Here is a 41,924-nt window from a genome sequence, read left to right as displayed (position 1 = left end):
CTGGGCTTCGATGACCTGAAGCAGCTCGCTGTCGAAAACCGCGTAACTCTTTGTTTACCAAGGAGTTTTCCGTTTCGACTGCGCCGGAAGTGGGGCGAATTATAGACTTCCAGAATCTGCCGTCAACACCTAATTATGCTTTTCTTTCAGAAGGTGTCTTTTTAGCTATTAAACGCGGAATTCGACGAGCGACAGGCGGTAACCGCAACACCAATAGCAGTGCGCCTATAGAGGCATAGACCGCCCACTCCTTCAGATCGGCACGCACGATCCACAACATATGCAGCAAGCCAAGACAGAGAACGCCATAAGCCAGTCGATGCAGCTTCTTCCAGCGAGCCCCCAACCGCCGCTGACTGTAGCGGTTGGAGGTTATCGCCAACGCCAGCAAACAAAGGAACCCCAGCACACCGACAATAATGTACGGTCGCTTGCGCAACTCGACCCCCAGCTGCGACCAATCAAAGCCAAGAATGAACGCTATATAGCCACTCAGATGGAGTACTACGTAAGCAAAGCACCACAAACCCAGCTGCCGCCGGACAGCAACCCACCCCGCCCAACCGGTGAGCTTCAGCAACGGCGTGAAACTCAATGTAATAAGCAGCAGTACAAGCGTCCCCAACCCCAACCGATCAACCAGCACCTTGCCCGGATCCGGCCCCAGCACATCCGCCCAAGCCTGATAGAGCCAAAGCAGCGGCCACACCGCAGCAGCGATGAAGACACTCACTCGCCAGAACGGATATCGCATCAGTAGTTCTTCCGCAGATCGAGCCCTGTATATAGAGAAGCAACTTCGTCCGAGTAACCGTTGAACATCTGCGTGTCACGCACATTGGGCTTAAACAGACCGCTCGGCAAACGACGCTCCCGGGCCTGCGTCCAGCGCGGATGATCGACCGTCGGATTTACGTTGGCATAGAAGCCGTACTCGTCCGCAGCAATGCTTTGCCAGGTGGTTTTCGGTTGCTCGCTGACCAGACTGATCCGCACGATGGATTTGATACTCTTGAAGCCGTACTTCCACGGCACCACCAGACGCAGAGGCGCGCCGTTCTGGTTAGGCAGCTCACGCCCGTACATGCCCACTGCAAGAATCGCCAACGGATTCATCGCCTCGTCCAGACGCAGCCCTTCTACATAGGGCCAGTCGATCAGGGCAAAACCAGAGCGCTGCCCTGGCATGGTCTTAGGGTCCTGCAGCGTTTCGAAGCGAATGAATTTTGCCCTGGAGGTTGGCTCAACAACATTGAGCAACGCAGAGATGGGAAATCCGATCCATGGAATGACCATCGACCAGGCCTCTACACAGCGAAGACGATAGATGCGCTCCTCCAGCTGATAAGGCTTCATGAAGTCCTCCAGCGCATATCGCCCCGGCTTACCCACCTCCCCGTCCACCACCACGCTCCACGGTTCGGTTTTCAGAGAACCGGCGTTGGCGGCCGGATCACCCTTGTCGGTACCGAACTCATAGAAGTTGTTGTAGTGGGTCGCATCCTTGAACGGCGTGATCGCCTCATCCTTGACGGTGACCGCCCCCCACTTGGTAGATGGGAGTTTTTCGGCAAACCAGGATGGCGCGTTGCCCGCCTCGACATCCGCGTATCGCGCGGCATCGTCAGCACTGGCCCAACGCGGCAAGCTGCTCACAGCCAAGCCGGCAACGGCGGCGCCCAATACATTACGGCGAGATAGATAGAGGGATTCAGGCGTGACATCCGACTCATGGCAGTCGGATGACTTGGGGACTTTGATCAGCATGGCAACTCCGCAGCATTGGAGGACAGATGCACCAATAGACTGCGGAGTATGAGGGAAATTACACGCTTTTGTGCCGACGAAGACGTAACAGGTATTGAACCGGGCCAGACGCTGCATAGGCGAGGAAAACCAGCAGCAGGATGCGCGGCGGATCACTGAACACGACGGCAAACACCAGCACCACGGCCAGGATCGCCACGAAAGGTACACGTCCTTTCAGGTCCAGCTCCTTGAAGCTGTTGTACTTGATGTTGCTGACCATCAGCATGCCGGCGGCCGCAACCATCAGCGCTACCAGGAAAGACATCTTGGAACCCTGAATGCCGTAATCGCTGAACGCCCAGACAATACCCGCAACCACACCCGCCGCAGCCGGACTGGCCAGACCGATGAAGTAGCGCTTGTCGGCGGTGCCCACCTGGGTGTTGAAGCGTGCCAGGCGCAACGCAGCGCCAGCGACATAAATGAAGGCGACCATCCAGCCGACCTTGCCCATATCACCCAAGGCCCAGCCAAATGCCAGCAGTGCCGGCGCAACACCGAAGGCGACCATATCGGACAGCGAGTCGTACTCGGCACCGAAGGCACTCTGGGTGTTGGTCATACGGGCTACGCGACCGTCGAGACCGTCGAGCACCATGGCGACAAAAATGGCGATCGCGGCAAACGCAAAATACTTGCTCGCGCCAATCGCATCACCTGCACTCAAGGCACTCTGGGCACTCATTGAATTGATGATGGAATAGAACCCTGCGAACAGGTTCGCAGTGGTGAACAGATTCGGCAGAAGATAGATACCACGATGCCGGACTTTACGGCCTTCAGCGTCATGCCCTTCTTCGACGTGTTCATCGATGGGCAGCAGGCTTTCGGCGTCAGAAGCCTGGTTTGGCTCTTCGGGACGTTCGCTCATGGACATTACCTTGCAACGGGGTGGAAAGTTTCGACAGGTGTCTGGGACGACGGTTCGGCCACAAACGATGCAGCTTTATACCAGAACCGGCCTCCTAAACGAAAAAACGCGGCCTAGGCCGCGTTTTCCGTACAAGTGTGCGACTTAGTTTTTGGCTTTGTCGACGATCTTGTTGGCACCGATCCACGGCATCATGGAGCGCAGTTGCTCGCCAATGATTTCGATACCGTGAGCGGCGTTGTTACGACGCTTGGCGGTCATCGAAGGATAGCCGGTTGCGCCTTCGCTGATGAACATCTTGGCGTATTCGCCGTCCTGAATACGTTTCAGGGCGTTGCGCATGGCCTGACGGGATTCGGCGTTGATCACTTCCGGACCAGTCACGTACTCGCCGTATTCAGCGTTGTTGGAGATCGAGTAGTTCATGTTGGCGATACCGCCTTCGTACATGAGGTCAACGATCAGTTTCAGTTCGTGCAGGCATTCGAAGTAGGCCATTTCTGGCGCGTAGCCAGCTTCAACCAGGGTTTCGAAACCGGCTTTGACCAGTTCAACGGTACCACCGCACAGAACGGCTTGTTCGCCGAACAGGTCGGTTTCGGTCTCGTCCTTGAAAGTGGTTTCGATGATACCGGTACGACCGCCACCAACGCCCGCAGCGTAGGACAGTGCAACGTTTTTGGCGTTGCCCGAAGCATCCTGATAGATAGCGATCAGGTCAGGGATACCGCCGCCTTTGACGAACTCGGAACGCACGGTGTGGCCCGGTGCTTTCGGCGCGATCATGATCACGTCGAGGTCAGCGCGCGGAACAACCTGGTTGTAGTGGATCGCGAAGCCGTGGGAGAAGGCCAGGGTTGCGCCTTTCTTGATGTTTGGCTCGATTTCGTTTTTGTACAGGGAGGACTGGAACTCGTCCGGGGTCAGGATCATGACCAGGTCGGCAGCCGCAACAGCGGAAGCAACGTCGGTCACTTTCAGGCCGTGAGCTTCGGCTTTGGCAACGGTCGCCGAACCTTTACGCAGGCCAACAGTGACGTCAACGCCGGAGTCTTTCAGGTTGCACGCTTGAGCGTGGCCTTGGGAACCGTAACCGATGATGGCAACTTTCTTGCCCTGGATGATCGACAGGTCGCAGTCTTTATCGTAGAAAACTTTCATGAATTTCCCCTATATATCCAGGCCGTTCAGGCCATTCGCTAATTTGGTTTAGATGCTGAGTACTTTGTCGCCGCGAGCAATACCGGTTACGCCGCTGCGGACGGTTTCCAGGATCGACGCGGTGCCGATGGACTGAATGAAGCTGTCGAGCTTGTCGCTGGTACCGGTCAATTGAACGGTATACACGCTAGCGCTGACATCGACGATCTGCCCACGGTAAATATCGGTGGTGCGCTTGATCTCGGCGCGCTGGGCGCCGGTGGCCTTGACCTTGACCAGCATCAGTTCGCGCTCGATGTGAGCACTTTCCGACAGGTCGACCAGTTTGACCACTTCGATCAGCTTGTTCAGGTTCTTGGTGATCTGCTCGATGATCTCATCGTGACCAACGGTGGTCAGCGTCAGACGCGACAAAGTCGGGTCTTCGGTTGGCGCCACGGTCAGGCTTTCGATGTTGTAGTTGCGCTGTGAGAACAGGCCGACTACACGCGACAGAGCACCGGGTTCGTTTTCCAGAAGCAAGGAAATAATGTGCCGCATGATTAAGTACGCTCCGTCTTGCTCAGCCACATATCGCGCATGGAGCCGTCTTTGATCTGCATCGGATAGACGTGCTCGCTGGTGTCGACTGCAATATCGATGACCACCAGGCGATCCTTCATGGCGAATGCTTCTTCCATCTTCGACTTCAAGTCTTTCGAGTCGGTGATGCGCACGCCGACATGGCCATACGCCTCTGCCAGCTTGACGAAGTCAGGCAACGATTCCATGTAGGAGTGCGAGTGACGGCTACCGTAGCTCATGTCCTGCCACTGACGAACCATACCCAGAACGCCGTTGTTCAGGATGACGATTTTGACCGGCAAACCATATTGCAGACAGGTGGACAGTTCCTGAATGTTCATCTGGATACTGCCCTCGCCCGTTACGCAGGCGACGTCGGCATCCGGAAAGCTCAACTTGATACCCATGGCCGCCGGAAAACCGAAGCCCATGGTGCCCAGGCCACCGGAGTTGATCCAGCGGTTCGGCTTGTTGAACTTGTAGTACTGCGCGGCGAACATTTGGTGCTGACCCACGTCGGAGGCAACAAAGGCATCGCCCTTGGTCACTTCGCACAGGGTTTCGATCACGGTCTGCGGCTTGATGACACTGCCGTCGCCCTTGTCGTAAGGGAACAGGCCGCGATCACCGCGCCATTCATCAACTTGCTTCCACCAACTGGCAACGGACTCCTTGTTCGGGGTCTCGCCGATTTCCTTGAGGATCGCGACCATTTCGGTCAGGACGCTTTCCACCGGACCAACGATCGGCACGTCGGCCTTGATGGTCTTGGAGATCGAAGCCGGGTCGATGTCGATGTGAATGATCTTGGCATTCGGGCAGAACTTCGACGCGCCGTTGATGACACGATCGTCGAAGCGTGCGCCGACTGCGAGGATCACGTCAGCATGGTGCATCGCCAGGTTGGCGGTGTAGCTGCCGTGCATGCCGAGCATGCCGATGAACTGACGGTCGGTGCCAGGGTAGGCACCCAGACCCATCAGGGTATTGGTCACTGGCAGGTTGAGCATCTTCGCCAACTCGGTCAGCGGCGCGGAGCCACCACCGAGAATCACACCGCCGCCTGCGTACATCACAGGGCGCTTGGCCGCCAGGAGCATTTCGGCTGCCTTGCGGATTTGTCCGGAGTGACCGCGAACGGCCGGGCTGTAGGAACGCAGCTTGGCTTTTTTCGGGAAGATGTATTCGAACTTCTCGGCCGGGTTGGTCATGTCTTTCGGGATATCGACAACGACCGGACCAGGACGACCGGATTGCGCCAGGTAGAACGCTTTCTTCATGACTTCCGGGATTTCCGACGCGTGCTTGATCATGAAGCTGTGCTTCACGATCGGCCGGGAGATACCGATCATGTCGGTTTCCTGGAACGCATCGGTGCCAACCATGTTGCTAGGCACCTGGCCGGAAATGACCACCATCGGAATGGAGTCCATGTAGGCCGTGGCAATACCGGTAATGGCGTTGGTTGCGCCCGGGCCGGAGGTCACCAGTACCACACCGGCTTTACCGGTGGCACGGGCGTAGCCGTCAGCCATATGGGTAGCAGCCTGCTCGTGACGAACCAGGATGTGGGTCACTTCCGGTTCTTTGAACAGGGCATCGTAAACATGAAGAAGAGCACCACCCGGGTACCCGTAGATGTACTTGACGCCTTCGTCACGCAAAAAGCGGACGAGCATCTCACCGCCAGATAAAAGCTCCACGTTGTTCACCTCTAAAACGCCAGAATACCGCCCACATACAAGAGGACGGGTCTTAATAGGTTTACTTCTCGGCAGAGCATGAGCGACGGTGGTCGCCGACTACGTCAGCACTGACTGAGCAAGTATTGGGATCGTCCCAAGTGTTGCGGGGCTTTCCCACCCAGCGCGAGGTAACGCGTTGCGGGTGTAACAGGTCGGCGCGGATGTGCGCCTCATGATCTGCCGAGCGGGTCTGCTTCTGGCAGTCCCTCTACAGCGGACTTTGGATTCTTCTGTTTCGTCCCCTGCAAGTCAAGTCGTCAATGTGCTTTATTGAAGTAAGCACATGAGAAAGCAAGAAAAAACCGCTAAACAGCAACTGTGTTAGCTTCAATTGCGCAACCCAATACAAGGAAATGGCATGCGAACGTTTTTCCTGACCGCCAGCCTGCTGATCGGCATCAGCCCTTTGTGCATGGCCGCTCAGATTTACACATGGGTCGATGAACAAGGCGTTACCCACTTCGATGCGCAACCGCCCCAGGGCCGGCAAGCCACGACCGTGGTCACGCCCTCCTCTGCGAACAAGCCGGCTACGCTGCCCCGCAGTAACGCCATTGGCGATCAACAAGCCATCGATAAGACCGTTAAAAAACAGGTCGCCGAGCAACAAGCGCAGCTAAAGGTATTCTGCGAGCAGGCGCGAACGAACCTGGCTCAACTGCAGAACAATCCGCGGATACGGGAGGATGTCGAGGGTGAGATGCGCCGCCTGACCGACGAGCAACGTCAGGAACGGACTGCTGAAGCGCAAAGACAGATCGCAGAAAACTGCCAGTAGGAGCAGAGCTTGCTCCTACAGGTGATCGGGGTCAGCGGGAGGCGGTGATCAGTTGGTCGAACTCTTTGAGCAGAACCTGCAACTGCCGATCCTTGCCCTGGACATTGCGGCTGGCGAAGACCATTTCCGCCATCTCCTGAATGCCCGAGGCATTGGGCAGCGGCAAGTCCTGCTCGAGGATCGTTTTCATACGCGGCAGGAAGATCCATTGCAGCCACTGCTCGAAATCCAGCGTATCGACCGAGAAGGGCTCGACACTGGACAGCGCTTCAACCGATGGCGAGACTTCGTCCCACCACCCCTGAACCCGCAACTCGCGCTCGATCAACAGCAGCTGCTCGGCAATTTTCGGAAAGCGTGCATCCATCACAGCGAAACCTTGGCCTTCTGACGGGCCAGTGCAGCGCCAGCGGAATCACCCTGTTTCTCACGTGCCTGACCGATCAACTCCCACAGACTGGCCTGAAGTGCAGGACGCCCATTGGCGAGGGTCAGACCACGACGAGCGAACTGCTCGGCTTGTGCTGCATCACCTTGAGCCATGCGAACCTGCGCCAGACGATAAAGCACTTGCGGCTCACGCGGCGCAACACGCTGGGCGCGCTCCAGACTGGAAGAAGCACCGTTGAGGTCACCGCCAGCCTGTTGCTGCTGAGCAGTGGTCAGCAGCGCCAATACCGGACCGTCCAGCTGTTCATCAGCTGACAGACCACCGGCGCTCGACGAAGGAATACCGCTTGGCGTCGATGGCATGCTGTAGCTGCCCTGATTGATCGGGGCAGACTGGACTGGCGAAGTGTCGATCGGACCCGAAGTGATCGGGCCTGGCGTAATCGGCGAAGTGCTGATCGGTGCCGACGCAACTGCACCGCCACCCGGCACCATCACCACGACGCCGGTGTCACCTTGCGGGATCGCCTGGGTCTGGGATTGCACAGGACGTTTAACCGTCGTTTGACGAAAACCGCCATTTGCCGAAACACGTTCACTGTTGGAAACGGCACTGCCGGAATCCACAACCGGAATCGAACCACGCTGTACGCTGGAGCAACCGCTGAGCAAAGCCACGGCGGCAACCGCTGGAATCAACCACTTGTTCACTTGAAACCCTCTTTGCTTAATTCATCCAGCCCTTGACCCAATCCATCACCGTTTCACCGTTAACAGGGCTTTCGCCACCGCAAGCAGCGCCGGGAGGCGGTTCGCTGCCGCGAATATACGGCATCTGCACGGCGCCTGGGCAGTTGGCATCAGAGCCTTGTCCGGTATGTGAATCGACCCAGGCCTGAACCACATTATCAGGCTGCGGCATGTCCAGCGGCAATGGATCGGCCTTGCGCATGAAACTGGTCCAGACCTGCAACGCGCCAGTGGCACCGGTAAACGGTGTCTTGCCGTTGTCATCGCGTCCCAGCCACACCACCGCCAGCAAGTCCTGACTGAAGCCCGCGAACCAGCTGTCTCGCGAATCGTTACTGGTACCGGTCTTGCCTGCCAGCGTCAGGGTTTTCGGTAACACGTTGTAAACAGAACTGCCGGTGCCTTCGCGCATGACCCGTTGCATGGCACTCTGGATCAGGTAAATAGACGCCGGATCGAAACGCTGCTGAATCTGGAACGGATAGCGCTTGAGCGGCTCGCCTTCCGCCGTCAGCACGCTACGAATCCCGCGCATCGGCGTATTGAAGCCACCATTGGCGAGGGTCTGGTACATGGTCGCCACTTCGATCGGGGTCATGCCGCCGGCCCCCAGCAGCATCGACGGGAATGCCGGAAACTCGCGACTGACACCCAGGCGAGCCAGCGTCTTCAAGACATTCGGCACGCCCACCGCCAACCCGAGACGCGCGGTCGACAGGTTGTAGGAGTGCGCCAGGCCCTGATAAAGGAAAACAGTGCCGTGGGAGCGGCGATCATAGTTTTGCGGTTTCCAGACCTGCCCGTCCGCGCCTTTTACCGAGAAGGATTCGTCTGACAGCCAACTGGTCAACGTGTACTGGCTAGGTTTCTCAAGGGCTGTCAGATAAACCGCCGGCTTGATCAACGAACCGATCGGTCGCACAGCATCCAGCGCCCGGTTGAACCCGGCGAAGCTTGCCTGACGACTGCCGATCATCGCCTGGACCTCACCGGTTTCCGGGTTGGTCACCACCATCGCCGCTTCAACGTCATCGGAGCCTTTGCGGCCAGACAAGCGCTTGAACGTATCGTTGACCGACGCTTCCGCTTTCATCTGCAAAATAGGATCGAAACTGGTGAAGATCCGCAGGCCTTCTTCGGTCAAGTCTTCGTCGCGATAGTCTTCGCGCAGTTGACGTTTAACCAGGTCGAGAAACCCAGGGAACGAACTGTCGGCCAGTTTGCCGCGCGTCGTCACGCCCAAAGGCATTTTCTTCGCCGCAGCGACCTGTTCGGCGGTGGCGACGCCTTGCTGCTCAAGCACATCGAGCACCAGGTTGCGCCGCTCGAGCGCCCGCTCCGGATTGCGACGCGGGTTGTAATAGGACGGTCCCTTGACCATGCCCACCAGCATCGCGACTTGATGCAGTTTCAGCTCGGACAACGGCTGCCCGAAGAAGAACTGGCTGGCGAGGCCGAAACCGTGCACCGCGCGCTGGCCATCCTGACCGACGAACACTTCATTGAGGTAAGCCTCAAGAATCTCCCGCTTGTCGTAATGCAGCTCAAGCAGCATCGCCATCATGGCTTCGGTGAGTTTGCGGCTCAGGCTGCGTTCGCTGGTCAGGTAGAAGTTCTTGACCAACTGTTGTGTCAGGGTACTACCGCCCTGGGTCATCTTGCCGCCAGAGGTGTTGACCCAGATGGCGCGGACAATCGACTTCGGCGACACGCCCCAGTGGCTATAGAAGTCCCGGTCTTCCACGGCGACCAGGGTTTCCAGCAGATACGGCGGCACCTGATCGATGTTGATCAGAATGCGGTCTTCGAGATTCTTCGGATAAATCCCGCCGATCAGCAGCGGTTCCAGCCGCACCACAGAAAGCTTCGAACCGTTGGTCGCCGAAAGTTCGGCCACGTAGTCGCCGGAGAAGCGCACGCGCACGGGCTGCGCGTTCTCCATGCCTTCATAGAACTGGAAACCACGGGTATTCAAGTCAACGGTGTTGCCGTTGACCGCTGCTGCGCCGGGGCCGTTGCTCACGCTTTCGCGGCGATAGCCCAGGGCGTCGAGCTCGGTGAGGAAGTCTTCCTTGCTCAGCTTCTGGCCGGTGAACAGCTCGAGCGGGCGCGCATAGACCTTGGCCGGGATAGTCCAGCGCTTGCCGGAGAACTTCTCCTGGACAATAGCGTCGAGGTAAACCGCGAACCCGGCGAGCACCACAAGGCCGACCAGACTGAGTTTAAGGGCCCAGCCCAGCCAAGGGCGCAGGCCCCTGGAAGGTGGTTTTTTGGGGGTACGGGGGGATCGAGTACGAGTCATGGCGCCGGATTATACGCACTTTATTCATACTCAACAGGAGCCCGCCGAGGTTTGCGTCGGGCGGACTTGCGGCCATAATGGCGGCCGTGAATTTTCCCAGACTCTGAAGGAACGCCTGTGAGCCAGTCCCTGATCGCCGCCCTGCAAAACCCGGCCCTTTACCCGCATCCGGTAGACGGGTTTCAGCTCATCGAAACCCACATCTCCTGGGTCATTCTCACAGGTGCTTTCGCTTATAAAGTGAAGAAACCAGTCAATTTCGGCTTCCTCGACTTCACCAGCCTCGATGCCCGCGAGCATTTCTGTGGTGAAGAACTGCGCCTGAACCAGCGCCTGACCAATGATTTGTATCTCGAAGTGTTGCCAATTACCGGCAGCGCCGAAGCGCCACAACTGGGCGGCGACGGCCCGGTCATCGAATATGCGCTGAAAATGCGTCAGTTCCCACAGAGCCAACTGCTCAGCACGCTGCAAGCCAACGGCGAATTGACCACCGCGCACATCGACGAGATGGCCGCACAGATTGCGCAATTCCACCTCGCCGCACCAAAAGTGCCTGCGGAACACGAAGCCGGCACACCGGACAGCGTCATGGCGCCGGTGCGGCAGAACTTCGAGCAGATCCGCCCGTTCCTGAGTGACAAGGCGGACCTGCTGCAACTCGATGCCTTGCAAGCCTGGGCCGAAAGCAGCTTCGAACGCCTCAAGCCACTGTTTACCCAGCGTAAGGCCGAGGGGTTCATCCGCGAGTGCCACGGTGATATCCACCTGGGCAACGCCACCGTGATCGATGGCAAGGTCGTGATCTTCGACTGCATCGAATTCAACGAGCCGTTCCGCTTCACCGATGTCTATGCCGACACCGGCTTCCTGGCGATGGACCTTGAAGACCGTGGTCTGAAGAGCCTGGCCCGTCGCTTTATCAGCCAGTATCTGGAGTTGACCGGCGATTACCAGGGCCTGGAACTGCTGAACTTCTATAAAGCCTACCGTGCGCTGGTTCGCGCCAAGGTCAGCCTGTTCAGCATGCCGGCCGAGGCCGACCCGGTGCAGCGCGCTACTACCCTGCGCCAGTACCGCAACTATGCAAACCTGGCGGAAAGCTACAGCACCATTCCTTCGCGCTTCATGGCCATCACCCACGGCGTTTCCGCTGTTGGCAAAAGCCACGTGGCCATGCGTCTGGTGGAAGCGCTGGGCGCAATTCGCCTGCGTTCCGACGTCGAGCGCAAACGCCTGTTCGGCGAACAAACTGTGGCCAACGATCCGCAAGCCGGCATTTATAGCGCCGACGCCAGCGCCGCAACCTACACCCGCCTGCATGAAATCGCCGCGGTAATCCTGCGCGCCGGTTTCCCGGTGGTGGTCGATGCCACTTACCTCAAGCGCGACCAGCGCGACGGCGCGGCGAAAATTGCCGAAGCCACCGGCGCGCCGTTCCTGATCCTTGATTGCAACGCGCCACAAGCGGTGATCGAAAGCTGGCTGGCCCTGCGTCAGGCAGACAAAAAGGATCCGTCCGACGCCAACCTGGCCGTTATCGAAGCGCAGCAAGCCAATCGTGAAGCCCTGACGCCAGAAGAGATACTGTGCAGCAAACGCGTGCAGACCAATGAAAGCGGGACCCTCGACACCGTCGTTGCGCAAATTCGCCAACGCCTGCCGGGCCTGTAAGAAAGTATTTCAGCCGTGAAGCCTTCGCCGGCTTCACGGCTGTCAAATAGTGGCACTATACTGGCGTCATAAAACCAACAGGTGATGTGACATGAGCCAGCCGAAACTTCTCGACACCCCGCTTTATGCCTTACTGCACAAAGACGACATCACAGGTTTCAACAACGAACGTCCAAAAGACGGACCTATCGACATGGTCGGTGGTGACTTCCGAGGCCTGGACCTGCGTGAACTGAATGCCGACGGCATCGACTTTACCGATGCTTACTTCCGCTCTGCCGACTTGCGCGGCATCGATTTCAGCAACTCAAACCTGGAAGGCGCAAGCCTGGCCCACGCGCAGATCTCCGGCGCCTACTTTCCACGAGAGCTGAGTGCCGACGAAATTCTGATGTCGATGAATTTCGGTACACGCCTGCGTTATCGCACCCGTTAAAAACGACCGATAACTGAAATGTCCAGTGCACCGCCTTGGCGCCCCGCCTTGCGCTGGACTGTGGGTGTTTTCAGCTTGAGAACCTGATGCCCTTCCGCCTTTTCCTACCCTGTTCGCGTACTTTTACGCCGCTCATCGGAGCTGTTTCTTAGAAGCATTTGCTCCGAAACCGACCAAACAATCACGCTTTTCCTACTGATGGCTACACTCCTCAGAAGCTTGCCCACGCACCGTTCGGCCGTCGCAAGGAGGCTTGATGAATGATGAACTGCAGCACCTGAAGAATCTTGGCAAGACATCGGCGCAGTGGCTGCATGCCGTGGGCATCCACAGCGCCTCGGACTTGCGTCGCCTGGGGGCGGTGGATGCCTATCGGGCTGTGCGCACGCGCGGGTTCCGGGCATCCAAGGTGTTGTTATATGCGATCGAAGGCGCGCTGATGGATGTGCATTGGAACGACATCCCCGCCGAGCGCAAGGAAGCCCTGAACAAACAGTTGGAAGCGATCTCGTCACGCCACAAGAATTGAACGGAGCGAAGGAGAGTTTCTCAGCCTCACTCAAAGCAATCCGAAGATCGTCTACAGCCTGATCGAGAGCGTGGACCGGCGCATTAACCTGCTGAACAAGCACACCACGCAGCTGAGTTCATCAGGAATGTAGTCTGAAGCCCAATGATTACAGGGCTTCTCGCCAAGCAACTGACAATTTCCGAGGAAATGAAAAATCAGCGGTTGACTTGGTAATGAGAATCGCTATGATTATCACAACTGGTCGCGAGACTGGTCGATATTTGAAAAGCCCTTGGTTCGGACTCTCAGATATCTCCTCATCAGGCTAATCACGGTTATTTGACCCGGCTCTTGCCGGGTCTTTTTTTGCCTGCGCAAAAGTCCCTTGGCAAAACCGATCCCCTGTAGGAGCCGGCTTGTTGCGGGCGGCGTTCCGACGATGGCGGTGTATCAGTCAACGCATTTAGTGACTGACCCACCGCCATCGCCAGCAAGCCGGCTCCTACAGGGGGATCTGTTGCCGTTGTTTAGGGTTTTGATTCTGGCTGGCCCCTGCGCATCTCTGCACAGTAATCCGGCGTCGGCGTGGCAGGCGTGTACCAGACGTAATCGGCCATCGCCGCTGTGACTTCGCCGCCCTGCTGCGCCAGCATTAAAACCACGGGGGCTTCGGGCGCTCCCAGATCAAGCGCATGGATCGGCACGCCGACATCCTTTCGCGCGTGGTAAGCGCCGGCGAACAGCAATGCAGGAGTGGGTGCAGCCAACAGCCGATCGGCCATACGCCGGTCACGTTGCTGCTGGACGGCGAGCATCGCCGGCATTTGCGATTCGGGCAGCAGGCCGCAATGGGAACCGCTGATCTGTGCCAGCAACTCATCCTTGACCGACGTGGCATTGGAGCGAGCGCCGCTTAATGTCGGCGGCCGGGCGTAAAAAGCACGCACCTCGACTGTGTCCAGATTGGCGGCCAGCAGCGGATACGGTTGGGCCAGGGCGAAACGAACGATCGGCCCATACAGATTCCAGTCCCAGCCAGGTTGCCAGGCTAATGCACCTGGCAAATCCGAGGGCAGCGTCGAGGCGTGGCGAATGTCGTCGACGCGCAGCTGTTGATCCGGCGTGAGCATTTCCAGCAGCAGACTGCCTTGCGGGCGTCGCTCTCCCAGCGCCTGCAACAACCAGCGTTGCAGTTCATGGTGATCGCGATTGTCATGCTGCTCCCCCACGATCAATCGCGACGGCTTGGCCAGACGCGCCAGCAGCTCCTGCGCCGTCAGCGTCTGACCGCTGTGCAAGTCGAGAATCTCGCCGATGACCGGCGGCGTCGAAACATGCTGACAAGCACTCAGCATCAGCACCGCCAGAATCACCATCACACGCATACCCACACCCTCTATCAATGACTCAGCGGGCGATGATCAGCGGATGCCCACGCTCCGGGTGCTGTTGCACCAAGACGTCCAGCCCGAATACCGCCTTGAGCGGTTCCGGTCGCAACACTTGCTCCGGGGTATCGAGCGCGACCGGGCGCCCGCCTTCGAGCAGTAACAGGCGATCACAATAACGCGCCGCCAGGTTCAGATCATGCAGGATCACCAATACAGACGCGCCACGATCAGCGAACTCGCGCACCGCTTGCAAGGTGGTGTGTTGATGCAGCGGATCAAGCATCGAAGTCGGCTCGTCGAGCAACAGCGTTTGCCCTGCCTCGCCCGGCCAGAGTTGCGCCAGTACCCGCGCCAGATGCACCCGCTGACGTTCGCCGCCGGACAACGCCAGATAGCTGCGACCACTCAAATGCCCGGCATCGGCAGCCTGCAACGCGGCGGCGACGATTTCGTCATCCCGGACCCGGCCGGTCTGGTGCGGCAAGCGTCCCATGCCGACGACTTCCTCAACGCGAAAGGCGAAGTTCAAGGTCGAGACTTGTGGCAATACCGCCAGGCGTTGCGCTCGTTGCGCGCCGGTCCAGTCACGCAACTCGCGTTCATCGAGCCACACGCTGGCGTGATCAGCCTGCAGCTCGCCGCACAAGGCGCCCAGCAACGTACTTTTGCCCGCACCGTTAGGCCCCAGCACGCCGAGGACCTCTCCCGGTTTGAGTTCAAGCGTAATATCCATCAAGACAATCTTGCGGCCTCGGCGGATGTGCAGATTTTGCGTTCGCAACATCAGGCACGCCCTCGCAGCAATAGATAAAGAAAGACCGGCGCACCGATCATCGCGGTGACGATTCCGATCGGCAGCTCCGCCGGCGCCAAGGCCAGTCGCGCCACCAGATCAGCGAACAACAGGAGACTGGCGCCCGCCAGCACCGAGGCCGGCAGCAACACCCGATGATCGGGACCGGCCAGCAGACGCACCAGATGCGGCACCACCAGCCCGACAAAGCCGATCATCCCCGCCGCTGCCACCGCCGCGCCGACACCCAACGCCGTGCAAAACACCAACTCACGCTTGAGCTTTTCGACGTCGATGCCCAGGTGCCCGGCCTCCGACTCGCCCAGCAACAACGCATTCAATGCCTTGGCGCGACGCGGCAACCACAGCGCCACGCCGGCACTGATCAACAGTAACGGCCAGAGTCGCGAATAACTGGCACCGTTCAGACTGCCCAGATTCCAGAAGGTCAGCGTTCGCAGAGTCGTGTCGTCTGCCAGGTAGGTAAACAGCCCCACGACCGAGCCGGCCAGCGCCGTCAAAGCGAGACCCGCCAACAGCATGGTTGCGACATCGGTTTGCCCGTTGCGCCGACCCAGTCGATACACCATCGCTGTCACGCCGAGCCCGCCGAGAAACGCGCACAGCGATAAAAGGTACGGCCCGAGGGATTCCGGCAATCCACCAAACGCCGAGCCGCCGACAATTGCAATGGCCGCGCCCAATGCCGCGCCACCGGAAACGCCCACCAACCCCGGATCGGCCAATGGGTTGCGAAACAAGCCCTGCATCGCCACGCCCGACAACGCCAGCACACCACCCACCGCCAATCCCAACAAGGTACGCGGCAGGCGAATCTGCCCAAGGATCAGCTCGGCCTGCTCCAGTCCGTCAGGCGCAAAGGGCAGGCCGATCATGCGTAACGCTGCACGCAAGGTATCGAGCAACGGCAGGCTCACCGGACCGAGCGCCAACGACAGCCAGATCGCCAGCAAACACAGCAGGCTCAGGCCGATGAACAACGCCCGGGGTTTTACCAGGACGGTCATTGAGCAGCAGTGCCGGGATAGAAACCGTCACTGATCTTTTTCAACTCCTCGGGCAATCGCGGGCCTAGCCCACCCACCAGCAGCGTTGGATCGAGCTCCATGACTCGTCCGTCCTTGGCGGCGCGGGTGGAAGACAGAATCGGGTTCTCCTTGAACAGCGCCGCACGCGCCGCCTCGCCGCTCAGTGCGCGGTCAGCAAACACCAGCACCTCGGGGTCCAGGCTGATCAAGGATTCATTGGAAAAAGGCTTGTAACCGGTGTGCGTCGCCAGGTTGTGCCCACCGGCCTTCTGGATCAGCCAATCAGCGGCGGTGTCCTTGCCAGCGATAAGAGGCTTGCCGCCCGCATGACCGAGCAGCACCAGCACACCCGGTGAGGGTTGCGTCAGCTGCGCATTGGTGACCCGAACCTTTTGCTGATCGAGCTGCTGCTGATAGCCCTGGAACAGTTGCGCAGCCTTGTCCTCGGCGCCGAGCAATTTGCCCAAATGCTGCAAGTTAGCGTGCAACGTCGGCAGGTCCGGCTGAGCCGAGAACAGTTCGACTTGCACCCCCGCCGTGCGAATCTGCGAAATCACCGGCGGCGGCCCCATTTCTTCGGTGCCGACCAGGATCTGCGGGCGTAAGCTCAAGATGCCCTCCGCCGACAGCTGCCGCTGATAACCGATGCTCGGCAACGCCTTGAGCGATTCCGGGTGCTGGCTGGTGGTGTCGACACCGACCAGTTTCGATTCGCCACCCAGCGCGCTGACCCATTCCGACAAGGCCCCACCGGCGCTGACCCAGCGTTGTGGCAACTCGGCCGCTGCGGCGTGGTGACTGACGAGAAGTCCGGCACAGAGCGCAGCAACGCGGGTACTCAGGCGCATAAACAGCTTCCTTTAATGGTTTTCCCAGGCATTGAAGTGACAGGCCAAGTATCCTCGGCATCCGGCACCTGCACCCGACGGGCGAAGCGGCCATTTGATAATTGTTTGCATTTGAACGTCAAGCTCGGACATATCCAGTCACGAGCCGCCGCACTTGAGGATAGACATGAAGTTTCTTTGCGCAGGCGCTGAGTTGGCCGAATCCAGCAGCCGCGGTTTCGAGATCGACGGCGAGAAGCTATTCGCCGTACGCCGGAACGGTCAGGTCTACGTCTATAACAACCGTTGCCCGCACCGTGGCGTCGGACTGGAATGGACACCCGACCGGTTTCTCGACCCCAGCAACAGCCTGATCCAGTGCGCCACCCACGGCGCACTGTTCCTGATCGAAGATGGCGAGTGCGTCGCCGGCCCGTGCGCCGGGCAATCTCTGACCACCATTGAATGTCGCGAAGACGCTCAAGGAATCTGGGTCAGCCTTTAACCGTTGAGCAACACCTCAAGACGCCGCTCGACCCGCATTTCCTCGTGGGTCAACCGCACGCCGTAAGCCAGGACTTCAACACCGCACGCCACCGCCTCTCGCAAAGCGGCCGCGTAGGCCGAATCGATTTCCTCAGCAGGACGCACAGCATCGATGCCGGTGAGGTTCACGCAATACAACTGCACCGCACGAATCCCGTCCCGCGCCAGATGCGCCAGTTCCCGCAAATGCTTGGCACCACGCTGGGTGACCGCATCGGGAAACGCCGCCACCGATGAGCCATCGAAGCCCAACGTGACACTTTTGACTTCCACATACGCCGGCCCGCTTGGGTAATCGAGGCGAAAGTCGATGCGGCTGCTCTCCTGACCGTAAGCCACTTCGCGCTTCAGTTCGGTGAAGCCGTTGAGCTCAGCAATGACGCCAGCCCGCAGAGCCTCTTCGATCAAACCATTGGCGCGCCCGGTGTTCACGCAGAACAAGCGACCTTGAGGGGTCTCGCCGATTTCCCAAGTGCCGGGTAATTTGCGCTTGGGATCATTGGAGCGACTGAACCAGACCTGCCCGCCCTCCACCTGACAATTGAGCATCGAGCCGGTGTTCGGGCAGTGAATGGTCAGTAACTCGCCGTGAACGGTTTCGATATCGGCGAGAAAACGCTTGTAACGTCGGATCAGTCGACCTTCTTCGAGGGGAGGATTGAACTGCATCAGCCTTGCCAGCTCTTCAAGCCGCGAGCGATGCGTTCGACCGCTTCCTGCAAACGCGGAAGGCTTTGGGTATAGGCAAACCGCACGTGATGGCCGGCCTGAAAACGCCCGAAGTCGAGGCCCGGCGTAATCGCCACGTGCTCGGTTTCAAGGAAATGCCGGCAGAACGCGAAGGCATCTCCGCCTAATTTGCTGATATCGGCATACAAATAGAACGCACCTTCGGGTTCAACGGCGATGCCGAAACCCAACTCTCGCAGTGCGGGCAGCAAATAATCCCGGCGCCGACCAAACTCGGCGCGACGCTCTTCAAGAATGGCGATGGTCGCAGGCTCGAAACAGGCCAGTGCGGCATGCTGTGCCATGCTCGGGGCGCTGATGTAGAGGTTCTGTGCGAGTTTTTCCAGTTCGCCGACCGCCGCTTCCGGCGCCACCAGCCAACCGAGTCGCCAGCCAGTCATGCCGAAATACTTTGAAAAACTATTCAGTACGAAGGCGCTGTCATCGACTTCCAGCACGCTGGAGGCATCGGTGCCGTAAGTCAGGCCGTGATAGATCTCGTCCACCACCAGATGGCCATGCCGCGCCTTGATCGCGGTCGAAAGGCCCGCCAGCTCATCGCGGGTCAGGAGGGTCCCGGTCGGGTTGGCCGGCGACGCCACCAGCGCACCGACGCTGTCGTGATCCCAATGACGGTCGATCAAGTCCGGCGTCAGTTGGTAACGCACCTCCGGGCCGACAGGAACAAGCTGCGCCGCGCCTTCCACCAACCGCAGGAAATGCCGGTTGCAGGGGTAACCCGGGTCCGCCAGTAGCCAGTGTTTGCCCGGATCCACCAGCAACGCACTGGCCAGCAGCAACGCGCCGGAACCGCCGGGGGTGATGAGGATTCGCCGCGGATCGATGTTCAAACCGTAACGCTGCTGATAGAAGCTGGAAATGGCCTCACGCAGCTCGGGAATGCCACGGGCGGCGGTGTAGCGGGTTTTCCCCGCCGTCAGCGCGGCCTGACCGGCCTGGATGATCGGCTCGGCGGTGGTGAAATCCGGTTCGCCGATTTCCAGATGGATAACGTCGTGGCCGGCAGCTTGCAGTTCATTGGCCCGCGCCAGCAGCGCCATGACATGGAACGGTTCGATCGCGCGACTGCGGGCACTGTAGGACTGAGCCATTAGCCTTCCTTCAACAGGGTAAAAAAACCGATTCTACCCAAGCGCAGGAACGAGCGAGAACCTAAAGCGGTCAGACGCGTTAAGACCCTGGCCACAAACGACCCATGCGAGTGCGCAAGGTTTGACTAAAATCATTAATTGATCAGGTCTCCAGCACCACCGGTCAAGGCTTTGCAATCATTTGCAAGCCCTTCAGGCCACTACCTCGACATCCGGGAGTAGCGCGGCCCGATTTGATCTGGTAAGTTCGCCCGCTTGCAGCCGCAGGGCCGGCAGGTGTCGGTGATGGAGCAATCCTGCGCAGATGGATTACAAGAGTAGAGGCGGTCCATTTCATGCCCACCCAAGCAAAGCAGCAAAATCAGTCGATCAGCGGCTTCGAACCCTACAAAGAAGTTAAGGGCGAGGAGTACATGGGCAAACCCATGCGCGCTCACTTCACCAAGATCCTGAACAAGTGGAAACAGGACTTGATGCAGGAAGTCGACCGCACGGTTGATCACATGAAAGACGAGGCGGCCAACTTCCCTGACCCGGCAGACCGTGCCAGCCAGGAAGAAGAATTCAGCCTTGAATTGCGTGCCCGTGACCGCGAGCGCAAGTTGATCAAGAAGATCGACAAGACGCTGCAATTGATCGAAGACGAAGAATATGGCTGGTGCGAGTCCTGCGGCGTCGAGATCGGCGTCAAGCGACTGGAAGCACGCCCTACCGCCGACATGTGCGTTGACTGCAAGACCCTGGCGGAAATCAAGGAAAAGCAAGTCGGCAAGTAATTGCGGCTTGAACGAAGAACGGAGCGTGCGAACGCTCCGTTTTTGTTTCTGAAATTCATGATTTTGTAGGAGCCTGCTTGCTGGCGATGGCGGTTTCAAGGACGCCATCGCCAGCAAGCCGGCTCCTACAGAGAATGCTGCGTTCACTCAAGTTATATCGTGCCCATGACCGCCCCCCACAGCCCCGCCTACATCGGACGCTTCGCACCCACGCCAAGCGGCCATCTGCATTTCGGTTCGCTGGTCGCAGCGTTGGCCTCGTACCTCGACGCGCGCTCGGTGGGCGGGCGCTGGTTGATGCGCATGGAAGACCTCGATCCGCCACGGGAAGAACCCGGTGCCCAAGCGGCCATCCTCAAGGCGCTGGAAAGCTATGGTTTCGAGTGGGATGGCGAAATGGTCCGACAGAGCGACCGCCACGACGCCTACGCCGAAGTGCTCAATCGCCTGTTCAATCACGGTCTGGCCTACGCCTGCACGTGCTCGCGCAAACAATTGGAGCCGTATCACGGCATTTATCCGGGTTTGTGTCGCAATGCAGGCCATGGCACTGAAGATGCCGCCATTCGCCTGCGCGTGCCTGAGCTGGAATACCACTTCATCGACCGGGTGCAGGGCGAGTACCGCCAACACCTGGGCCGGGACGTCGGCGATTTCGTGATCCGCCGCCGCGACGGGCTCTATGCCTATCAACTGGCGGTAGTGCTCGATGATGCCTGGCAAGGCATCACCGACATCGTCCGTGGCGCCGACCTGCTGGACTCCACGCCACGCCAGCTCTATCTGCAAGAACTGCTGGGTTTTTCGCAACCGCGCTATCTGCACATCCCGTTGATTACCCAACCTGACGGCAACAAGCTCGGCAAGTCCTACCGTTCGCCGCCGCTGACCGAAGACCAGGCAACACCGTTGTTGCTGCGCGCATTGCGCGCACTCGGGCAAAATCCCGGCACAGAACTGGCGTACGCCACACCACGGGAAGTGCTGAACTGGGGCATTGCCCACTGGGACGCGCTGAAGATCCCGCGCACACTCAACCTGCCCGAAGCGCAACTACAGTGATCAGACTTGCAGTGGCGCGCCCATCCGTTACCATCGCCGCACGTTTTCGGGCACGCGCATAAAAAAGAGAGGCCGGGATGTACATCTATCGCTTGGTCCTGCTCCTGGTAGTGGGGATTTACCTGTTTTCCCCGGCCATCATGGATTGGTGGATCGACGCCACTGGCGCCTGGTATCGCCCGTATCTGCTCTGGCTGATTCTGATCGTCGTGACCTTCATCCTGCAGAGCCAAAAAGATGCCGATGAGCTTTAGCCTGACCCAGATGATCCTGATCAGCGCCGCGTACCTGGCGGTGCTGTTCGGCGTCGCCTGGATCAGCGAACGGGGCATGATCCCCCGGGCGATCATTCGCCACCCCCTGACTTACACCCTGTCGCTGGGCGTTTACGCCAGTGCCTGGGCGTTTTACGGCACGGTGGGCTTGGCCTATCAGTACGGCTACGGTTTTCTCTCCAGCTACCTTGGGGTTTCCGGGGCATTTTTGCTCGCGCCGGTGTTGCTGTATCCGATCCTGAAGATCACCCGCACGTATCAACTGTCGTCGCTGGCCGACCTGTTCGCGTTCCGCTTTCGCAGCACCTGGGCCGGCGCACTGACCACGATCTTCATGCTGATCGGCGTGCTGCCGTTGCTGGCCTTGCAGATTCAGGCCGTGGCGGACTCCATCGGCATCCTCACCCGCGAACCGGTGCAGCATCGCGTGGCCCTGAGCTTTTGCGCACTGATTACGCTGTTCACGATTTTCTTCGGCTCGCGCCACATCGCCACCCGCGAGAAACACGAAGGCCTGGTGTTTGCCATTGCCTTCGAGTCGGTGATCAAGCTGATCGCCATTGGCGGCGTTGGTTTGTATGCGCTGTACGGCGTATTCGACGGCCCGCAACAGCTGGAGCTGTGGCTGCTGCAAAACCAGACCGCCCTCGCCGCGCTGCACACGCCATTGCAGGAAGGCCCATGGCGCACGCTGTTGCTGGTGTTCTTCGCCTCGGCGATCGTGATGCCGCACATGTACCACATGACCTTTACCGAAAACCTCAACCCGCGCTCGCTGGTCAGCGCGAGTTGGGGCCTGCCGTTGTTCCTGCTGCTGATGAGCCTGGCGGTGCCGCTGATTCTCTGGGCCGGCCTGAAACTGGGGGCCACGACCAATCCTGAATACTTCACGCTGGGCATCGGTATCGCCGCCAACAGCAAAGCCTTGGCGCTGCTGGCGTATGTCGGCGGGCTATCGGCAGCCAGCGGGCTGATCATCGTCACCACCCTGGCCCTGTCCGGGATGGCGCTGAACCACTTGGTGCTGCCGCTCTATCAACCACCGGCCGAAGGCAACATCTACCGCTGGTTGAAGTGGACACGTCGGGCGCTGATCGTCGCGATCATCATGGCCGGTTACGGTTTCTATCTGCTGCTGGGCGCAGAGCAAGACCTGGCTAACCTCGGCATCGTCGCGTTTGTGGCGACGTTGCAGTTCCTGCCGGGCGTGCTGTCCGTCCTGTACTGGCCGACCGCCAACCGCCGTGGCTTCATCGCCGGTTTGCTGGCGGGGATTCTGGTGTGGCTGGTGACCATGCTGTTGCCGCTGGTCGGCAACCTGCAAGGGTTCTATATCCCGCTGCTGAACATGATCTACGTGCTGGACGACACCAGTTGGCACATGGCGGCAATCGCCTCGTTGGCCGCCAACGTGCTGATGTTCACCCTGATTTCGCTGTTCACCAACGCCAGCCCCGAAGAAGCCAGCGCCGCCGAAGCTTGCGCCGTGGATAACGTGCGTCGCCCGCAACGTCGGGAGTTGCACGCCGCCTCGCCTCAGGAATTCGCCACGCAACTGGCCAAACCCTTGGGCGCCAAGGCTGCGCAGAAAGAAGTCGAACAAGCGCTGCGCGATCTCTACCTGCCATTCGACGAGCGCCGCCCTTACGCCTTGCGCCGCTTGCGCGACCGGATCGAAGCCAACCTCTCCGGCCTGATGGGCCCGAGCGTGGCGCAGGACATGGTCGAGACCTTCCTGCCTTATAAGGCCGGCGGCGAAAACTACGTCACCGAAGACATTCACTTCATCGAAAGCCGTCTCGAGGATTACCACTCGCGCCTGACCGGCCTGGCTGCCGAACTCGATGCCCTGCGCCGCTACCACCGCCAGACCCTGCAGGAATTGCCGATGGGCGTTTGCTCGCTGGCCAAGGATCAGGAAATCCTCATGTGGAACAAAGCCATGGAGGAGCTGACCGGAATTGCCGCACAGCGTGTGGTCGGTTCGCGCCTGAGCACCATCGCCGATCCGTGGAAAGAGCTGCTGCAAGGCTTCATCAATCTGCCGGACGAGCATTTGCACAAGCAACATCTGGCCCTTGATGGCCAGACCCGCTGGCTGAACCTGCACAAAGCGGCGATCGACGAACCGCTCGCGCCGGGTAACAGTGGTTTGGTATTGCTGGTGGAAGACCTCACCGAAACGCAGATGCTCGAAGACAAGCTGGTGCACTCCGAGCGCCTGGCCAGTATCGGCCGCCTCGCTGCGGGCGTGGCCCATGAAATCGGCAACCCGATCACCGGCATTGCCTGCCTGGCGCAGAACCTGCGCGAAGAACGCGAAGACGATGGCGAGCTGAAGGAAATCAGCGGGCAGATTCTGGAACAGACCAAACGCGTATCGCGCATCGTCCAGTCGCTGATGAGTTTCGCCCACGCGGGCAGTCATCAGCACAACGACGAGCCCGTCTGTCTGGCCGAAGTGGCCCAGGACGCCATTGGTTTGCTGGCCCTGAACCGACGCAATTTCGAAGTGCAGTTCTACAACCTGTGCGACCCCGATCACTGGGTCGAAGGCGATCCGCAGCGACTCGCCCAGGTACTGATCAACCTGCTCTCAAACGCCCGTGACGCCTCGCCTCCCGGCAGCGCGGTGCGGGTAAAAAGCGAAGCCGGCGAACACACGGTCGACCTGATCGTGGAAGACGAAGGCAGCGGTATTCCATCGAGCATCATGGACAGATTGTTCGAACCATTCTTCACCACCAAGGATCCTGGCGAAGGCACCGGTCTGGGCCTTGCACTGGTCTATTCCATCGTTGAAGAGCATTATGGACAAATCACCATCGACAGCCCGGCTGATGTTCAAAGCCAACGCGGCACCCGTATCCGGGTGACCTTGCCGCGTCATGTCGAAGCGACGTCCGCTGTGAACTGAGACCGTCGAGAGTATCGAATCAATGCCGCACATTTTGATCGTCGAAGACGAAACAATTATCCGCTCCGCCTTGCGCCGCCTGCTGGAACGTAACCAGTACCAGGTCAGCGAAGCCGGTTCAGTGCAGGAAGCACAAGAACGCTTCACCATTCCCACGTTCGACCTGATCGTCAGCGACCTGCGTTTGCCTGGCGCGCCGGGCACCGAGTTGATCAAACTCGGCCAGGGCACGCCGGTGCTGATCATGACCAGCTACGCCAGCCTGCGTTCGGCGGTCGACTCCATGAAGATGGGCGCGGTGGATTACATCGCCAAGCCTTTCGACCACGACGAAATGCTCCAGGCCGTCGCACGCATCCTGCGTGACCGGCAATCGGTACAGGCCAGCGGTGAACCTGCCGTCGGCAAAGCCGGCAATGGCGCGGCGAAACCGGGTGTCGACAACAGCAACGGCGAAATCGGCATCATCGGTTCGTGCCCGCCAATGCAGGATCTGTACAGCAAGATCCGCAAAGTCGCGCCGACCGATTCCAATGTCCTGATCCAGGGCGAGTCCGGCACCGGTAAAGAACTGGTGGCCCGCGCCCTGCACAACCTGTCCAGACGCGCCAAGGCACCGATGATTTCGGTGAACTGCGCGGCGATTCCGGAAAGCCTGATCGAGTCCGAACTGTTCGGCCACGAAAAAGGCGCATTCACCGGTGCCAGCGCCGGGCGTGCAGGCCTGGTGGAAGCGGCTGATGGCGGCACCTTGTTCCTCGACGAAATCGGCGAACTGCCACTGGAAGCCCAGGCCCGCTTGCTGCGCGTGTTGCAGGAAGGCGAAATTCGCCGGGTCGGTTCGGTCCAGTCGCAGAAAGTCGATGTGCGCCTGATCGCCGCGACTCACCGGGACCTCAAGAGCCTGGCGAAGATCGGCCAGTTCCGTGAGGACTTGTATTACCGCCTCCACGTGATCGCCCTGAAACTGCCGGCCCTGCGTGAGCGCGGTGCCGACGTCAACGAAATCGCCAATGCCTTCCTGGCGCGGCAGAGCGCGCGGGTCAACCGCACCGATCTGAAGTTCGCCGCAGACGCCGAACAGGCGATTCGTCATTACTCCTGGCCGGGCAACGTGCGCGAACTGGAAAACGCGGTGGAACGCGCGGTCATCCTGTGCGAGAGCCCGGAAATTTCCGCCGAACTGCTGGGCATCGACATCGAGCTGAGCGACCTGGAAGACGACGAGTTCATCGGCCTGCCCCCGCAACAGGGCAACGGCGCCGGCAACAACAATCATGAGCCGACCGAAGACCTGTCACTGGAAGACTACTTCCAGCACTTCGTCCTCGAACATCAGGACCACATGACCGAAACCGAGCTGGCACGCAAACTGGGCGTCAGCCGTAAATGCCTGTGGGAGCGCCGCCAACGCCTGGGCATTCCGCGGCGCAAGACCGGGGTGGCCAGCGAGAGCTGAGCGGGTAACACATGATTGTGTGAAGAAACTGTTACCCCAGTTTTTTTCACGTAACAGAAACCGGGGCTTACGGTAACGAAGCCCCGGTTTTTTTTGGCCTCGAAAAAGCCCATCAAGTGACGTAACCCCTTGTTTTGCTAGGCTTCGCAAAAGTTGGCACGCACCCTGCTATATGTTTGGCACAAGAACAATAACAAGCAATGTACAAGACAATAAAAATAAGACGTATCGACTCACGCACAATAAAAACAAGACGGCATGAGGCGTAGCTAACTGATTCTTTTGGAGAGGCGTTGTATTTGGGGCTTGCCCCACGACCAGGCTGAGAACAACAAAAAACTGTCTTGAGACAGAGCCTGAACTGGTTGGATCGCAAGATCACTGCAACACAGCGACCAAAGCAATCCGTTTGCTCTTGGCTCCCGATTGGGAGGGTCATGAAGGAAAACTTCATGACGCGGGCACTCAACAAAAACAAGAAGCCCGAAACCAATAACAAAAATAGAACATGCAACTACTTCTTGGGGAGCTTCGGCTCCCCTTGTAGTTTCTGGCGTTTACGCCCGTGCCAGACACGCCCTTCAAGCGCTTGCGCAGCTTCCTACACCATCCCCCGACTAAATGCTAGAATCCCCGCCCATCATGCGGTCATTCTTCGTTTTGGCCGAACATTCCTTCAAACAGTGCATCCCATGCTGAAGAAGCTGTTCCAGTCATTCCGTTCTCCCAAGCGTCATACGCAACACATCCGCAGCACGCCTGAAGTGCTTAACAGCGGCCAACACTCGCTGCAAAAGGCACAATTCAGCCGTTACGCGGTGAATATCGTCGAACGCCTGCAGAACGCCGGTTACCAGGCCTACCTGGTCGGCGGTTGTGTGCGTGACATGATGCTCGGCATCACACCGAAAGACTTTGACGTCGCCACCAGTGCCACCCCTGAACAGGTGCGCGCCGAATTCCGCAATGCGCGGATCATCGGCCGCCGCTTCAAACTGGTGCATATCCACTTTGGCCGCGAAATCATTGAAGTCGCGACCTTCCGCGCCAATCACCCGCAAAACGATGAAGAGGAAGACAGCAACCAGTCTTCCCGCAACGAGAGCGGGCGCATTCTGCGCGATAACGTCTACGGCACGCTGGAAGAGGACGCGCAACGCCGCGACTTCACCATCAACGCCCTGTATTACGATCCGGTCAGCGAGCGCATCCTCGACTACGCCAACGGCGTACACGACATCCGCAACCACCTGATCCGTTTGATCGGCGATCCGAAACAACGCTACCAGGAAGACCCGGTGCGGATGCTGCGCGCCGTGCGTTTCGCCGCCAAGCTGAATTTCGGCATCGAAAAACACAGCGCCCTGCCGATCCGCGACCTGGCACCGATGCTGCGCGAGATCCCGTCGGCCCGTCTGTTCGAAGAAGTGCTCAAGCTGTTCCTCTCCGGCCACGCCGCGGACACCTTCGAGATGCTGGTCGACCTGCAGCTGTTCGATCCGCTGTTCCCGGCCAGTGCCGAGGCGCTGGAATACAACCCGACGTACACCCACACCCTGATCAGCGAAGCGCTGATCAACACCGACCTGCGCATCAAGCAGAACAAACCGGTGACCCCGGCGTTCCTGTTTGCAGCCCTGCTGTGGCCTGCCCTGCCGGCTCGCGTACTGCGCTTGCAGGAACGTGGCATGCCGCCGATTCCGGCGATGCAGGAAGCGGCGCACGAGCTGATTGCCGAACAGTGCCAGCGGATCGCGATTCCAAAACGCTTCACCATGCCGATCCGCGAGATCTGGGACATGCAGGAACGCCTGCCGCGCCGCAGCGGCAAACGCGCCGACCTGCTGCTGGACAACCCGCGTTTCCGCGCCGGTTACGACTTCCTGCTGCTGCGCGAAAGCGCTGGCGAACAGACCGATGGCCTGGGCGAATGGTGGACGGATTATCAGGACGCCAACGACAGCGAACGTCGCGACATGATCCGCGACCTCAGCGGCAAGGAAGACGGCACTGGCGCACCACGCAAACGTCGCCGCAGCGGCGGTGCCAAGCGCAAACGTGCTGCCGGCGCACCGAGCGCTACGGGCGAGTAATCGATGGAACGCATCTACATCGGCATGGGCAGCAACCTGGCTGACCCCGCCGAACAATTGCGCAGCGCCGTCGAAGCGCTGGCGCGATTGCCGCAGACTGAACTGGTCGGGGTTTCCGGGTTTTACCAGAGCGACTCGCTGCTGCCCGGCCAACCGCGTTACACCAACGCAGTGGCCGCCCTCGACAGCACACTTGCCCCGCTGGAGCTGCTCGATGCGCTGCAAGCCATCGAGAACGGACAGGGCCGCGAACGTCTTGAGCGCTGGGGGCCACGCACGCTTGATCTCGACATCGTGCTGTTCGGTGATCGGCTGATCGACGAGCCACGCCTCAAAGTGCCCCACTACCATATGCAGGAACGCGCGTTCGTTCTGTACCCGCTGGCCGAATTGGCGCCGGTGGATTTGCGTTTGGCCGATGGCCGTACCTTGGCCGAACTGCTTCAGGCCTGCCCGTTCGTCGGGTTGGAACGCCTCCCCCCAAATTAACGCACATCCCCTGTGGGAGCGAGCCTGCTCGCGATAGCGGTGTGTCATTCAGCATTGATGCCGACTGATCCACCGCTATCGCGAGCAGGCTCGCTCCCACAGGGATTTGTGTTGTACATAAGATCTGCAGGTGCTGAATCGCATCAGTTACTTCGGTAACACCCCACGCGTAACAATGCGGTAACACACGCAATTGACTTCCCGAGTTCTCCTCACGACTATAGGCGTCCCGCTGCCGCCAACACGGCGTTAAAGGGCGCAATCCAGGCCTTAAAAGCACGACAACAGACCGTGCGCCTGTATTTAACGAAGAATCACGCGCGTTACTCGCAGTAGTTTCCACAGCGCCTGAATGAGGAACTTTTCATGCCAGCCATCACCCTGACCACTCTGCAAGGTCTCAAGCAAAAAGGTGAAAAAATCACCATGCTGACCTGCTATGACGCGACCTTCGCCCACGCCTGCAATGAAGCCGGCGTCGAAGTGCTGCTGGTGGGCGACTCCCTCGGCATGGTTCTGCAAGGTCACGACAGCACCCTGCCGGTGACCACCGCCGAGATGGCTTACCACGTCGCCGCCGTAAAACGCGGTAACACCGACGCGTTTATCCTCGCCGACCTGCCCTTCATGGCCTACGCCACTATCGAACAAACCATGACCAACAGCGCCCAGTTGATGCAGGCCGGTGCACACATGGTCAAGGTCGAAGGTGCGCTGTGGCTGGCGGACTCGATCCGTCTGCTGGCCGAGCGCGGCATCCCGGTGTGCGCGCACATGGGCCTGACGCCGCAATCGGTGAACATTCTGGGCGGTTACAAAGTCCAGGGCCGTAGCGAGAACCAGGCACGGCAGATGCGCGCCGACGCCATCGCCCTGGAACAGGCCGGTGCCGCCATGCTGCTGCTCGAATGCGTGCCGAGTGAACTGGCTCAGGAAATCACCCAGGCAGTGGGGATTCCGGTGATCGGCATCGGCGCCGGCAGCGGTACCGACGGCCAGGTCCTGGTGCTGCACGACATGCTTGGCCTGTCGATCACTGGCCGAGTGCCAAAGTTCGTGAAGAACTTCATGAACGGCCAAACCAGCATTCACGCGGCCCTGAGCGCTTATGTCACTGAAGTCAAAGCGGCGACTTTCCCTGGTATCGAACACGGATTCTCTGCATGAACACCGTAAAAACCGTACGCGAATTGCGGGCCGCCGTGGCCCGCGCCCGCAGTGAAGGCAAGCGCATCGCCTTCGTACCGACCATGGGCAACCTGCACAGCGGTCATATCGCGCTGATTACCAAGGCCTCCCAGCGGGCGGACTTCGTGGTCGCGAGTATTTTCGTCAACCCGCTGCAATTCGGCGCCGGCGAAGACCTCGACAAGTACCCGCGCACCCTGGCAGCGGACCAGGAACAACTGCTCGAGGCCGGTTGCCACTTGTTGTTCGCGCCCGCCGTAGAAGAAATGTACCCCGACGGCATGACCGGCCAGACCCGCGTCAGCGTTCCACAACTGTCCGAAGGCCTGTGCGGCGCCAGCCGTCCGGGGCATTTCGAAGGTGTGGCGACGGTAGTCAGCAAACTGTTCAACATGGTCCAGCCAGACCTGGCGATCTTTGGCCAGAAAGATTTCCAGCAACTGGCCGTGATTCGCGCGCTGGTGCATGACCTGAACATGCCGATCCAGATCATCGGCGAGCCGACGGTCCGTGCGGCCGATGGGCTGGCATTGTCATCGCGCAACGGCTTTCTCAGCGAAGAACAGCGGGCCGTGGCGCCGGTTGTGTATCGCACGCTGACCTCGATTGCTGATGCCATTAAACAGGGTGAGCGCGATTATCCGGCGTTGATCGCCGCACAGACCAAACAGCTTGAAGCTGCGGGTTTGCGTACCGACTACCTGGAAATCCGCCATGCACTGACCTTGCGCCCGGCGACGGCGGAAGATCGGGACCTGGTGATTCTGGTGGCAGCGTTCCTCGGCACCACGCGGTTGATCGACAACCTGCACCTGAACCTCGACACGCCTACCTGAAGTCCCACATGTAGGAGCCGGCTTGCTGGCGATGGCGTCCTCAAAATCGCCATCGCCAGCAAGCCGGCTCCTACAGGGGCTGCATTACCCGCGCCCGCTGTATTGCTGCCCACAATCGCTTCGGGCAAACTGCCCGCCGTTCGATTCCGACCTGGGAAAACACTCATGCACGCCATCATGCTCAAGGCCAAGCTGCATCGCGCCGAAGTCACCCACGCAGTACTCGATTACGAAGGTTCTTGCGCCATTGACGGCGAATGGCTGGACTTGTCCGGCATCCGTGAATACGAACAGATCCAGATCTACAACGTCGACAACGGCGAACGCTTCACCACCTACGCCATTCGTGGCGAAGAAGGCTCGCGCATGATCTCGGTCAATGGCGCCGCCGCCCACAAGGCCAAGGTCGGTGACCGTGTGATCATCTGTGCTTACGCTCACTACAGCGAAGCCGAGCTGCTCAACTTCAAGCCGCGCATGCTCTACATGGCACCGGGTAACGAGCTGAGCCACACCAGCAATGCCATTCCGGTTCAGGTCGCCTGACCGAACCTTCTCTTCCGTTTGTCGGACCGTTCCCTGCTTCATGTACAAAAAAGTACCGGGAACGGGTCAGACAAAGTCAAGACAGATCGCAGCGCGAGGTTTACTGTATTCGCCCTGTGCCATGAAATCGTGTCGACGCAGTTGACCGGACGCCCACCCACAGCGCTCCGGGATTTTTAGTGTTCAAAAGGCCGTTCAAGTAAAAAGGAAACCCGCAGCGATGGCGTACTACCGCACTCCTCAAGACGTGACCGCTCTGCCCGCCTGGCAGGCGCTGAATGACCACCGCCAAGCCATGCAGGATTTCAGCATGCGCGAAGCCTTCAATGCCGATCCGCAGCGCTTTACCCAATTCACCCTCAGCAGCTGCGGCCTGTTTCTCGACTACTCGAAGAACCTGATCAACGCCGAGACCCGCAATCTGCTGGTGGGCCTGGCCAATGAAGTCGACCTCAAGGGCGCGATCAAGGCGCTGTTCGAAGGCGAAATCGTCAACTCTTCCGAAGGACGCCCGGCCCTGCACACCGCGCTGCGCCGCCCAGTGGGCGAGAAGCTGTCGGTCAACGGCGTCAACGTGATGCCGGAAGTACACAAGGTCTTGAACAAGATCACCGACCTCGTGGGCCGTATCCACGACGGTCTGTGGCGCGGTTACACCGAGAAGCCGATCACCGACGTGGTGAACATCGGCATCGGTGGCTCGTTCCTCGGCCCAGAGCTGGTTTCCGAAGCGCTGCTGTCCTACGCCCAGAAAGGCGTGCGCTGCCATTACCTGGCGAACATCGACGGCACCGAGCTTCATGAACTGACCATGAAGCTGCGCGCCGAGACCACGCTGTTTATCGTCTCGTCGAAGTCCTTCAACACCCTCGAAACCCTGAAAAACGCCCAGGCCGCTCGCGCCTGGTACCTGGCTCAGGGTGGTTCGGAAGCCGAGCTGTATCGTCACTTCATCGCGGTCTCGAGCAACAATGCCGCCGCCGTGGCGTTCGGTATCCGCGAAGAAAACATCTTCCCGATGTGGGATTGGGTCGGCGGCCGTTATTCGCTGTGGTCGGCCATCGGTTTGCCGATTGCCCTGGCCATCGGCATGTCGAACTTCAAGGAACTGCTGTCCGGTGCCTACACCATGGACCAGCATTTCCAGAGCGCGCCATTCGAACAAAACATGCCGGTGCTGCTGGCGTTGCTCGGTGTCTGGTACGGCAACTTCTGGGGCGCGCAGAGCCACGCGATCCTGCCGTACGACCACTACCTGCGTAACATCACCAAACACTTGCAACAGCTGGACATGGAATCCAACGGCAAGAGCGTGCGCCAGGACGGCACGCCGGTGTCCACTGATACCGGTCCGGTGATCTGGGGTGGCGTGGGTTGCAACGGTCAGCACGCGTATCACCAGTTGCTGCACCAAGGCACCCAATTGATCCCGGCCGACTTCATTGTGCCGATCGTCAGCTTCAACCCGGTCTCCGATCACCACCAGTGGCTGTACGCCAACTGCTTGTCGCAAAGCCAGGCACTGATGCTCGGCAAGACCCGCGCCGAGGCCGAATCCGAGCTGCGTGACAAAGGCATGGCCGAAGCCGACGTGCAGAAACTCGCGCCGCACAAGGTGATCCCGGGCAACCGTCCGAGCAACACTCTGGTGGTCGAACGCATCAGCCCGCGTCGTCTCGGCGCACTGGTGGCGATGTACGAACACAAAGTCTTCGTGCAAAGCGTGATCTGGGGCATCAACGCCTTCGACCAGTGGGGCGTGGAGCTGGGCAAAGAGCTGGGCAAAGGCGTCTACAACCGTCTGGTCGGCAGCGAAGAAACACCGGCTGACGATGCTTCTACCCAAGGGCTGATCAACTACTTCCGCGGTCGTCACCGCGGTTAATCTGACGCCACTCCTACAGACGGTACTAACCTTGTAGGAGGCGGCTTGCTGGCGATGGCGGTGTTTCAGTCGACGAAATTGTTGACTGATGCGCCGCTATCGCCAGCAAGCTGGCTCCTACGAGGGTCGCGTAGCTCCCCTCTTGTCGCAAAAACAAGAAGAAGGAACCGTCATGTTCGATATCAGCACGTTCCCCAAAGCCGATGCCGTCCGCCGGGCCGCACACCTCAGTCAAGACGACTACAAGCGCCTGTACCGTCAATCCATCGAACACCCCAGCACCTTCTGGGCTGAGCAGGCCACACGCTTCCTCGACTGGAGCGCGCCGTGGAAAACCGTCCAGCGCTATGACCTGAAAACCGGCGAAGCCAGCTGGTTTGCCGGCGGAAAATTAAACGTCAGCTACAACTGCATCGACCGCCACCTGGAAAAACGCGGCGATCAGATCGCAATCATCTGGGAAGGCGATGACCCCGCCGAATCGGCCCAGATCACTTACAAAAAACTGCATCACAACGTCTGCCGCCTGGCCAATGTGCTCAAAAGCCGTGGCGTGAAGAAAGGTGACCGCGTGTGCATTTACATGCCGATGATCCCCGAAGCCGCCTACGCCATGCTCGCCTGCACGCGAATCGGTGCGGTGCACTCGGTGGTGTTTGGCGGTTTCTCCCCGGACTCGGTGCGCGACCGCATTCTCGATGCCGACTGCCGCACCGTGATCACCGCCGATGAAGGCGTGCGCGGCGGCAAATTCGTACAGCTCAAGCAGAAAGTCGACCAGGCGCTGAAAAGTTGCCCGAACGTCAGCACCGTGATCGTGGTCGAGCGCACCCAGGGCGATGTCGACTGGGTCGAAGGCCGCGACCTCTGGTATCACCAGGCCCTGCGCGACGTCGACGACAATTGCCCGCCAGAACCCATGGACGCCGAAGACCCGCTGTTCATCCTCTACACCTCCGGCAGCACCGGCAAACCCAAAGGAGTGTTGCACACCACCGGCGGTTACCTGCTGCAAGCAGCGATGACGTTCAAATACGTGCTCGACTACCGCGACAACGAAGTCTTCTGGTGCACCGCCGATGTCGGCTGGGTCACCGGCCACAGTTACATCGTCTACGGCCCGCTGGCCAACGGCGCGACCACGCTGATCTTCGAAGGTGTGCCGAGCTACCCGAGCAGCTCGCGCTTCTGGCAGGTGATCGACAAGCACCACGTGAACATCTTCTACACCGCCCCCACCGCCCTGCGCTCGCTGATGCGCGAAGGCCCCGAACCGCTGAAGGAAACGTCCCGCGCGAGCCTCAGATTACTCGGCAGCGTCGGTGAGCCGATCAACCCCGAAGCGTGGGATTGGTATTTCAACGTCGTCGGCGAACAGCGTTGCCCAATCGTCGATACCTGGTGGCAGACCGAAACCGGCGGCATCATGCTCAGCCCGCTGGTGAGCGCGCAGCGGATCAAACCCGGCTGCGCCACGCAACCGATGTTCGGTGTGCAGCCGGTGTTGCTCGACGAAGTGGGCAAGGAAATCAAAGGCGCCGGCAGCGGCGTGCTGGCGATCAAATCCAGCTGGCCGGCGCAGATCCGCAGTGTCTACGGCGATCCGCAACGGATGGTTGACACCTATTTCAAGCCCTACCCTGGCTACTATTTCACCGGCGACGGCGCGCGGCGCGACGAGGACGGCGACTACTGGATCACCGGGCGCATTGACGACGTGATCAACGTTTCCGGCCACCGCATCGGCACCGCCGAAGTGGAAAGCGCCCTGGTGCTGCACGACAGCATCGCCGAAGCGGCGGTGGTCGGTTACCCTCACGACGTCAAGGGCCAGGGTATTTATGCCTTTGTCACGCCCATGAACGGCACCGATCCCACCGATGAACTGAAGAAGGAACTGCTGGCCCACGTCAGCAAGGAAATCGGCAGCTTCGCCAAACCGGACCTGATCCAGTGGGCTCCGGCCTTGCCGAAAACCCGTTCGGGCAAGATCATGCGACGGATTCTGCGCAAGATCGCCTGCAATGAGCTGGACAGCCTGGGCGACACCTCGACGTTGGCTGATCCGAGCGTGGTTCAGGATCTGGTGGATAAACGCTTGAACCAGTAACGTGTGCACGCCTTGCCCTTGTAGGAGCCGGCTTGCTGCGGGCGGCGTTCCGACGATTGCGGCGTATCAATCGACAAAAATGTTGAATGACACACCGCTATCGTCGGAACGCCGCCCGCAGCAAGCCGGCTCCTACAGGGGACATTAGCGCTTCCCTTTTTTCGCCACTGAGTCTCCATGGAATTCATCCGCAGCCGCATCGAAACCCAGGTCATGAGCCTCACCGGCCTGTCCCTCGGCAAGCTCGACCTGGAAAACCCCAAGGGTGATCCCGGCCTGTTCGGCCCTGATTCGGTCAGTTGGCAAGTCCACGGCGACTTCAGCAGCATGCTCATCGGCGGCATCAGCGCGTTGATGCTGCAAGCCCTGCACCCCTTGGCGCTGGCCGGGGTCTGGGACCATTCGAACTTTCGCGAGGACATGCTCGGTCGCCTGCGCCGCACCGGGCAGTTCATTTCCGGCACCACCTTCGGCTCGCGTAAAGATGCCGACTGGCTGATCGAGAAAGTCCGCACCATCCATCTGCAAGTGACTGGCACCGCGCCGGATGGCCGGCCTTACGCCGCCAGTGATCCAGACCTGCTCACCTGGGTGCACGTGGCCGAAGTCAGCAACTTCCTCGCGGCGCATTTGCGTTATCGCAACCCACACCTTTCACTGGCCGATCAGGACCGTTACTACGATGAAATCGCCTTGGTCGCCGAACGCCTGGGCGCGCGGGACGTACCGCGCTCGCGACAGGAAACGGCCGAATACCTTGAACGCATTCGTCCGCAATTGCTGTGCGACGAGCGCAGTCGCGAGGTGTTGCGACTGTTGTTGAACGCACCCTCCCCGAGCCGTCTGGCCAAGCCGTTCGGTGGGTTGATGATGCAGGCAGGCATTGACCTGCTGCCGGATTGGGCCAGCGACATGCTCGGCGTGCGCCAAAGTGCCCTGCAACGCAAACTGATCCGCGCCAGCGTCAACCGCAGCGCACCGATGCTGCGCTGGGCCGTGCGTAACGGCTCGGTGCATCGGGCCAAGCGACGGATGGGATTATTGACCTGACTCCCTCTCTGTAGGAGCCGGCTTGCTGGCGATGAACGATAACGCGGTTCGTCAGGATGAACCGTATTGCGCCCATCGCCAGCAAGCCGGCTCCTACAGGTTCCGCTCAAGCTGTTAAACTCCCGCGCCAAATTCCCTCCCCTGCAAGGCGCCCAGCATGTCTTCCTTGAATCAGGCGCTGTGCGCCGCCCTCGAACATCGCCAGGACCTGCTTGCCGAACTGCATCAGCAAGGCACCGATTGCTATCGCCTGTTCCACGGCAGCCAGGAAGGCGCCGGCGGCCTGACCATCGACCGCTACGGCCCGCAGCTGTTGGTGCAGAGCTTTCATCAGGCGCTGGAGCGCGACGCCCTGCTGCAAGTGCATGAAACGATCAACCAACATCTGGGCCTCGATACCCTGCTGGTCTACAACGACCGCTCCCGGGGCAACTCGCGCATCGACCGTGAAGACACGGTCTACCGCGCCGACGAAGCCGCCCTGCAAGACTTGGTCGGTCACGAATGGGGCCTGAATTACCGGGTTCGCGGCCGCCACGCCGGCCAGGATCCTCTGCTGTTTCTCGACCTGCGCAACACCCGCGGCTGGGTCAAGGATCACAGCAAGAACAAAAGCGTGTTGAACCTGTTTGCCTACACCTGCGGCGTCGGCCTGAGCGCTGCGGCCGGTGGCGCGAGCGAGGTGTGCAACCTGGACTTCGCCGAGGGCAACCTGGCGGTCGGCCGCGAAAACGGCCTGCTCAATCCGCAGTTGCCGACCATGCAATTCATCCAGTCCGATTATTTCCCGGCCATTCGCCAACTCGCCGGCCTGCCCATCAGCCAGCGCCGCGGGCAGAAACTGCCGAGCTATCAACGCCTGGAACAACGTCAATACGATCTGGTTTTGCTGGACCCTCCGGCCTGGGCCAAGAGCGCTTTCGGCACCGTCGACCTGCTGCGCGACTATCAGAGCCTGCTCAAACCCGCGCTGCTGACCACCGCCGACAATGGCGTGCTGATCTGCTGCAACAACCTGGCAAAAGTCAGCATGGACGACTGGCGCGAACAGGTTTTGCGCTGCGCCGAGAAGGCCGGCCGCCCGGTGCGCGAGTGGACGGTGATGAAACCGGGCGCCGATTTCCCGTCCATGGATCAACAACCGCCGCTGAAAACACTGATCCTGCAGCTCTGAATCACGTGAGATAAATCTGAAAAATCCTGGGCTGAGCGATTACTTCGGAACCGGATTGGCGTGCCATACTCCAAGGCACTCCGATTCAGACAGATGAAGCCGCACATGCCCAAAGGATTGATCCGCGCTATCGGCGCCTTGTTGACTGCTCTGGCCCTCTACAGCCTGCTGGGGTTTCTGATTTTACCGGGCATCGCATTGCGGGTGGCCAACCAGCAACTGGCCAACTACGCGACGACGCCCGCCACTATTCAGCGAATCGAACTCAACCCGTTCAGCCTTGAAGTCACCCTGTGGGGCCTGATCATCGGCGAACCGGGCAAGGAACAGGTCGGTTTCGAACGGCTTTACGCCAACCTGCAGATCGACAGCCTCTGGACCAAGGCGCTGCACCTGTCCGATATCGAACTGGACAAGCCGAAGACCGAGATCCTTTTCGGCAAGGACGGCAAACTCAACTTGCTTGGTCTGTTCAAACTGCCGGCGAGCGAGCCGACGCCGGCCGACCCGGACGCCAAACCGTTTCCGCTACGCGTAGAGCGGATCAAACTGGTCGACGGTGCCATGCACTTCAAGGATGACCGTCCCAGCGAAGCCATCGAGTTCCTCTACGACAAACTCGATTTCGAGCTGAACAACCTCAGCACTCTGCCCGATGACAATGCCGACATGACCCTTGTGGCCATCGGCCCGAACGGTGGGCAGATCGATTGGACCGGTAACTTCAGCCTCATCCCGATCGCCTCCGAAGGTAAGCTGAAAATCACCGACGGACAGATGAAAACCTTTTGGCCCTATGTGCGTGACGCGTTGCCGCTGGTGCTGGAAAACGGCGTGCTGAACCTGAGCACCGATTACAAACTCAACCTGTCCAAGGAAACCGAGCTGCTGCTGAACAACGTCGCAGTGAGCGTGGCGCCCTTCGCCATCAAGGCTCCGGACGGTCGACCGCTGGCGAAACTCGCGCGACTGGACATCACCGACACCACGGTTGATCTGGCCAAACAACAAGTTGTCGTCGGCAAGATCCGCAGCAACAAACTGGAAACCTGGGCAGCACTGGAAGCCGACGGGCAACTCGACTGGCAGAAGCTGTTCGCCAGCCAACCGTCCAAGGCCGCCGCCAAGGCCAAAGCCGAACCGGCCAGCACGCCAGCGGCCGCCGATTCGCCGGAAACACCCGCCGCGCCAAGCAAACCTTGGCAAGTGCTGTTGAAAGATGTGCAGTTGCGCGATTACCAGGTACACCTGGCTGACCGCAAAACGCAACCCGCCGTGACGCTGGACCTGACCCCGCTGAACCTGGACCTGCAGAATTTCGACAGCCTCAATGGCTCGCCTTTTACCCTCAAGCTCGACACCGGAGTGGGCAAACAAGGCAAGATCACCGCCGAGGGTGAGGTCAATCTGGCCCCGGTCAGCGCCAGACTCAACGTGCAGACCAAGGACATCGACCTGCGGGTCGCCCAGTCCTACATCACCCCGTTCATTCGCCTTGAACTGCGCAGCGGCATGCTTGGCAGCGATCTGGCGGTCAACCTGAAAAGCACCGAGCCGTTGGCGTTCAGCGTCACAGGACGGGCGCAGATCGATCAGCTGCACACCCTCGACACCCTGAAAACCCGCGACTTTCTCAAGTGGCAGCAGGTGGTGGTCGAAGGCCTGAATTATCAGCACGGCGACAGCCTGTCCATCGACAAGGTCAACCTGTTCCAGCCCTACGTGCGTTTCATGATCAACGATGACCGCACCACCAACATCGATGACCTGCTGATCCCGCAACCGCCCGACTCCGGCGCCAAAACCGCTGCGGCCAAACCCGTCAGCAAGGACAAGCCGCTGGGCATTCACATTGGCGGCATTGCCATCAATGACGGCTCGGCCAACTTCGCCGACTTCAGCCTGACCCCGAACTTCGCCACCGCCGTGCAACAGCTCAACGGCCAGATCGGCACCATTGACAGCCGTCAGGCGAAACCGGCGACCGTCGACATCAAGGGCAAGGTCGATCGCTACGCGCCGGTCACCATCAAAGGTTCGGTCAACCCGTTCGACCCGATGGCCAGCCTCGACATCGCCACCAGTTTCAAACGGGTGGAACTGACCACGCTGACGCCCTACTCCGGCAAATTCGCCGGCTACCGTATCCGCAAGGGCCGACTCAACCTCGACCTGCATTACCTGATTACCAAAGGCCAGCTCAAGGCTGAAAACAAAGTGGTGGTCGAGCAATTGCAACTGGGTGAAAAGGTCGACAGCCCCGACGCTGTCAGCCTGCCGCTGAAACTGGCGATTGCCCTGCTCAAGGATGTCGACGGCAAGATTTCCATCGAGCTGCCAGTGAGCGGCGACCTCAACAATCCGCAGTTCAGCATCATGCCGATTGTCTGGCAGACCCTGCGCAACCTGATCGTCAAAGCTGCTGCCGCACCGTTCAAAATGATTGGCGGGCTGGTCAGTGGTGGTTCGGAGGACCTGGGTACGGTGTCGTTCGCGCCGGGCTCGAGCGATCTGAGCAAGGACGCCGAGGGTTCGCTGGTCAAACTGTCCAATGCACTCAAGGAACGTCCGGCCCTGCGCCTGGAGATCGAAGGCACCGCTGCCGCCAGCAGCGATGGCCCGCTGATCGCCGAGCAACGCCTGGAACGGGAATACCAGTACAACTACTACAAAATGCTCCAGCGTCGTGGCGACAAGGTGCCGGCGCAGGCCTCGTTGCTGCAAGTACCGGACGGCGAGAAAGGTCCGCTGCTGGAAGGCATCTACCGCACCCGCCTGAAAACCCAGCCACCCGCCGAATGGAAGGACCTGGGCAAGGAAGAACGCACCGCAAAAATGCGCGCAGACGTGATCAAGTTCTGGAGCACCAGCGACGTGCTCTTGCGCCAGCTGGGCCAGGATCGCGCCAGCAGCATCAAGGATTATCTGGTCGACAAGGGTCAGTTGGCCGATGAGCGCGTGTACTTCATCGATGCCAGCCTCGGCGAAGCCGAAAGTGACGGGCGGGTGGTAACGCCGTTGCACCTGGATGCCGAGTGATGATCAGGCGATTGCTGATCAGCCTGACACTGGCAATGGCGGCCAGTCAGGCCTCGGCCGCCGATACCCTGCGCTGTGGCAGTCAGTTGGTCAGCGTCGGCGACCGGTCCAGCGAAGTACTGCAGAAATGCGGTGAGCCGGTCAGTCGAGACCTGTTGGGCTACAAGCGCAGTGCCAACCGTCGGGAAGAATTCCAGGTCGAGGAATGGACCTACGGGCCCAACGGCGGGATGTATCAATACCTGCGGTTTGAAGGCAATCGTTTGAAGCAGATCACCAGCAAGCGCGGAAATTAAGTAACGCGCAAAACCAACTGTAGGAGCAAGCTTGCTCGCGATTGCGATGTAACAGTCAGCACACATGTTGAATGTTACGGCCCAATCGCGAGCAGGCTCGCTCCTACAGTTGTTTTGCGTTGCTGCAAATAGAACAGGCCCCGGACACGAATGTCCGGGGCCTGTAATGGCCACTTCCTTGTGGCCGTCGCATGAACTCTCAAGTTGCGGCAGACGCATGACTCGGCTCGTCTACCGCGTCTTCTCCCGTTCAGGCGAGAAGTCTTGCCTTACTCGGCTTTCAGGCCGTCAGCGGAGACCGCCTGGACGCCTTTGATTTTCTTGGCGATGGCCACGGCGGTGGCTTTCTGAGCGTCAGTCACCGCGACGGTGGACGACAGGGAAACAACACCTTTGTTGGTTTCAACCTTGATATCGGTACCAGGAATGCCTTTTTCGGTCACCAGGTCAGCTTTGACTTTGGTGGTGATCCAGGTATCGGAAGTGGCTTCTTTAGCCTTGGTCACTTCACCGGCAGCCAGCACCATTGGGGCTTGGGTAGCCTGGGTTTGAGCGAATGCAACGTTGGCCATGGTCAGGGTCAGCGCGGTAGCAGTAGCGGCAGCGATAGCGAACTTCTTCATACGAGTAACTCCTGTTTTTTCATAAAGTCTGCTGCGTGTCTTGTCAGCAGGGTTACTGGGTATAGTGCGAACGCTGTGCCAACTTTGAAACAGCCATTAATCCCTTATAAATCATGAACTTAAAAAATCGACTGATTTTCGGAATCATGCAAATTGCATGACTTCGACATTCTCTTACATGCAAGTTGCAGGTTTTAACGTGGGCCTAAGGCCATGAATTTGTGAGGTTTTCCAAATCTCACCCAAAAACACAGCGAACCTGGAGTTTCCCCCCAAAAAAGAATGCCCCATCCGACGATGGGGCATTCTTCTATCTACCTGTTTTCAGCATTAAGTTGCAGAGGCTGTGCAACCAGGCGGTGCGTAATCGGCAGTCACGCCGGTCGCGCATGACCAGCCTGCAGTGGCACTGCGAGTCAGCGTGATGGTTTTACCTGCCACAGGGGCCGGTGCTTTTTGCAGGGTGCAGACAATGGTGCCAGCGCCTGAGGCAACCGTGCCGGTGACAGCAATTGCACAGTTCTGCGTCGTCGTGCCGGCGCCCGTCAGTGTGGTGGGTTCTGCAGTGCCGGCATTCATCAGATCTTCAAACGAAACCTTCAACGCGGAAATCTCCGCCAACCCCGCCGTCACTTTCGCCCGGGCCTGATACTTCGAGTAAGCCGGCA

38 protein-coding genes and 1 pseudogene (1 of these 39 running past the window's edge) are annotated in these 41,924 nt (G+C 59.6%); 22 read left to right on the top strand and 17 right to left on the bottom strand.

Features of this window, described 5'->3' with window-relative positions:
• Window positions 1–133: 133 nt before the first annotated feature.
• From msrQ to IB254_RS25045, 6 genes are all read right to left on the bottom strand, one after another.
• On the bottom strand, window positions 134–754 hold the full coding sequence (gene msrQ / locus IB254_RS25070) for a protein-methionine-sulfoxide reductase heme-binding subunit MsrQ (protein ID WP_192420014.1): 621 nt from the start codon (window positions 752–754) through the stop codon (window positions 134–136).
• The gene (msrP, locus tag IB254_RS25065) at window positions 754–1,767 is read right to left on the bottom strand and encodes a protein-methionine-sulfoxide reductase catalytic subunit MsrP (protein ID WP_192420012.1); all 1,014 of its coding nucleotides are present in this window, start codon (window positions 1,765–1,767) and stop codon (window positions 754–756) included. Before msrP ends, msrQ begins: the two co-directional genes overlap by 1 nt.
• Before the next feature lie 58 nt (window positions 1,768–1,825).
• The gene (gene pssA / locus IB254_RS25060) at window positions 1,826–2,680 is read right to left on the bottom strand and encodes a CDP-diacylglycerol--serine O-phosphatidyltransferase (protein WP_008033154.1); all 855 of its coding nucleotides are present in this window, start codon (window positions 2,678–2,680) and stop codon (window positions 1,826–1,828) included.
• 144 nt (window positions 2,681–2,824) lie between these two features.
• Complete coding sequence (ilvC, locus tag IB254_RS25055; protein ID WP_003228216.1) at window positions 2,825–3,841, bottom strand: ketol-acid reductoisomerase; 1,017 nt, start codon at window positions 3,839–3,841, stop codon at window positions 2,825–2,827.
• Between the two features lie 48 nt (window positions 3,842–3,889).
• Window positions 3,890–4,381 carry an acetolactate synthase small subunit gene (gene ilvN / locus IB254_RS25050; protein WP_003205610.1) on the bottom strand — a complete coding sequence of 164 codons (492 nt, stop codon included), beginning with the start codon at window positions 4,379–4,381 and terminating at the stop codon, window positions 3,890–3,892.
• A gap of 2 nt (window positions 4,382–4,383) precedes the next feature.
• Window positions 4,384–6,108 (bottom strand): acetolactate synthase 3 large subunit, encoded by a 1,725-nt coding sequence (locus IB254_RS25045; RefSeq protein WP_008033158.1) that lies wholly within the window; start codon window positions 6,106–6,108, stop codon window positions 4,384–4,386.
• Window positions 6,109–6,508: 400 nt separating this feature from the next.
• Between IB254_RS25045 and IB254_RS25040 the strand changes: the two genes are divergently transcribed.
• Complete coding sequence (locus IB254_RS25040) at window positions 6,509–6,928, top strand: DUF4124 domain-containing protein (protein ID WP_192420010.1); 420 nt, start codon at window positions 6,509–6,511, stop codon at window positions 6,926–6,928.
• Between the two features lie 31 nt (window positions 6,929–6,959).
• Here IB254_RS25040 and IB254_RS25035 read toward each other — a convergent pair whose 3' ends face one another.
• The 3 genes from IB254_RS25035 to mrcB are packed head-to-tail and all read right to left on the bottom strand — an operon-like array spanning window position 6,960 to window position 10,370.
• On the bottom strand, window positions 6,960–7,295 hold the full coding sequence (locus tag IB254_RS25035; protein ID WP_192420008.1) for a YqcC family protein: 336 nt from the start codon (window positions 7,293–7,295) through the stop codon (window positions 6,960–6,962).
• Window positions 7,295–8,029: a hypothetical protein gene (locus tag IB254_RS25030; protein ID WP_192420006.1), complete on the bottom strand. Its 735-nt coding sequence runs from the start codon at window positions 8,027–8,029 to the stop codon at window positions 7,295–7,297. Before IB254_RS25030 ends, IB254_RS25035 begins: the two co-directional genes overlap by 1 nt.
• Window positions 8,030–8,045: 16 nt before the next feature.
• The gene (mrcB, locus tag IB254_RS25025; RefSeq protein WP_192420004.1) at window positions 8,046–10,370 is read right to left on the bottom strand and encodes a penicillin-binding protein 1B; all 2,325 of its coding nucleotides are present in this window, start codon (window positions 10,368–10,370) and stop codon (window positions 8,046–8,048) included.
• Window positions 10,371–10,487: 117 nt separating this feature from the next.
• Between mrcB and IB254_RS25020 the strand changes: the two genes are divergently transcribed.
• The 4 genes and pseudogenes from IB254_RS25020 to IB254_RS29570 all read left to right on the top strand — a co-directional run.
• Entirely contained in the window at window positions 10,488–12,044 is a 1,557-nt protein-coding gene (locus IB254_RS25020) for an AAA family ATPase (protein ID WP_192420002.1), read from the top strand.
• Between the two features lie 91 nt (window positions 12,045–12,135).
• Entirely contained in the window at window positions 12,136–12,480 is a 345-nt protein-coding gene (locus IB254_RS25015) for a pentapeptide repeat-containing protein (RefSeq protein ID WP_008033166.1), read from the top strand.
• 256 nt (window positions 12,481–12,736) lie between these two features.
• Complete coding sequence (locus IB254_RS25010) at window positions 12,737–13,009, top strand: TfoX/Sxy family protein (protein WP_007971093.1); 273 nt, start codon at window positions 12,737–12,739, stop codon at window positions 13,007–13,009.
• A 13-nt stretch (window positions 13,010–13,022) separates the two neighbouring features.
• A pseudogene (locus IB254_RS29570) lies at window positions 13,023–13,142 on the top strand (cAMP-binding protein); the annotation flags it as partial.
• Window positions 13,143–13,518: 376 nt separating this feature from the next.
• On the opposite strand, the gene IB254_RS25005 reads toward IB254_RS29570, so the two are convergent.
• From IB254_RS25005 to IB254_RS24990, 4 genes are read right to left on the bottom strand one after another with little or no spacing between them, the layout of a single operon-like run.
• Window positions 13,519–14,376: a ChaN family lipoprotein gene (locus tag IB254_RS25005; RefSeq protein ID WP_192420000.1), complete on the bottom strand. Its 858-nt coding sequence runs from the start codon at window positions 14,374–14,376 to the stop codon at window positions 13,519–13,521.
• Window positions 14,377–14,398: 22 nt separating this feature from the next.
• Complete coding sequence (locus tag IB254_RS25000) at window positions 14,399–15,166, bottom strand: heme ABC transporter ATP-binding protein (RefSeq protein ID WP_008036387.1); 768 nt, start codon at window positions 15,164–15,166, stop codon at window positions 14,399–14,401.
• On the bottom strand, window positions 15,166–16,149 hold the full coding sequence (locus tag IB254_RS24995) for a FecCD family ABC transporter permease (protein WP_192420018.1): 984 nt from the start codon (window positions 16,147–16,149) through the stop codon (window positions 15,166–15,168). Before IB254_RS24995 ends, IB254_RS25000 begins: the two co-directional genes overlap by 1 nt.
• A 50-nt stretch (window positions 16,150–16,199) precedes the next feature.
• Window positions 16,200–17,072, bottom strand: coding sequence for a heme/hemin ABC transporter substrate-binding protein (locus IB254_RS24990; RefSeq protein ID WP_192419998.1), 873 nt, complete (start codon window positions 17,070–17,072; stop codon window positions 16,200–16,202).
• 166 nt (window positions 17,073–17,238) lie between these two features.
• Between IB254_RS24990 and IB254_RS24985 the strand changes: the two genes are divergently transcribed.
• Window positions 17,239–17,556, top strand: a complete 318-nt coding sequence (locus tag IB254_RS24985) for a Rieske (2Fe-2S) protein (RefSeq protein WP_192419997.1) — start codon at window positions 17,239–17,241, stop codon at window positions 17,554–17,556.
• Here IB254_RS24985 and sfsA read toward each other — a convergent pair.
• On the bottom strand, window positions 17,553–18,266 hold the full coding sequence (gene sfsA / locus IB254_RS24980) for a DNA/RNA nuclease SfsA (protein WP_192419996.1): 714 nt from the start codon (window positions 18,264–18,266) through the stop codon (window positions 17,553–17,555). The genes IB254_RS24985 and sfsA overlap by 4 nt on opposite strands.
• Window positions 18,266–19,438 carry a pyridoxal phosphate-dependent aminotransferase gene (locus IB254_RS24975; protein WP_192419995.1) on the bottom strand — a complete coding sequence of 391 codons (1,173 nt, stop codon included), beginning with the start codon at window positions 19,436–19,438 and terminating at the stop codon, window positions 18,266–18,268. Before IB254_RS24975 ends, sfsA begins: the two co-directional genes overlap by 1 nt.
• A 335-nt stretch (window positions 19,439–19,773) precedes the next feature.
• Between IB254_RS24975 and dksA the strand changes: the two genes are divergently transcribed.
• From dksA to IB254_RS24895, 16 genes are all read left to right on the top strand, one after another.
• Window positions 19,774–20,214, top strand: coding sequence for an RNA polymerase-binding protein DksA (gene dksA, locus IB254_RS24970; RefSeq protein WP_007902025.1), 441 nt, complete (start codon window positions 19,774–19,776; stop codon window positions 20,212–20,214).
• A 165-nt stretch (window positions 20,215–20,379) separates the two neighbouring features.
• Window positions 20,380–21,276 (top strand): tRNA glutamyl-Q(34) synthetase GluQRS, encoded by an 897-nt coding sequence (gluQRS, locus tag IB254_RS24965; RefSeq protein WP_192419994.1) that lies wholly within the window; start codon window positions 20,380–20,382, stop codon window positions 21,274–21,276.
• Between the two features lie 77 nt (window positions 21,277–21,353).
• Entirely contained in the window at window positions 21,354–21,530 is a 177-nt protein-coding gene (locus IB254_RS24960) for a hypothetical protein (protein ID WP_003176118.1), read from the top strand.
• Window positions 21,514–24,468: a sensor histidine kinase gene (locus tag IB254_RS24955; RefSeq protein ID WP_008033180.1), complete on the top strand. Its 2,955-nt coding sequence runs from the start codon at window positions 21,514–21,516 to the stop codon at window positions 24,466–24,468. The genes IB254_RS24960 and IB254_RS24955 overlap by 17 nt, the downstream gene beginning before the upstream one ends.
• 22 nt (window positions 24,469–24,490) lie before the next feature.
• Window positions 24,491–25,927, top strand: a complete 1,437-nt coding sequence (locus IB254_RS24950) for a sigma-54-dependent transcriptional regulator (RefSeq protein ID WP_008036379.1) — start codon at window positions 24,491–24,493, stop codon at window positions 25,925–25,927.
• A gap of 692 nt (window positions 25,928–26,619) precedes the next feature.
• Complete coding sequence (locus tag IB254_RS24945; protein WP_192419993.1) at window positions 26,620–28,020, top strand: polynucleotide adenylyltransferase PcnB; 1,401 nt, start codon at window positions 26,620–26,622, stop codon at window positions 28,018–28,020.
• A gap of 3 nt (window positions 28,021–28,023) precedes the next feature.
• Complete coding sequence (folK, locus tag IB254_RS24940; RefSeq protein ID WP_192419991.1) at window positions 28,024–28,509, top strand: 2-amino-4-hydroxy-6-hydroxymethyldihydropteridine diphosphokinase; 486 nt, start codon at window positions 28,024–28,026, stop codon at window positions 28,507–28,509.
• A gap of 366 nt (window positions 28,510–28,875) precedes the next feature.
• Window positions 28,876–29,676, top strand: a complete 801-nt coding sequence (gene panB / locus IB254_RS24935) for a 3-methyl-2-oxobutanoate hydroxymethyltransferase (protein WP_008033189.1) — start codon at window positions 28,876–28,878, stop codon at window positions 29,674–29,676.
• On the top strand, window positions 29,673–30,533 hold the full coding sequence (gene panC, locus IB254_RS24930) for a pantoate--beta-alanine ligase (RefSeq protein ID WP_192419990.1): 861 nt from the start codon (window positions 29,673–29,675) through the stop codon (window positions 30,531–30,533). The genes panB and panC overlap by 4 nt, the downstream gene beginning before the upstream one ends.
• A 165-nt stretch (window positions 30,534–30,698) precedes the next feature.
• Complete coding sequence (gene panD, locus IB254_RS24925; protein WP_003228271.1) at window positions 30,699–31,079, top strand: aspartate 1-decarboxylase; 381 nt, start codon at window positions 30,699–30,701, stop codon at window positions 31,077–31,079.
• 220 nt (window positions 31,080–31,299) lie between these two features.
• Window positions 31,300–32,964: a glucose-6-phosphate isomerase gene (gene pgi, locus IB254_RS24920; RefSeq protein WP_008033191.1), complete on the top strand. Its 1,665-nt coding sequence runs from the start codon at window positions 31,300–31,302 to the stop codon at window positions 32,962–32,964.
• Window positions 32,965–33,136: 172 nt separating this feature from the next.
• Window positions 33,137–35,074, top strand: coding sequence for an acetate--CoA ligase (acs, locus tag IB254_RS24915; RefSeq protein ID WP_192419988.1), 1,938 nt, complete (start codon window positions 33,137–33,139; stop codon window positions 35,072–35,074).
• A 177-nt stretch (window positions 35,075–35,251) separates the two neighbouring features.
• A complete protein-coding gene (locus tag IB254_RS24910) occupies window positions 35,252–36,124 on the top strand; it encodes an oxygenase MpaB family protein (RefSeq protein WP_192419986.1) in 873 nt (290 codons plus the stop codon).
• A 157-nt stretch (window positions 36,125–36,281) separates the two neighbouring features.
• Complete coding sequence (locus IB254_RS24905; protein ID WP_008033195.1) at window positions 36,282–37,298, top strand: class I SAM-dependent rRNA methyltransferase; 1,017 nt, start codon at window positions 36,282–36,284, stop codon at window positions 37,296–37,298.
• A 93-nt stretch (window positions 37,299–37,391) separates the two neighbouring features.
• Window positions 37,392–40,337, top strand: a complete 2,946-nt coding sequence (locus IB254_RS24900; protein WP_192419984.1) for a DUF748 domain-containing protein — start codon at window positions 37,392–37,394, stop codon at window positions 40,335–40,337.
• Window positions 40,337–40,633, top strand: coding sequence for a DUF2845 domain-containing protein (locus tag IB254_RS24895; RefSeq protein ID WP_192419982.1), 297 nt, complete (start codon window positions 40,337–40,339; stop codon window positions 40,631–40,633). Before IB254_RS24900 ends, IB254_RS24895 begins: the two co-directional genes overlap by 1 nt.
• Before the next feature lie 269 nt (window positions 40,634–40,902).
• Here the strand turns inward: IB254_RS24895 and IB254_RS24890 are convergent, their stop codons facing one another.
• Together IB254_RS24890 and IB254_RS24885 are read right to left on the bottom strand one after the other, a co-directional pair.
• Window positions 40,903–41,256, bottom strand: coding sequence for a BON domain-containing protein (locus IB254_RS24890; protein WP_008042835.1), 354 nt, complete (start codon window positions 41,254–41,256; stop codon window positions 40,903–40,905).
• 330 nt (window positions 41,257–41,586) lie between these two features.
• On the bottom strand, window positions 41,587–41,924 hold the 3' portion of the coding sequence (locus IB254_RS24885) for a pilin (RefSeq protein WP_192419980.1). It continues 79 nt past the right edge of the window; the window shows 338 of its 417 coding nt (coding positions 80–417); its start codon lies off the right edge, out of view — the gene reads right to left on this strand; it ends in the stop codon at window positions 41,587–41,589.

It is taken from the genome of Pseudomonas sp. PDM03, from assembly GCF_014852385.1.
Classification (GTDB): Bacteria; Pseudomonadota; Gammaproteobacteria; order Pseudomonadales; family Pseudomonadaceae; genus Aquipseudomonas; species Aquipseudomonas migulae.
The sequence above is the reverse complement of the archived record's forward strand: the minus strand, read 5'-3'. Positions and strand labels throughout refer to the sequence as shown.

Coding starts and splice junctions, on each gene's coding strand:
- IB254_RS24905 (WP_008033195.1), top strand. CDS start 36,282: ATGTCTTCCTTGAATCAGGCGCTGTGCGCCGCCCTCGAACATCGCCAG.
- IB254_RS25035 (WP_192420008.1), bottom strand. CDS start 7,295: ATGGATGCACGCTTTCCGAAAATTGCCGAGCAGCTGCTGTTGATCGAG.
- IB254_RS25000 (WP_008036387.1), bottom strand. CDS start 15,166: ATGTTGCGAACGCAAAATCTGCACATCCGCCGAGGCCGCAAGATTGTC.
- msrP (WP_192420012.1), bottom strand. CDS start 1,767: ATGCTGATCAAAGTCCCCAAGTCATCCGACTGCCATGAGTCGGATGTC.
- IB254_RS25040 (WP_192420010.1), top strand. CDS start 6,509: ATGCGAACGTTTTTCCTGACCGCCAGCCTGCTGATCGGCATCAGCCCT.
- IB254_RS24960 (WP_003176118.1), top strand. CDS start 21,354: ATGTACATCTATCGCTTGGTCCTGCTCCTGGTAGTGGGGATTTACCTG.
- IB254_RS24975 (WP_192419995.1), bottom strand. CDS start 19,438: ATGGCTCAGTCCTACAGTGCCCGCAGTCGCGCGATCGAACCGTTCCAT.
- panB (WP_008033189.1), top strand. CDS start 28,876: ATGCCAGCCATCACCCTGACCACTCTGCAAGGTCTCAAGCAAAAAGGT.
- gluQRS (WP_192419994.1), top strand. CDS start 20,380: ATGACCGCCCCCCACAGCCCCGCCTACATCGGACGCTTCGCACCCACG.
- ilvN (WP_003205610.1), bottom strand. CDS start 4,381: ATGCGGCACATTATTTCCTTGCTTCTGGAAAACGAACCCGGTGCTCTG.
- dksA (WP_007902025.1), top strand. CDS start 19,774: ATGCCCACCCAAGCAAAGCAGCAAAATCAGTCGATCAGCGGCTTCGAA.
- IB254_RS24890 (WP_008042835.1), bottom strand. CDS start 41,256: ATGAAGAAGTTCGCTATCGCTGCCGCTACTGCTACCGCGCTGACCCTG.
- pgi (WP_008033191.1), top strand. CDS start 31,300: ATGGCGTACTACCGCACTCCTCAAGACGTGACCGCTCTGCCCGCCTGG.
- IB254_RS25010 (WP_007971093.1), top strand. CDS start 12,737: ATGAATGATGAACTGCAGCACCTGAAGAATCTTGGCAAGACATCGGCG.
- msrQ (WP_192420014.1), bottom strand. CDS start 754: ATGCGATATCCGTTCTGGCGAGTGAGTGTCTTCATCGCTGCTGCGGTG.
- pssA (WP_008033154.1), bottom strand. CDS start 2,680: ATGAGCGAACGTCCCGAAGAGCCAAACCAGGCTTCTGACGCCGAAAGC.
- panC (WP_192419990.1), top strand. CDS start 29,673: ATGAACACCGTAAAAACCGTACGCGAATTGCGGGCCGCCGTGGCCCGC.
- IB254_RS24945 (WP_192419993.1), top strand. CDS start 26,620: ATGCTGAAGAAGCTGTTCCAGTCATTCCGTTCTCCCAAGCGTCATACG.
- panD (WP_003228271.1), top strand. CDS start 30,699: ATGCACGCCATCATGCTCAAGGCCAAGCTGCATCGCGCCGAAGTCACC.
- IB254_RS25015 (WP_008033166.1), top strand. CDS start 12,136: ATGAGCCAGCCGAAACTTCTCGACACCCCGCTTTATGCCTTACTGCAC.
- ilvC (WP_003228216.1), bottom strand. CDS start 3,841: ATGAAAGTTTTCTACGATAAAGACTGCGACCTGTCGATCATCCAGGGC.
- folK (WP_192419991.1), top strand. CDS start 28,024: ATGGAACGCATCTACATCGGCATGGGCAGCAACCTGGCTGACCCCGCC.
- IB254_RS24900 (WP_192419984.1), top strand. CDS start 37,392: ATGAAGCCGCACATGCCCAAAGGATTGATCCGCGCTATCGGCGCCTTG.
- IB254_RS24985 (WP_192419997.1), top strand. CDS start 17,239: ATGAAGTTTCTTTGCGCAGGCGCTGAGTTGGCCGAATCCAGCAGCCGC.
- IB254_RS25005 (WP_192420000.1), bottom strand. CDS start 14,376: ATGCGTGTGATGGTGATTCTGGCGGTGCTGATGCTGAGTGCTTGTCAG.
- acs (WP_192419988.1), top strand. CDS start 33,137: ATGTTCGATATCAGCACGTTCCCCAAAGCCGATGCCGTCCGCCGGGCC.
- IB254_RS24910 (WP_192419986.1), top strand. CDS start 35,252: ATGGAATTCATCCGCAGCCGCATCGAAACCCAGGTCATGAGCCTCACC.
- IB254_RS24955 (WP_008033180.1), top strand. CDS start 21,514: ATGCCGATGAGCTTTAGCCTGACCCAGATGATCCTGATCAGCGCCGCG.
- IB254_RS24895 (WP_192419982.1), top strand. CDS start 40,337: ATGATCAGGCGATTGCTGATCAGCCTGACACTGGCAATGGCGGCCAGT.
- IB254_RS24950 (WP_008036379.1), top strand. CDS start 24,491: ATGCCGCACATTTTGATCGTCGAAGACGAAACAATTATCCGCTCCGCC.
- mrcB (WP_192420004.1), bottom strand. CDS start 10,370: ATGACTCGTACTCGATCCCCCCGTACCCCCAAAAAACCACCTTCCAGG.
- IB254_RS24990 (WP_192419998.1), bottom strand. CDS start 17,072: ATGCGCCTGAGTACCCGCGTTGCTGCGCTCTGTGCCGGACTTCTCGTC.
- sfsA (WP_192419996.1), bottom strand. CDS start 18,266: ATGCAGTTCAATCCTCCCCTCGAAGAAGGTCGACTGATCCGACGTTAC.